This is a genomic window from Vibrio sp. bablab_jr001 (assembly GCF_016464285.1).
GTDB lineage: Bacteria > Pseudomonadota > Gammaproteobacteria > Enterobacterales > Vibrionaceae > Vibrio > Vibrio fluvialis.
The window spans coordinates 227,943-284,109 of record NZ_JACDWZ010000046.1; the positions used below are offsets into that span (position 1 = coordinate 227,943).

General features: G+C 51.2%; 58 protein-coding genes and 1 pseudogene (2 of these 59 only partly in view). 22 read left to right on the forward strand and 37 right to left on the reverse strand.

The window, feature by feature from the left end:
• From JIG40_RS08325 to JIG40_RS08350, 6 genes are all read right to left on the reverse strand, one after another.
• Positions 1-183, reverse strand: the start of a protein-coding gene (locus JIG40_RS08325; RefSeq protein WP_244662650.1) for an EmmdR/YeeO family multidrug/toxin efflux MATE transporter. It extends 1,278 nt beyond the left edge of the window; the window shows 183 of its 1,461 coding nt (coding positions 1-183); the start codon lies at positions 181-183; the stop codon falls past the left edge of the window.
• Between the two features lie 32 nt (positions 184-215).
• The gene (locus tag JIG40_RS08330) at positions 216-1,853 is read right to left on the reverse strand and encodes a pectate lyase (protein ID WP_199465135.1); all 1,638 of its coding nucleotides are present in this window, start codon (positions 1,851-1,853) and stop codon (positions 216-218) included.
• Positions 1,854-2,042: 189 nt separating this feature from the next.
• Complete coding sequence (locus JIG40_RS08335) at positions 2,043-3,329, reverse strand: ABC transporter substrate-binding protein (RefSeq protein ID WP_199465136.1); 1,287 nt, start codon at positions 3,327-3,329, stop codon at positions 2,043-2,045.
• Positions 3,326-4,492 (reverse strand): sn-glycerol-3-phosphate ABC transporter ATP-binding protein UgpC, encoded by a 1,167-nt coding sequence (ugpC, locus tag JIG40_RS08340; RefSeq protein ID WP_199465137.1) that lies wholly within the window; start codon positions 4,490-4,492, stop codon positions 3,326-3,328. The genes JIG40_RS08335 and ugpC overlap by 4 nt, the downstream gene beginning before the upstream one ends.
• A 33-nt stretch (positions 4,493-4,525) precedes the next feature.
• On the reverse strand, positions 4,526-5,437 hold the full coding sequence (locus tag JIG40_RS08345) for a carbohydrate ABC transporter permease (protein WP_020328922.1): 912 nt from the start codon (positions 5,435-5,437) through the stop codon (positions 4,526-4,528).
• Between the two features lie 2 nt (positions 5,438-5,439).
• Positions 5,440-6,324, reverse strand: coding sequence for a sugar ABC transporter permease (locus tag JIG40_RS08350; RefSeq protein ID WP_020328923.1), 885 nt, complete (start codon positions 6,322-6,324; stop codon positions 5,440-5,442).
• Between the two features lie 651 nt (positions 6,325-6,975).
• Between JIG40_RS08350 and JIG40_RS08355 the strand changes: the two genes are divergently transcribed.
• The 3 genes from JIG40_RS08355 to JIG40_RS08365 all read left to right on the forward strand — a co-directional run bounded on the left by JIG40_RS08355 (position 6,976) and on the right by JIG40_RS08365 (position 11,352).
• A complete protein-coding gene (locus JIG40_RS08355) occupies positions 6,976-7,695 on the forward strand; it encodes an oligogalacturonate-specific porin KdgM family protein (protein WP_199465138.1) in 720 nt (239 codons plus the stop codon).
• Positions 7,696-7,778: 83 nt separating this feature from the next.
• Positions 7,779-10,004 (forward strand): exopolygalacturonate lyase, encoded by a 2,226-nt coding sequence (locus tag JIG40_RS08360; RefSeq protein ID WP_199465139.1) that lies wholly within the window; start codon positions 7,779-7,781, stop codon positions 10,002-10,004.
• A gap of 316 nt (positions 10,005-10,320) precedes the next feature.
• On the forward strand, positions 10,321-11,352 hold the full coding sequence (locus JIG40_RS08365; RefSeq protein ID WP_199465140.1) for a pectinesterase family protein: 1,032 nt from the start codon (positions 10,321-10,323) through the stop codon (positions 11,350-11,352).
• Between the two features lie 151 nt (positions 11,353-11,503).
• Here the strand turns inward: JIG40_RS08365 and JIG40_RS08370 are convergent, their stop codons facing one another.
• The 7 genes from JIG40_RS08370 to kduD all read right to left on the reverse strand — a co-directional run bounded on the left by JIG40_RS08370 (position 11,504) and on the right by kduD (position 16,594).
• Positions 11,504-12,127 carry a bifunctional 4-hydroxy-2-oxoglutarate aldolase/2-dehydro-3-deoxy-phosphogluconate aldolase gene (locus JIG40_RS08370; protein ID WP_199465141.1) on the reverse strand — a complete coding sequence of 208 codons (624 nt, stop codon included), beginning with the start codon at positions 12,125-12,127 and terminating at the stop codon, positions 11,504-11,506.
• 10 nt (positions 12,128-12,137) lie between these two features.
• On the reverse strand, positions 12,138-13,064 hold the full coding sequence (locus JIG40_RS08375) for a sugar kinase (RefSeq protein WP_199465142.1): 927 nt from the start codon (positions 13,062-13,064) through the stop codon (positions 12,138-12,140).
• A 173-nt stretch (positions 13,065-13,237) separates the two neighbouring features.
• Positions 13,238-14,152, reverse strand: coding sequence for an alpha/beta hydrolase (locus JIG40_RS08380; protein WP_199465143.1), 915 nt, complete (start codon positions 14,150-14,152; stop codon positions 13,238-13,240).
• A gap of 111 nt (positions 14,153-14,263) precedes the next feature.
• The gene (locus JIG40_RS08385) at positions 14,264-14,899 is read right to left on the reverse strand and encodes an RpiB/LacA/LacB family sugar-phosphate isomerase (protein WP_020328931.1); all 636 of its coding nucleotides are present in this window, start codon (positions 14,897-14,899) and stop codon (positions 14,264-14,266) included.
• A gap of 51 nt (positions 14,900-14,950) precedes the next feature.
• Positions 14,951-15,274 carry a cupin domain-containing protein gene (locus JIG40_RS08390; protein ID WP_020328932.1) on the reverse strand — a complete coding sequence of 108 codons (324 nt, stop codon included), beginning with the start codon at positions 15,272-15,274 and terminating at the stop codon, positions 14,951-14,953.
• A gap of 14 nt (positions 15,275-15,288) precedes the next feature.
• A complete protein-coding gene (locus tag JIG40_RS08395) occupies positions 15,289-15,810 on the reverse strand; it encodes a YgjV family protein (RefSeq protein WP_172566476.1) in 522 nt (173 codons plus the stop codon).
• 22 nt (positions 15,811-15,832) lie between these two features.
• Positions 15,833-16,594, reverse strand: a complete 762-nt coding sequence (kduD, locus tag JIG40_RS08400) for a 2-dehydro-3-deoxy-D-gluconate 5-dehydrogenase KduD (RefSeq protein ID WP_020328934.1) — start codon at positions 16,592-16,594, stop codon at positions 15,833-15,835.
• Positions 16,595-16,854: 260 nt separating this feature from the next.
• On the opposite strand from kduD, the gene kdgR reads away from it, so the two are divergent.
• The 4 genes from kdgR to JIG40_RS08420 all read left to right on the forward strand — a co-directional run bounded on the left by kdgR (position 16,855) and on the right by JIG40_RS08420 (position 21,040).
• Positions 16,855-17,637 carry a DNA-binding transcriptional regulator KdgR gene (gene kdgR / locus JIG40_RS08405; protein WP_032080597.1) on the forward strand — a complete coding sequence of 261 codons (783 nt, stop codon included), beginning with the start codon at positions 16,855-16,857 and terminating at the stop codon, positions 17,635-17,637.
• A gap of 83 nt (positions 17,638-17,720) precedes the next feature.
• Positions 17,721-19,595, forward strand: a complete 1,875-nt coding sequence (locus JIG40_RS08410; protein ID WP_199465144.1) for a putative nucleotidyltransferase substrate binding domain-containing protein — start codon at positions 17,721-17,723, stop codon at positions 19,593-19,595.
• Positions 19,596-19,599: 4 nt separating this feature from the next.
• Positions 19,600-20,316, forward strand: coding sequence for an exonuclease domain-containing protein (locus tag JIG40_RS08415; protein ID WP_104965083.1), 717 nt, complete (start codon positions 19,600-19,602; stop codon positions 20,314-20,316).
• 115 nt (positions 20,317-20,431) lie between these two features.
• Positions 20,432-21,040 (forward strand): 2OG-Fe(II) oxygenase, encoded by a 609-nt coding sequence (locus JIG40_RS08420; protein WP_020328938.1) that lies wholly within the window; start codon positions 20,432-20,434, stop codon positions 21,038-21,040.
• Between the two features lie 61 nt (positions 21,041-21,101).
• On the opposite strand, the gene JIG40_RS08425 is transcribed toward JIG40_RS08420, so the two are convergent.
• The 4 genes and pseudogenes from JIG40_RS08425 to JIG40_RS08440 all read right to left on the reverse strand — a co-directional run bounded on the left by JIG40_RS08425 (position 21,102) and on the right by JIG40_RS08440 (position 23,855).
• Entirely contained in the window at positions 21,102-21,353 is a 252-nt protein-coding gene (locus JIG40_RS08425) for a Rho-binding antiterminator (RefSeq protein ID WP_199465145.1), read from the reverse strand.
• 3 nt (positions 21,354-21,356) lie between these two features.
• Positions 21,357-21,878, reverse strand: a complete 522-nt coding sequence (speG, locus tag JIG40_RS08430) for a spermidine N1-acetyltransferase (protein WP_020328940.1) — start codon at positions 21,876-21,878, stop codon at positions 21,357-21,359.
• A gap of 81 nt (positions 21,879-21,959) precedes the next feature.
• Positions 21,960-22,364 (reverse strand): annotated as a pseudogene (locus JIG40_RS08435) (DUF2391 family protein); the annotation flags it as partial.
• Between the two features lie 69 nt (positions 22,365-22,433).
• Positions 22,434-23,855: a PLP-dependent aminotransferase family protein gene (locus JIG40_RS08440; protein ID WP_158148607.1), complete on the reverse strand. Its 1,422-nt coding sequence runs from the start codon at positions 23,853-23,855 to the stop codon at positions 22,434-22,436.
• A gap of 97 nt (positions 23,856-23,952) precedes the next feature.
• Between JIG40_RS08440 and JIG40_RS08445 the strand changes: the two genes are divergently transcribed.
• Entirely contained in the window at positions 23,953-24,858 is a 906-nt protein-coding gene (locus JIG40_RS08445) for a DMT family transporter (RefSeq protein ID WP_199465146.1), read from the forward strand.
• 48 nt (positions 24,859-24,906) lie between these two features.
• Here the strand turns inward: JIG40_RS08445 and JIG40_RS08450 are convergent, their stop codons facing one another.
• The 3 genes from JIG40_RS08450 to JIG40_RS08460 are packed head-to-tail and all read right to left on the reverse strand — an operon-like array spanning position 24,907 to position 26,655.
• Positions 24,907-25,743, reverse strand: a complete 837-nt coding sequence (locus tag JIG40_RS08450; RefSeq protein WP_154183165.1) for a CsgG/HfaB family protein — start codon at positions 25,741-25,743, stop codon at positions 24,907-24,909.
• A gap of 23 nt (positions 25,744-25,766) precedes the next feature.
• Positions 25,767-26,177 carry a curli assembly protein CsgF gene (locus tag JIG40_RS08455; protein ID WP_225869396.1) on the reverse strand — a complete coding sequence of 137 codons (411 nt, stop codon included), beginning with the start codon at positions 26,175-26,177 and terminating at the stop codon, positions 25,767-25,769.
• Positions 26,178-26,202: 25 nt separating this feature from the next.
• Complete coding sequence (locus tag JIG40_RS08460) at positions 26,203-26,655, reverse strand: CsgE family curli-type amyloid fiber assembly protein (protein WP_075990041.1); 453 nt, start codon at positions 26,653-26,655, stop codon at positions 26,203-26,205.
• A gap of 263 nt (positions 26,656-26,918) precedes the next feature.
• On the opposite strand from JIG40_RS08460, the gene JIG40_RS08465 reads away from it, so the two are divergent.
• The 3 genes from JIG40_RS08465 to JIG40_RS08475 all read left to right on the forward strand — a co-directional run bounded on the left by JIG40_RS08465 (position 26,919) and on the right by JIG40_RS08475 (position 28,915).
• On the forward strand, positions 26,919-27,560 hold the full coding sequence (locus tag JIG40_RS08465; protein WP_020328948.1) for a Minor curlin subunit CsgB: 642 nt from the start codon (positions 26,919-26,921) through the stop codon (positions 27,558-27,560).
• A 69-nt stretch (positions 27,561-27,629) separates the two neighbouring features.
• Positions 27,630-28,541 (forward strand): curlin, encoded by a 912-nt coding sequence (locus JIG40_RS08470; protein WP_199465147.1) that lies wholly within the window; start codon positions 27,630-27,632, stop codon positions 28,539-28,541.
• 98 nt (positions 28,542-28,639) lie between these two features.
• Positions 28,640-28,915: a hypothetical protein gene (locus JIG40_RS08475; protein WP_199465148.1), complete on the forward strand. Its 276-nt coding sequence runs from the start codon at positions 28,640-28,642 to the stop codon at positions 28,913-28,915.
• 43 nt (positions 28,916-28,958) lie between these two features.
• On the opposite strand, the gene malK is transcribed toward JIG40_RS08475, so the two are convergent.
• A complete protein-coding gene (malK, locus tag JIG40_RS08480; protein ID WP_020328952.1) occupies positions 28,959-30,083 on the reverse strand; it encodes a maltose/maltodextrin ABC transporter ATP-binding protein MalK in 1,125 nt (374 codons plus the stop codon).
• Positions 30,084-30,828: 745 nt separating this feature from the next.
• Between malK and malE the strand changes: the two genes are divergently transcribed.
• The 3 genes from malE to malG all read left to right on the forward strand — a co-directional run bounded on the left by malE (position 30,829) and on the right by malG (position 34,566).
• Positions 30,829-32,010 (forward strand): maltose/maltodextrin ABC transporter substrate-binding protein MalE, encoded by a 1,182-nt coding sequence (gene malE / locus JIG40_RS08485; protein WP_024375422.1) that lies wholly within the window; start codon positions 30,829-30,831, stop codon positions 32,008-32,010.
• A gap of 79 nt (positions 32,011-32,089) precedes the next feature.
• A complete protein-coding gene (malF, locus tag JIG40_RS08490; RefSeq protein ID WP_024375421.1) occupies positions 32,090-33,661 on the forward strand; it encodes a maltose ABC transporter permease MalF in 1,572 nt (523 codons plus the stop codon).
• Positions 33,662-33,675: 14 nt separating this feature from the next.
• Positions 33,676-34,566 (forward strand): maltose ABC transporter permease MalG, encoded by an 891-nt coding sequence (malG, locus tag JIG40_RS08495; protein ID WP_020328957.1) that lies wholly within the window; start codon positions 33,676-33,678, stop codon positions 34,564-34,566.
• A gap of 338 nt (positions 34,567-34,904) precedes the next feature.
• Here malG and JIG40_RS08500 read toward each other — a convergent pair whose 3' ends face one another.
• Both JIG40_RS08500 and JIG40_RS08505 read right to left on the reverse strand, forming a co-directional pair.
• On the reverse strand, positions 34,905-35,156 hold the full coding sequence (locus JIG40_RS08500) for a hypothetical protein (RefSeq protein ID WP_020328958.1): 252 nt from the start codon (positions 35,154-35,156) through the stop codon (positions 34,905-34,907).
• Positions 35,157-35,291: 135 nt separating this feature from the next.
• Positions 35,292-35,783 (reverse strand): acyl-CoA thioesterase, encoded by a 492-nt coding sequence (locus tag JIG40_RS08505; protein ID WP_020328959.1) that lies wholly within the window; start codon positions 35,781-35,783, stop codon positions 35,292-35,294.
• A gap of 337 nt (positions 35,784-36,120) precedes the next feature.
• Between JIG40_RS08505 and JIG40_RS08510 the strand changes: the two genes are divergently transcribed.
• Positions 36,121-36,702, forward strand: coding sequence for an acyl-homoserine-lactone synthase (locus JIG40_RS08510; RefSeq protein WP_020328960.1), 582 nt, complete (start codon positions 36,121-36,123; stop codon positions 36,700-36,702).
• A gap of 1 nt (position 36,703) precedes the next feature.
• Here JIG40_RS08510 and JIG40_RS08515 read toward each other — a convergent pair whose 3' ends face one another.
• From JIG40_RS08515 to JIG40_RS08525, 3 genes are all read right to left on the reverse strand, one after another.
• Positions 36,704-37,426: a LuxR family transcriptional regulator gene (locus JIG40_RS08515; protein ID WP_199465149.1), complete on the reverse strand. Its 723-nt coding sequence runs from the start codon at positions 37,424-37,426 to the stop codon at positions 36,704-36,706.
• A gap of 145 nt (positions 37,427-37,571) precedes the next feature.
• Entirely contained in the window at positions 37,572-38,333 is a 762-nt protein-coding gene (locus JIG40_RS08520; RefSeq protein ID WP_020328962.1) for a DeoR/GlpR family transcriptional regulator, read from the reverse strand.
• A 163-nt stretch (positions 38,334-38,496) separates the two neighbouring features.
• Positions 38,497-39,399, reverse strand: a complete 903-nt coding sequence (locus JIG40_RS08525; protein ID WP_020328963.1) for a DMT family transporter — start codon at positions 39,397-39,399, stop codon at positions 38,497-38,499.
• A 99-nt stretch (positions 39,400-39,498) separates the two neighbouring features.
• Between JIG40_RS08525 and JIG40_RS08530 the strand changes: the two genes are divergently transcribed.
• The gene (locus tag JIG40_RS08530; RefSeq protein WP_020328964.1) at positions 39,499-40,287 is read left to right on the forward strand and encodes a helix-turn-helix transcriptional regulator; all 789 of its coding nucleotides are present in this window, start codon (positions 39,499-39,501) and stop codon (positions 40,285-40,287) included.
• A 25-nt stretch (positions 40,288-40,312) separates the two neighbouring features.
• Here JIG40_RS08530 and JIG40_RS08535 read toward each other — a convergent pair whose 3' ends face one another.
• Positions 40,313-41,230, reverse strand: a complete 918-nt coding sequence (locus JIG40_RS08535; protein ID WP_158152319.1) for a M14 family metallocarboxypeptidase — start codon at positions 41,228-41,230, stop codon at positions 40,313-40,315.
• 183 nt (positions 41,231-41,413) lie between these two features.
• On the opposite strand from JIG40_RS08535, the gene JIG40_RS08540 reads away from it, so the two are divergent.
• Together JIG40_RS08540 and rlmC are read left to right on the forward strand one after the other, a co-directional pair.
• The gene (locus tag JIG40_RS08540) at positions 41,414-42,322 is read left to right on the forward strand and encodes a DUF808 domain-containing protein (protein WP_199465150.1); all 909 of its coding nucleotides are present in this window, start codon (positions 41,414-41,416) and stop codon (positions 42,320-42,322) included.
• 92 nt (positions 42,323-42,414) lie between these two features.
• On the forward strand, positions 42,415-43,548 hold the full coding sequence (gene rlmC / locus JIG40_RS08545; protein ID WP_199465151.1) for a 23S rRNA (uracil(747)-C(5))-methyltransferase RlmC: 1,134 nt from the start codon (positions 42,415-42,417) through the stop codon (positions 43,546-43,548).
• A gap of 96 nt (positions 43,549-43,644) precedes the next feature.
• Here rlmC and pyrC read toward each other — a convergent pair whose 3' ends face one another.
• Positions 43,645-44,673 (reverse strand): dihydroorotase, encoded by a 1,029-nt coding sequence (gene pyrC / locus JIG40_RS08550; protein WP_158152316.1) that lies wholly within the window; start codon positions 44,671-44,673, stop codon positions 43,645-43,647.
• A gap of 258 nt (positions 44,674-44,931) precedes the next feature.
• Between pyrC and JIG40_RS08555 the strand changes: the two genes are divergently transcribed.
• Positions 44,932-46,752: a hybrid-cluster NAD(P)-dependent oxidoreductase gene (locus tag JIG40_RS08555; protein WP_199465152.1), complete on the forward strand. Its 1,821-nt coding sequence runs from the start codon at positions 44,932-44,934 to the stop codon at positions 46,750-46,752.
• A 51-nt stretch (positions 46,753-46,803) separates the two neighbouring features.
• On the opposite strand, the gene JIG40_RS08560 is transcribed toward JIG40_RS08555, so the two are convergent.
• Positions 46,804-47,412: an AraC family transcriptional regulator gene (locus JIG40_RS08560; protein ID WP_158129399.1), complete on the reverse strand. Its 609-nt coding sequence runs from the start codon at positions 47,410-47,412 to the stop codon at positions 46,804-46,806.
• 249 nt (positions 47,413-47,661) lie between these two features.
• On the opposite strand from JIG40_RS08560, the gene JIG40_RS08565 reads away from it, so the two are divergent.
• Positions 47,662-48,768 carry a 1-acyl-sn-glycerol-3-phosphate acyltransferase gene (locus JIG40_RS08565; protein WP_199465153.1) on the forward strand — a complete coding sequence of 369 codons (1,107 nt, stop codon included), beginning with the start codon at positions 47,662-47,664 and terminating at the stop codon, positions 48,766-48,768.
• A 66-nt stretch (positions 48,769-48,834) separates the two neighbouring features.
• Here the strand turns inward: JIG40_RS08565 and JIG40_RS08570 are convergent, their stop codons facing one another.
• Together JIG40_RS08570 and JIG40_RS08575 are read right to left on the reverse strand one after the other, a co-directional pair.
• The gene (locus JIG40_RS08570; protein ID WP_199465154.1) at positions 48,835-49,434 is read right to left on the reverse strand and encodes a hypothetical protein; all 600 of its coding nucleotides are present in this window, start codon (positions 49,432-49,434) and stop codon (positions 48,835-48,837) included.
• Between the two features lie 156 nt (positions 49,435-49,590).
• The gene (locus JIG40_RS08575; protein WP_199465155.1) at positions 49,591-49,893 is read right to left on the reverse strand and encodes a YfcZ/YiiS family protein; all 303 of its coding nucleotides are present in this window, start codon (positions 49,891-49,893) and stop codon (positions 49,591-49,593) included.
• 557 nt (positions 49,894-50,450) lie between these two features.
• Between JIG40_RS08575 and JIG40_RS08580 the strand changes: the two genes are divergently transcribed.
• Positions 50,451-50,912, forward strand: coding sequence for a TetR family transcriptional regulator (locus JIG40_RS08580; protein ID WP_020328974.1), 462 nt, complete (start codon positions 50,451-50,453; stop codon positions 50,910-50,912).
• A 64-nt stretch (positions 50,913-50,976) separates the two neighbouring features.
• Here the strand turns inward: JIG40_RS08580 and JIG40_RS08585 are convergent, their stop codons facing one another.
• The 6 genes from JIG40_RS08585 to JIG40_RS08610 are packed head-to-tail and all read right to left on the reverse strand — an operon-like array spanning position 50,977 to position 55,505.
• Positions 50,977-51,759 (reverse strand): heme ABC transporter ATP-binding protein, encoded by a 783-nt coding sequence (locus JIG40_RS08585; protein WP_199465156.1) that lies wholly within the window; start codon positions 51,757-51,759, stop codon positions 50,977-50,979.
• Entirely contained in the window at positions 51,759-52,790 is a 1,032-nt protein-coding gene (locus tag JIG40_RS08590; protein ID WP_171934579.1) for an iron ABC transporter permease, read from the reverse strand. The genes JIG40_RS08585 and JIG40_RS08590 overlap by 1 nt, the downstream gene beginning before the upstream one ends.
• Positions 52,791-52,796: 6 nt before the next feature.
• Complete coding sequence (locus JIG40_RS08595; protein WP_199465157.1) at positions 52,797-53,651, reverse strand: ABC transporter substrate-binding protein; 855 nt, start codon at positions 53,649-53,651, stop codon at positions 52,797-52,799.
• Between the two features lie 11 nt (positions 53,652-53,662).
• Positions 53,663-54,079, reverse strand: coding sequence for a biopolymer transporter ExbD (locus JIG40_RS08600; RefSeq protein WP_199465158.1), 417 nt, complete (start codon positions 54,077-54,079; stop codon positions 53,663-53,665).
• Positions 54,076-54,768 (reverse strand): MotA/TolQ/ExbB proton channel family protein, encoded by a 693-nt coding sequence (locus JIG40_RS08605; RefSeq protein ID WP_199465159.1) that lies wholly within the window; start codon positions 54,766-54,768, stop codon positions 54,076-54,078. The genes JIG40_RS08600 and JIG40_RS08605 overlap by 4 nt, the downstream gene beginning before the upstream one ends.
• Positions 54,768-55,505, reverse strand: a complete 738-nt coding sequence (locus JIG40_RS08610; protein WP_199465160.1) for an energy transducer TonB — start codon at positions 55,503-55,505, stop codon at positions 54,768-54,770. The genes JIG40_RS08605 and JIG40_RS08610 overlap by 1 nt, the downstream gene beginning before the upstream one ends.
• A 319-nt stretch (positions 55,506-55,824) precedes the next feature.
• Here JIG40_RS08610 and hutX point away from each other — a divergent pair, with 319 nt between their 5' ends.
• On the forward strand, positions 55,825-56,167 hold the 5' portion of the coding sequence (gene hutX / locus JIG40_RS08615; RefSeq protein ID WP_172566469.1) for a heme utilization cystosolic carrier protein HutX. Its footprint extends 161 nt past the window's final position; 343 of the gene's 504 nt are visible here — the first part of the coding sequence; the start codon lies at positions 55,825-55,827; its stop codon lies off the right edge, out of view.

Consider the following 56,167-nt stretch of genomic DNA (forward strand, 5'->3'; position numbering starts at 1 on the left):
CCCCATCAACACTACGCAGACCAATTCAACCAGAATCGGCCAGGTAAAAGGCAGAATACTACGCTGAATTAATACGCGGTGACGATAGCGTATACGCCAGCGTCGCACTGGCGTTTGGGAGCAAGGCGGTTCGGAGTCAGGCCTGGCAACCAGCTCGGTTTCTGAAGAAAAACGGTCAGACAAAATTCACTTCCATCAATAAAAGAGAACAGCATTCAGGCCGCTGAGGTCTGATTGTAAATGACGTCGTAGTCGTACACCGTTTTGATGGCATCACCAACCAGGCGCTCACCGTGCAGGTAACCACCTTTGGAAATCATCACAGGAATGTCGGCGTACCTTCCCTGATGCGCCGCTTCAAGAGCCAACAACGCGTAAGGCAGCGGATCATCAAGTCGAACATAACGGTGCAGCGGTCCGGGTAAGAAGAAGCCGGCATGATAGTGCTGGCGCAGCAGATTTTCTGCGACATCGTCGGCTAAACGCAGCAATCTTTCATCGTGACTGGCGGCGTGCAGCTCAAGGATTGCCATGAGCAGATAAGCCGACGCTAGCGTGGTCTGCTCAGCCACATGCGTTGCATGCAAAGTGGCGGCATCGAGCTCTCCCAAACCAAAGCGTTGCCACATGCGCACGGTGAGATCACGCAGCGTGGCGTCTTCACTTTGCAGGCTGGCGCGGATCAGCGTCAGCAGATAGGCGGGATCGGTCGGTTGTCTGGCCAACGTCGTGCCTTTATCACCATAGTAACCGTCGCGCACAAACGTATAACCAGTCATGTCTTCACCGCTGTTCCACATCGGAATCATTCGGTTGTGGGTTTCATCCCAGGCATGGGCAAAGTATGCCGTGATGCCGTCAATCGCCCACTGACGCATCTGCGGCTCATCCAGCAGCTTGGCGCATTCGAGGATGGCCAGCGGATTATCGACCACCACGGGCCAGCTGTCGCGAAACAGCACATTGGCTTCACGGGCAATCTCGCCAAATTCCGGGCCGAACTGACGTTTCGCCCGATCGCCAAACCAGGAGTAGGTCAGGGTGTCGTTGTCCGGGATCGGTTGGCGTTGCAATGGTGAAGAGAACTGATACACCGGCATGCCCGTTTGCGGGTGACGCGCCAAAACAAACTGCTGATAAAGATGCTTTGCCCAACGCTTGGCATGTTCATCCTGCGTGTAGTGGAAATAATGACTGGCGGCGTAAATCAGATCGGTGGCGGCGTTAACAAATGTCAGGCCAACCGTTTCGGGCAGTGCAGGCCAGAGCGCTGGGTCAACCACCGACTGGGGCTGGTGGCGGGCAAACAGATCGGGTGCAAAAGGCTGGCCGTACTCGCCGTGACGGCTGAGGTCGAGCTTTTCCCAATCGGAGACGTGCGCAGCCCAGAACCCTTTGAGAAAAGTTTCGGTTTTCGCCGGATTGACCTGATGTAAAAAGGCATAGAACGGAAAATGGTGTTTGAGTTCGTGTACGCACTCTTTGCTGGCCGGGCCTTCAATATTGCCGTTCTGCCAATGAATAAACCGATGGCCGCCCCAGTGAAACAGGCCGCTGGCATCATCGACATAATGATCGAGAAAATACGCGGTGATATGGCGTGCCTGCTGATCAAAGCCTGGGTCTTGAGTGAGGATGCTGAGCGCGGTCAGGCCACGCAGAAAATTCTGCTGGCTGGCGAAATTGCTCATCGGCACGCGCTGGCCATCCGGGTATGTCCAGTGCACTGGCTGCAAGGTGTGGATATCCAGTCCATCGGCCAGCAGCGGCGAGGTCGGAGAGGTCGCCAGTTGCAACAGGCGCTGATAGTAATCCATCAGTAAAGGGAGATGCGAATGTCGGGTGAAAGCCATAGTGCCACTCCATTTTAGTGTTCGGAAATAAGAGAATCCGCGTTGTCACCACGGATGATGAATTCGAGCGAATCGAACAGGGGTAAGCGGCTTGTGCAATGCGAGCGACTTACCCATGGCGACTCAAAACGTCTGCGCCACAAACTGCAAAAGCACCCCTGAAAAGAGGTGCTGATATCACGTGAACGCTTAGTTCATGCGCTTCAATACACGGTTACCGCGACGCAGGAAGTTTTTCGCGGCTTCTTCGACGCTGGACTGGCCGTAGTCAAGATGCTGCATCTCCTCGCTGAACAGTTCCATCAACTGCGCGTTGTCGGTGTAGGTGGTTGGCATGATTTTCTGAGGCAGCGCTTTCGCCTGCTGATAGCCAAGGAACGACAGGCTACTTGGGTCGATGTGGCCACTTTGTTGCAGCGTCGATAGGCCCGACTGACTCATTGGAATGCCGCGTGTCAGCCCTAGTGCTTCGATACCGTCAGGATCGTTGAGCAGGAAGTTCACCAGTTTCGCCGCTTCTTGCGGGTGTTTAGTGTTACGGCCGATAGAGAACATCATCGATGGGCGAGCCAGCAGACCAGCTTCTACCGCATTGTTTTCCATTGGGTAGGGACCTAACTCCAGCGACATCGGTGGCTGTAGGTTGTCGGCGTATTTCTCAACCGCGGTATCCCACATGTAGAGGCCGCCAAAACGACCGTCAATCCAAGGACGCATTTCGTACAGGTTACCCTTGCCGTAAGAAGCGAACTCTTTGGTTGATGGGAACACGTGGTTTTTAACCTGATCCACATACAACTGGAAGAATTCGGTCATCTCTTTGTCGCTGAACGCCAGCAGGTTGGTGTCGTGGCTGATGATGTCTTTGCCATGTTTCTGAATGAACAGCGAACGGTTCATCGCGAACACATCGCGCGCTTCAATCACCAGTGGGTAATAGCCGTCGCCGAGGTTTTGTTGGAACGCCTGACCCGCCTTCATCAGGTCATCCCAGGTTTTCGGATAGCCCACACCCGCTTTCGCCCAGATGTCTTTGTTGTAGTAGAACACGCGAGAAGTCATGCTCACCGGCAGACCGTTGATCTTGCCGTCGACGGTGGTCATGTTGATGGCTTGCTGCGGGAACTGAGCCACCTGCAACGCATCTTTGTTCTGGTTCATATCGTAAAAGCCACCGCCATCGCGGGAGAAGATGGGCAGCCAGTTCCAGTTGGTTTGCATCACATCCGGCTCAGTATTACCTGCAATTTGCGTGGTCAGACGCGACAAGTGACCATCCCAACCGGTGTATTCCCCTTTGACGACGATGTCCGGGTATTTCTCGTGGAATTTTTCCAGCGCTTTCAAGGTAGCTTGGTGGCGGGCATTGCCACCCCACCAGGACATACGCAGTTCAGTTTGCGCGTAGGCATTGGCAGCCATGCCACCGAGCGCGAGCGCAGTCAGCGTTGATAGCAGTGTTCTCTTCATGTTCATAGGGTTAGCCTCCAAGCTATTTTATTTTTTAGCGAGATGTTCTTTTCGGTTTCTTTATCGAAAATGTGTGCTTTGTTCATGTCTACCATGAAGGTCACACCGCGTTTCAATTCCATGTTGAGCTTGGCCTTCACATCGTCGATCGGCACACGAGCGGTGAACTCTTCTTTGCCGACACGGAAGTAGACAAACACTTCGTGGCCCATGTTTTCCATGCGAATCACATCACCGGTCAGCGCCTGCACGCCTTCGGGAATATCGTCGGTTAGCGCCAGTGTGATGTTGTCCGGGCGAATGCCGAGTACGGTTTTGTGATAACCAGTGGCTTTGATGCTGGCGGCTTTGTCCGCAGGCAGAGTGAGGTGTTGGCCTTCCAGCGACACCACTAATTCGCCGTCGATGTCATCCAGCGTGACGTCGCGCAGGTTCATTTCTGGTGCGCCGATGAAGCCAGCGACGAACATATTGACCGGGTTGTTGTACAGCGCTTCCGGCGTGTCGACTTGCATGATCTCACCGAGTTTCATCACGCAGATGCGATCGCCCATGGTCATGGCTTCGGTTTGGTCATGCGTGACGTACACCGCGGTCGCCGGACGGTTTTCTGCTTTCAGGTGTTTGTGCAGATCCGAAATACGCACACGCATGGAAGCACGAAGTTTGGCATCGAGGTTAGAAAGCGGTTCGTCGAACAGGAAGACGTCCGGCTTTTTCACGATAGCGCGGCCCACCGCCACACGTTGTGCCTGACCACCAGACAACTGGCGCGGCAAACGTTCAAGCAGCTCTTCGATCTCCAGGATCTTGGCGGCCTCATTCACACGTTGGTCGATTTCTGTCTTCGGCAGCTTTTGCAGCTTGAGGCCAAAGCCGAGGTTTTCGCGCACCGTCATGTGGGGGTACAGCGCGTAGTTCTGAAACACCATCGCGATGCCACGATCTTTCGGTGGCAGGTTGTTGACGATCTTGTTGCCGATGGTGACTTCGCCACCGGTGATGTTCTCTAAACCGGCCAGCATGCGCAGCGTGGTCGACTTGGCACAGCCCGACGGGCCGACGATCACCAGAAACTCTCCGTCACGAATGGTCAGATCGATGCCGTGCACGGCTTTGAATCCGTTGGAATAGACTTTTTCCAGTTTGTTGAATTTGACTTCAGCCATTGTTTTAACTCCAAAACTTGTTTAATTCCAAAATCAGCCTTTAATGCCGCTGCTGGTCACGCCTTCCACGAAATATTTCTGAGACATGAAGAACACGATGATCGATGGGATGATGGCGATCGATGCCATGGCCAGAATCTCGTTCCATCGCGCGCCTTCAGTGACGTCGATAGACATTTTCAGAGCCAGGGCAATCGGATACTTCTCGACGCTCGATACGTAGATCAATGGGCCAAGGAAGTCGTTCACCGACCACATGAACTGGAACAGCGCCACCGAGATGATGGCCGGGCGGATCACCGGAACCACGACGTACCACAACACCTGGAAAGAGTTACAGCCGTCAATCATCGCCGCTTCTTCCATGTCCGTTGGAACGCCGCGCAGGAACTGCACCAACATAAAGACGAAGAAACCTTGAGTGGCGAAGGCCAGTGGCAGATAGAGCGGCAGATAGCTGTCAAGCAGACCCATTTCACGGAACATCAGATATTGAGGAATCAGCAGTACCGACTGAGGCAGCAAAATGGTGGCGATCAAGGTCGCGAACCAGAACTTCTTCCACGGAATATCAAAGCGGGCAAAGGCGTAGGCGACGATCGTGGAGGAGACCACGGTAAAGAACACTTTGGGCAGCACATACAAGAAGGTGTTCATGATGTAGTGGCCGAAGGTAAACTCGGTACCGGTTTTCCAACCGTTGATGAATCCTTCCAGACTCCATTCGCTGGGAATCAGACTCATGGAAGAGAAGATTTCATGGTTGGGTTTCATCGCGGCAGAGAACATCCACAGCAAGGGATAGAGCATCATAATGCCGACGATGATCAACACGGTGTAGCGAATGGTGGCGTTGATCTTTTCACGGCGCAGTGTGCGTTCGTTCTCGACGTTACTGGCGCGGACTTCGCTGGCCTCGTTTTGAGCAGTGATGGTTGTAGACATGGTTATTTGCCTCCCTTGTCACCGGAATAAAACACCCAGTATTTTGATGAACGGAATGTGATGGCAGTGAAAATCGCCACGACAATAAACAGCGACCATGCCAGCGCGCTGCCGTAGCCCATGTCGAAGAACTTAAACGCGGTTTCGTAGATATAGAGTGAGATCAGATACGTCGACTTCATCGGGCCGCCGCCAGTAACGACGTAAGGCGCCGTGAACTCCTGGAAGGCCTGCGTGGTTTGCATGATGAAGTTGAAGAAAATGACCGGCGTGATCAATGGCACGGTCACTTTCATGAACATTTGCCACTTGCTGGCGCCGTCAATCAGTGCCGCTTCATACTGAGATTGCGGCACGTTCTGCAGCGCCGCGAGGAAGATCACCATCGCTGATCCGAACTGCCATGCTCGCAGCAGCGTGATCGAGAACAGAGCAAAAGAGGGTTCGCCAAGCCAGTTGACCGGGTCGATGCCAATAAAGCCCAGCATGCCGTTTAACACACCATCAATGGCAAACAGAGCGCGCCACAGAACGGCGATCGCAATGCTGCTGCCGAGTATCGACGGAATATAGTAAGCGGTGCGGAAAAAGCCGATGCCCTTGAGCTTAAAGTTCAGGATAAAGGCAATAAACAGCGCAAACGCCAGTTTGACTGGAATGGTCAAGAAAACGTACGCGAAGGTGACGCTCATTGATTTCCAGAATAAATCGTCCTCTGTGAGCATGTAACGATAGTTCTCGATGCCGACAAATTTGGGTGCGGTCATCAAGTCATAATCGGTAAAGCTCATCAAAAATGACGAAACAAAAGGAAAGGCGGTAAACACAATCAACCCTATGATGTAGGGAGACAGGTACGCCAATCCTAGCTTACGACTTTCATACATTTTCTCGTCCTCGTTAGTTTTTATTCACCGAAAAGTAGAAAGCATCGCTCCGAAGTCACTTCTCGGTTTCTGAGTTTATTAAACGCAGATAACTAGTTAACTTCCACTCGATGAATCTATAAGTGTGATCAAAAGATAATATTTTTAAATAAATTAAAATAAAAATGTGAAACAACGTTTCGTTTTGTTGTTGATGCATGGGTGTTCAGATGCGCATTTCAGAGTTATCGTTCAATCCTTGTGTAGAATGGTTTGTTTGCTCTGTATTTAACTGTTTGATTTAAAAGAATAAATGTAATAACTCGTTGTTGATGTTCAATAAATATCAAGTACTTAGTGTGTTTTCTTGGGGTGGTTTTTCTGCCTGAAGTGAGTTTAAATGCGTTGATTGAAATCAATGTAATCTTCATTTTTTGAGATTTTATTATTTTATCTTCTTCAGGTTTTTTACTTTTTCATGAGTTATTAATTGAGATGAATTTTATTTACTTATAAAAATAAACCACTATTTCAACTTTGATCACATATATTCTTGATTTTAGGTGGAACGTGGTTTCATTGATCACATTTTGTCTCTTTCTGGCTTTTCTATCGGAACTTGATTCATAAAATGAAACTGTAAATCCAATAAAACAAAACGGTGTTTCAATTATGAAAGTGAAAATTATAACTTCTGCCATCCTCATCGGACTGACTGCCACTGCGGCTCAGGCGACCAGCCTTAACCTCCGTCATGAATTTCAAGATGGCAAGGGCAAAGCCGAATCTCAGCACAAAGATCGTTTGCTGCTCGACCATCGCTTTGAGAACGGTATTGGCCTGAGCGCTGAAGTGAAGTGGGCAAACCCGAAAGGCGAAGGTTTTGATCTGGGTGAACTGCATGATGCCGGACATGAAGTCGTGGTGAGCTACAACTACAAAGTGACCGACACCTTTACGCTACAACCTGCTTATGGCGCTGATTCCAATACCAACGGCATTACTCACAAATTCAACCTGAAAGGGACGCAAAAACTCTCTGACGACTGGGATGTGGCGTTGCGTTACCGATATGGCGATGCCAACAAAACGGAAGATTCAGGCAAAGCAGACGGCCATTACCATCAGCTGAACCTGACCAGTGGCTACAAAGCGGGCGACTTCAAATTCGGTCTGGATGTGGAATACAAGTTCGAGCAATCCTCAAGCTCTGGCTACAAAGGCGATGAAAACTACCTCAACCTGGTGAGTGTATCGACCGAATACAACGGTCTGGAAAGCGGTTGGCGTCCATTTGCCGAGTTCGCAATGGTATCGGTTGATGCGGGCAGCGCGGAAGGTAAAGACGATTACGCGCCTCGTTACCGTGTCGGTCTGAAATACAGCTTCTAAATTCAACGTCCTCACTGTCCACTGTATTCCAAGGCTGACCCGGAAGGATCCGAGTCAGCCTTTTGCTTTTCGAAGGTATTGTCATGAAAAAAACACCCATTGCTTTGTGTCTGGCGTCCGCGTTTGCGCTGACCGCCTGCTCTTCTCAGGTTACTCATCTCGACGGCAGTCAGGCGGTATGGCAGGCGATCACATTTGGCCAGTCTACCGATCTTAACTTCGGCTCCACCATCCTGCCGGAAAAAGTCGGCCTCAATCACGTGGTGGCCAACGGGCAAGCCGTACAACCGGGATTGGTCGCCTCGCAGTTCACCATTGAAAGCCGTGGCGGCAAGATCGCCAACTCCCATGAAGGCGGTACTTTCTATTACACCCAATTACCGACGAACGTGAACTTCACTTTATCGGCCAATGTGACGATTGATCAGCTTGGCCCGGAAACCGGATCTTCGCCTAACCGTCAGGAAGGGGCGGGTCTGATGGTGCGTGATATTGTTGGCGAAGCGCGCCTCGACCCTCAGCCACAAGGGCTGGAAGAGTTTCCGGCTGCCTCGAACATGGTGATGAACCTGATCCGTGCCAATAAGAAAGAACACAATGGGCTGGTCAATGTCGATGCGACGTACCGCGAAGGCATTTATCAGCCGTGGGGAACGGCGGGCAACCGCATGAGCCACGACGAATTTGTCAAAGGCGTCGAGTTTGGCCCGGGCAAAACGTATCACATGACGCTGACCCGCACCGACAGCGGATATTGGGTCAGCTACGACGATGGTGTGGTGAAACAAACTCAGGAAGTCAGCGGCGCCAATGCCAACCTGGTGCAAATGCAGGATGGCAAACATCAGTACGTCGGCTTTTTTGCCTCACGTAATGCCAAAATGACCGTGAGCGATGTCGAGCTGACACTGTCTAAAGCCAACACGGTTGAGGCTCCGCGTTATCACGCAAAACTCGACAACCCAGTTCTACAGCAAGCTTCGGCGGATCGCTCACCAATCGAGAATTACACTGTTCAGGCGCGTGCTAACTACAGCGGCACATTCAGTGTGGCACAAAATGGTCTGTGGTTAGCGGATAAACAGGCAGTATCAGCCGGCGAGATGTTTGGTTTTCCAACCACACTGACTCAAGCCAACACGCAATTTGACGTCACCTTCACGCCGATTGAAGGGCCGAGCCTACAACCGCTGAGCTACCAATATCAGGTAGAGAAAGTGGCGCTCGCCAATCCGATGGAAATTCGTGTTAACCCGAACGGCAGCAACGGGCGTATGACACTGGACGCGGCAGTCGAACTGCTTCCTCCGGGTGGTACCATTGTGTTGGAAGATGGCGATTACCCAGGTCTGACTCTGCCCGTTTCTGCCAGCGGTACGCCAGAGGCGATGAAAACGCTGAAAACGGCAGGCGATAAGGTGCGTTTTACGGGCGATTACCTGCATGAAGCCAGCTACTGGAATGTGTCGAACATTGAAGTCGCCGGTGCCCGCGTCATCGTGCACGGCAGCCACAACCAGTTCTCACACATGGTGACGCATAGCGCGCCGGATACGGGCTTCCAAATCTCGTCACCGGAGAAAATTGGCCGTGCACTGTGGGCGAGTTACAACACCGTGACGGACAGTGAAAGCTTCAACAACATGGATAAGTCGCAGATCAACGCTGACGGTTTCGCCGCCAAAATGAGGATTGGTGATGGCAACACCTTCATTCGCTGTATCTCGCATCACAACATTGATGATGGCTGGGATTTGTTCAACAAAGTGGAAGATGGCGCCAACGGCGTGGTCACCATTCTGGATTCGATTTCTTACATGAACGGCCAGACAATGGACGTGGCGGCCAAAGGCGGAACGCGCGGTAACGGTTTCAAACTGGGAGGAGAAGGCTTGCCAGTTGCGCACATCGTGAAAAATAACCTGGCGTTTCGCAACAATATGGATGGGTTTACCGACAACTTTAACCCGGGCTCGCTGACGCTGGAAAACAACGTGGCGATTGATAACGTGCGCTTTAACTACCTGTTCCGTAAGAGCCCTTACGAAGCGGCAGGAAAACAAGGTTCATTCATCAATAACCAGTCATACCGTTTTTCTGTTGCCAGTCAGTACAGCGACGTGGTCAACGGTGAAACGCTGCGCGGAAACCGCTTCATCGTCAATGGTGTCACTACGGACGAGCAGGGACAAGCGGTGGATCTGCAAACACTTGAGGCTTTGAAATCAGCGGTACAACTCGCAGAGAAAGACGCACCGCCGAGTCAAGCTCAGGTCGTACATATTCGGGAAACCTTAAACATGGACTAACTGTCCTTTTGGGGCTTACTTCTGTCGGGGTAAGCCCCCTTTTTCTTTTCCCATTTACTCTTCATTTCAGCTCTCATGCTCAGGTTCATCTGAGCGGTGAGACATTCCCACCAAAGAAATGATGCCATTGACTCAAGGTGCCGGCAGACGGCCCGGGCTCTCAATCCGCTGGTGGGGCAGATTTGTGAAACCAGTCGGCGAATCAGTGCGCATTTTGTCAGTGTCGCAGGCGAGGCAGCGACTTAACAGATGGCAATATCAGCGCGCGCGCTGGATCAACAGGTAGCCTATTTCCACTGATGCCAAGGAGAGAATCATGTTGAGCCGACACTATGATGCGGTGGTCGCCTTGGATGGCAGTGGCGACTTTGGGGCCATTCAACAAGCGATAGACGCGGTGCCTTACGGCAAAACGCCGCACGCAATCTTTGTACGCCGAGGGGTCTATCACGAACGGCTGACGATCCGTCGGCCACATCTCACTCTGATCGGAGAAGGGCGCGACAGTACCGTAATTCGCGCCGCCACCGCCAATGGCATGTTGGACGCGAATGGCGTTCGCATCAGTACCGCGGGCAGCCGCACCGTGTATGTGGATGCGCCGGACTTCTGCGCGCACGCTTTGACGATCGAAAACAGTTTTGATTTTCGTGCCAATCAGGCCAAACACGAGGGCGATCCCAGCCGCATCATCAATACTCAGGCGGTCGCCTTAATGGTTGGCCGAGCAGCCGATCGCGCCTATTTTCGGGATGTGGCGCTGAGCAGTTTTCAGGACACCCTGTATCTGCGCGGTGGCCGCAGCGTATTTGAACACTGCCATATCAGCGGAACGGTGGATTTCATCTTCGGTCAGGGCATCGGCCTGTTCAAACAGTGTCAGATATTGGCTCGTCGCCGGGACGATGTCGCCGAAGGCGAATGGGGATATATCACCGCGCCATCAACGCCGATAACCCAGCGCTTCGGACTGGTGTTTAAAGCGTGCCGTCTGGAGAAAGAGCCCGGTGTTCCCGCGGGCAGTTACGCGCTGGGCCGCCCCTGGCATCCGACGACCACGTTTGGCGATGGGCGATATGCCGATCCTAATGCCATTGGCCACGCGGCGTTTCTGCATTGCCAAATGGGCGATCATATCTATGGCTGGGACAAGATGAGCGGGCGGGATATTCGTCAGCAACTGATTTGGTTTCACCCCCGAGACTCACGCTTTTGGGAATACGCCAATCAGGGCTGCGGCGCTGGCATCACTCCGGCGCGGCCGCAACTGAGCGAGGTAGCGTCGGTTTGTTACGATGACATCAGCATACTGGATGGTTGGGACTTTACTCGCGTAGCGCGCGGATAAAAAAAGGCCCATACCGAAGTATGGGCAAACACCTATGCGTTCTGACAATGGGCCGGCAGGCATGGACGGACTGCCGGCTCAAAACCAGTCTTTGTTGCAGGATAACAAATCAAGGTCGAGAGGTTTGATCTCGAAAAAGGATCGGTAATCGTTAAGCGATGATGCCAGCGACTTCTTTGACCAACACAGCCAGTTCGTCCCATTTTTCATTGTCGATAAGATCGTTGGGCACCATCCAGGTTCCGCCACACGCCAGCACCGCTGGAATAGCGAGGTAGTTCTTCACGTTGCTCGGGCTCACGCCGCCGGTTGGCATAAAGCTGACCGGGTAAACAGCCGTCAGGGCTTTAAGCATAGCGATACCGCCAGACGGCTCAGCCGGGAAGAATTTCAGCGTATCCAGACCCATTTCCATCGCTTGTTCCACCAGGCTTGGATTGTTGACGCCAGGGACGATGGTCACGCCGCGCTGCTGACAGTATTTCACTGTGGTCGGGTTAAAGCCCGGGCTGACCACAAAGTCGACACCCGCTTCAATCGCCTGATCAACCTGAGCTGTAGTCAGTACGGTGCCTGCGCCAATCAGCATGTCCGGAAATGCTTCGCGCATGTTTTTCATGGCCAGCGCTGCTTGCTCAGTACGGAAAGTCACTTCCGCACAAGGCAGGCCGTTTTCAATCAGCACTTCGGCCAGTTTGACAGCTTTGTTTGCGTCTTTGATTGCAATCACCGGAACGACTTTAATGTCGCGCAGTTGCTCGTTAAGAGTTTTCATTTTTCCATCCTTAAATTAGAGGCATGACATCGCGTGGAATAATTGCCCCACGATGTTGAATAACGGTGCCCGCCAGAGCGTGACCAGAAACCGCGGAGTCGACGGTACTGCCACCAGTGAGGCGTTTGGCCAGATAACCGGCGCTGAATGAGTCACCGGCGGCGGTGGTGTCTACCACTTTGCTCACTTTGATGGCCGGTACGGCGATAAAATCATCAGACGTCACGACAAAGCATTCGTCCGCGCCACGCTTCATCACGATCTCTTTGACGCCAAAACCTTGCGTGCGCTCGATTGCCTGCTGTTCCGCGCTGTCGCCATAAAGCATCACTTCATCGTCAAAGGTCAGAAATGCGATATCCGTTAAGCGCAGAATACTGGCGTACATGTCGCGCGCAGCCTGGGCAGATTCCCACAGGGCAGGACGGTAGTTGTTGTCGAAGGCGATGGTCACGCCATCTTTGCGACACAGTGTGAGCAGCTCAACCAATTTTTCACGGCAATCAGCGGGTAAAATCGCCAGGCTGATGCCACTGAGGTAAACCACCTGATGTTGGCTGAACTTTTCTGCCAGGCTCAAAAGCGGGCTTTCGCGCAGCCAGTACTTCGCCGCCGAGTCGTTACGCCAGTAGTAGAAACTGCGTTCACCATCCGGCGCGGTTTCAATCGCGTAGATACCCGGCAGTTTGCTGTCGGAGATCTGCACCAGATCGGTGTTGATCCCTTCCTGCTGCCAGCTGGTCAACATCTGTTTGCTGAACGGATCTTTCCCCAATCCGGTCACATAAGAGGTGGTGATGCCGTGTTGCTGTGTCAGGCGAGACAGATAGAGCGCAGTATTCAGTGTATCGCCACCAAAACTCTGCTTGAGCTGATCGTCGGCTTTTTGCAATTCCACCATGCATTCGCCGATGACCGCGACTCGATTCACCTTCATAGGAGTACTCCTCAAAATAATCTGACGCCATTATGGCAATAAAAAAACCATGAAACAATAAATTTAAAACGATGGTTCATTTAAATTGTGAATTGGGTCTTTATTTGAGTTTTTGCGTGTGAAGTGAAAGAGCCAAAATCGGCACGCACTCTGCGTGCCACTTGATGCCGGAGTTATCGAATGGAAGCGGGGGCGTACAAACTCTGCACCCAACTGTCGAGTAGCTGTAGCCAGTGTTTGGCGGGCAGGTGCTGGACACCGCGCAGGCCAAAGCCGTGGCCGCCGCGGGCAAAAATGTGCAGCTCGGTCGGGACATGGTGTGCTTTGAGCGCCTGCCAGAAGACCAGGCTGTTGTCGGCTTTGACGGCGTTATCATCGCTGGCGTGCATCAGAAAGCAGGGTGGTGTATCCGGGCTCACCTGAGTGTGCAGCGAATAGTGCTGACGAGTCGTTGTATCCGGATCGTCGCCCATCAGTTCATAACGGGAACCGTCGTGGCCGATCTCTTCATCCATGCTGATCACCGGATACATCAGCGCTGCAAAATCCGGGCGTGGTGAAAGCAAATCGGCAGAATCCTGTAAAGGGTAAACCGCTTGATGGTGATGCACCACCAGTGTGCCCGCGGCGTGTCCGCCGGCTGAAAAACCAATGATGCCGATATGACGAAGTGCCCAGCGCTGAGCATGAGCCCGAATCAGTCTGATGGCGCGCTGAGCATCCGCCAGCGGCGCGTGCACGCCCTCCGCATGGCCATCGCCCGGCATACGATAGGTCATGACAAACACGGTATAACCTTTCTCGCTCATCGCGATGGCGGTGTCCATGCCTTCTTTGTCAAAGGCTACGCGCTGATAGCTGCCACCGGGTAGGACCAAAAGACCGATGCCGTTGGGGTGCTCAGGTTCAACCACCACCATTTCTGGCCGGGTAATCTGAGAAATTTCGCGGTCGCGCACCACTTCATCACTGCTGCGGTCGCTGAAACGAGGCGCAAGGTCGGGGACGGGCTGGGTCGATGGCCAGAGCGGAATGACTGTGTGGCCGGGGAACCACTGTGTGAGAGAAGTAAACGAAACGTCAGTCATATCAAATCCTTGAAGCAAAGAGGTGGAACCATTGTGCTATTGATTGAATAAAAAAAGCCAGCGCGAAGGCTGGCTTTTTGCTTAGTTCCCGATAAATAAGTAAAGCAGTGCTTAGTCGAGCAGAGACTGTACGTATTCTGCGATTTCCGGCACCTGACAGTGGCTGAAGAAACACTCTTGGAAGCGTGCGCCGCCCACAGCCGTTTTCACCAATTCCTGATCGATAGAGCGCAGTGCCTCAACGACGTCTTTCGCGACCGCGAATTTCACCTGAGTCAGAATGCCAGCGTTGCGCTGCTGAGGTTCCGCACGCTCGATTGGGTAACCCTGACCACGTTCGCCAGTGAACGCTTTTTCAAAAATGTAACGAACGTTCAGTTCACCTGCCCAGCCAAAGCCTTTCGCAAAAGCCAGAGACAACGCGTTGCCGTTGTTGATTTGGTTAAACAGGAACGCATCTGAAGGCTCCAGACAGTAACCACAGATAACACCCGGATGCAGGTTCAGAGACATCATTGCGCCCTGGCCGGTACCACAACCTGCCACAACGAAATCTGCTGCTTTTGAGTTCAGCAGAATGCTGGCCATAATCCCTAAGTGGATGTAAGTCAGGTGATGGTCGTTTTCATCAGACATACCAACGTTGAAAACATCGTGACCCAGCGGCGCCGCTACGGTGTTCAGTTCGTTCAGAACCATCGCGTTTTTGCCAGCCTGGCTGTTTTCCATCATCAGTGCAATTTTCATAGAGTTTCTCCTGCGGTTTGTCCGCAACAAATCAGTTAAAAAGCGAATTCGTTATTGAATGAAATCTTTGCGCATTGGGGTGAAGTTATCGAGCAGCACCCCCGCTTTAAGGCAAACGCAGCCGTGCATCACGTTCGGCTCTTTGTATAGCGCGTCGCCGGCTTTGACGATTTTGGTTTCATCGCCAATGGTAAATTCGAATTCACCCGACAGCACATACGTCAGCTGTTCATGCGGGTGGCTGTGCATCGGGCCAATTGCGCCTTGTTCAAAATGCACTTCAACGCTCATGATGTTGTCACTGTAGGCGAGGATTTTGCGAGAAACGCCAGCGCCGAGATCTTCCAGTTTTACATCTTGGTTATAGACAAACATGATGCCCTCTTTGTTTACAGTGCCTGACTGGCCAGCGCGCGTTTTTGTTCACGCAGCATACGGAAAATGGTCAGGCTGTTAACGGTAATGACAGTCAGCTCCAGCAATGTGCCGCCAATGGAGCCAACCAGAATATTGTTGGTCAGCCAACAGCAGGCGCCAATCAGAAAGGCAATGCGCATTTGAATGCCGCGCAACATGAAGATAGCAAATGTACCAATCATGGTGCCAATCACTGGCCACAGATCCCACCAATGGTCGGCGATGTAAAGGCCTAATCCCGCTCCGGCGAGCAGGAATATCGCCGCAACATATTTCGACGAGGTGTAGATGGAACTGGCTGTGCGCATGGCCGACAGGGCAGCACTGAGCGCTGAGACTACCGAACCAAGCAAAATAAAGTGGAGAAGATGATTGAGATTGAAGACGAACATTACGATCTTCAGCCGCCTGTCGTTTTTCTGGTAGAAAGTGGAGATTCCTAAACCAAAGCTGACAAACCCTAATGCCTGAGCCAGTGATAAATCTGCAATCATCTTCTCGTATGCTTCTTAGTAATTAACGGGCTAACCAGCCGCCATCAACCGCTACGGTATAACCGTTGATGTAGTCTGATGCTTTCGACGCCAGGAAGATCACTGGGCCTGCCAGATCTTCCGGTGTACCCCAACGACCCGCCGGGATGCGATCCAGAATCTCTTTGCTGCGATCTTCATCAGCACGCAGCGCGGCAGTGTTGTTGGTTGCCATGTAGCCCGGTGCAATTGCGTTCACGTTGACGTTGTGTTGCGCCCACTCGTTGGCCATCAGGCGAGTGATGCCCATGACGCCGCTCTTTGATGCGGTGTAAGACGGTACGCGGATACCACCCTGATAAGACAGCATGGACGCTACGTTGATGATCTTGCCGCCTTCACCTTGTGCAATGAACTGTTTCGCCACCGCTTGAGACATGAAGAACACTGACTTGATGTTGATGTTCATCACGTCATCCCAGTCTTTTTCGCTGAATTCAATCGCGTCATTACGACGAATGATGCCAGCGTTGTTGACCAGAATATCGATGCGGCCCAGTTCAGTCACTGCGCGGTCGATGATGGATGGGATGTCGTCCAGAACCATCAGGTTAGCTCGGATATCAACGAACTTACGTCCGGTTTCTGCCATTTTTGCGATAGTTTCAGTCGGTTCAACAATGTTTACACCCACGATGTCACAACCTGCTTTAGCCAGGCCAAGTGCCATACCCTGACCAAGACCAGTGTCACAACCCGTGACGATAGCGACTTTGCCTTCCAGGTTAAATGAATCAAGAATCATAACGTTTTCCTCAGTGGTAGCTGGTTTTTGAGTGGCGGCGAGTTGGCCATCTCAGTTCGTATGTCTGTATCGTGGATCAAAAAGAAACCTAAGGCAATTATTTTTGAAAAGGTGTTTTAAAAATATTGATGTCGATCTTCTTTTTTGATGATGGAATACTTGCGCGGTTTCAAATTTTTGAAAAGGCTTTTTAAAAATTGTGGTACACAGAAAGTGAGCGGTTATAATAGGCGCTAACAAGAAAACACAAAGGTTCTACAATGGAAAAGTCAACTCAACCGGAAGCGGTATCTTCGGTTCTGAAAGTCTTCAGCATTCTTCAGGCCCTGGGCGAGCAGAAAGAAATTGGTGTTTCGGAACTGTCTCAACGTCTCATGATGTCTAAAGCCACGACCTATCGTTTCCTGCAAACCATGAAATCCATGGGCTTTGTGGCTCAGGAAGGGGAAGCGGATAAATACAAACTGACCCTGAAACTGTTTGAGCTGGGCGCAAAATCCCTTGAGTACGTCGATCTGATTGAGTTAGCGGACAAAGAGATGCGTTATATCTCTGAGCAGACCAACGAAGCGTTGCACTTAGGTTCGCTGGATGAAAACGCCATCATCTACATCCACAAAATCGATTCTGGTTACAACCTGCGCATGCAGTCGCGCATTGGTCGCCGCAACCCGCTGTACAGTACCGCGATTGGTAAAGTGCTGCTGGCTGAACGCGACGAGCAGTTTGTACGCGATACTCTGGAAGGGGTGGAATTCATCAAACACACGGATCGTACGCTGGAGAATGTTGAGCAACTGCTGGAAGAGCTGGCGCTGGTTCGCACTCAACACTATGCAGAAGACAATGAAGAACAAGAACCGGGTCTGCGCTGTATCGCTGCACCTGTCTATGACCGCTTTGGTCATGTGATTGCGGGCTTGTCGATGTCGCTGCCAACCATCCGTTTTGATGAACAACGCATGGGTTACTACGTGGACTTGCTGCAAACGGCAGGTCGCAATATCTCGCTTCAGCTTGGTTATAACAATTACCCGGCTTAGGCAAAAAAATTAGCAGCCGTCTGGCTGCTTTTTTTAGTATCATTTTTTGTATTGAAACGGCGTTTTGAAATGAGGAGGGCGGTGTGGGCTCATCATTAACCCCTAATATTTATGACTTTCTTATCAAGCTCGATCCGTTTGATAAGTTGCCCTCCGAGATTGTTGAATCGCTCGCGAATCACGTCAAAGTGCGCTATCTGGCAAAAGGCGAAAAAATAGAGTTCAGTGCATTGTGCCAAGAACGTTATCTCTACATCATTCGCACCGGGGCGATTGAGCAGAGAAGGCGCGACGGTCAGTTGCGTGCTCGCTTGGGAGAAGAGGACCAGTTTGGTTTTACTTTTCTCGCGCCGCTGAAAGATGCCGAAGATGGCTATCAGGCTGAAGCGATTCAGGACTCACTGCTTTATCTGGTGCCGCACACCGATGTGCAGACCGTTTGCCAGGAGCATCCGGAATTTGCCAACTACTTCGCATCCCATGCGCAGCTGCGCTTAACGTCGGCAGTCAACGATGCCGCTGGCCGTGAAGAGGACAAAGGGCTGTTTTTCCGCCGCGTCGGGGAAATTGCCAGTGAAAATATCGCGATTGTCGATGTCAACACGCCGATTCAGGACGTGGCGCAAACTATGTGTGGTGAAGAGCGCAGCCGCAGCTCATGCGCGGTGGTGATGCGCGAAGGTGAAATTGTCGGTGTGGTGACCGACCGGGACATGACCCGCAGTGTCGTGGCGACCGGTATCGGTATTCATGAGCCCATCAGTACGGTGATGACACAAAATCCGCAACTGATTCAGGCCGATGACAAAGTGATTCAGGCCATCTCCATCATGCTGCAATACAACATTCGTTGCCTGCCGGTGGTGAAGGGCAACGAGGTGGTCGGTTTACTGACCACGTCACATCTGGTCCATAACCATCGCACACAAGCCCTGTTTCTGATTGAGAAAATCAAATACGCCAGTTCCGTGAATGCGCTGGCGGCGCTCAATGTGGAGAAGCAGTCTATTTTTGAATCGCTGGTTGAAAGCGGCGTGAGCGCAGAAATTCAGGGACGGGTGATGTCGATGATCATGGACGCGTTTACCCGCCGCCTGTTGCAGATCAACGAGGAACTGCTTGGGCCGCCGCCGTGTGATTATGCCTGGGTCGTCGCGGGCTCGCATGCACGTAATGAAGTACATATGTTGTCCGACCAAGACTGCGCTCTGGTGCTGGGTGGCGATGCCAAGCCTGAAGATATGCTCTATTTCACCCATCTGGCGATGCGCGTATGCAACGGGCTGGCGGCGTGTGGCTATCCGCTGTGTGACGGCAAATACATGGCCGCGTCACCGAAATGGTGTCAGCCGATTCAGGTATGGAAAGAGTATTACCGCAAGTGGGTGGCCAGCCCGGAATACAATAAACTGCTCAGTATCAGTGTGTTTCTTGAGGTGCGTTCGATTTACGGCAATAGCGAACTGGTGGAAGAGCTGCAACAGCACCTGCATCAGTGCATTCAGAACAGCCAGAATTTCTTGCCGGCTCTGGTTCGCGACGCGATTGATACGCAGCCGCCGCTGGGGATTTTCAATAATCTGGTGCTGGAGAAAGGCGGCGACAACAGCAACACGCTCAATATCAAAAAATATGCCCTGAACCTGATTATCGACCTGGCGCGGATATTCAGTCTGGCGGCTGGCGGTTCAATGACCGGCACCGAAGAGCGTTTTCGCTTCGCGGCTCAGCAGGGCACGATGTCCGAAGACAGCTGTCAGAACATTATCGGCGCCTACAAGTTTATTACTCAGGTTCGTTTTCAGCATCAGCTGCAGGCTCTGCGTGAAGGCAAAGAGCCGAACAACCATATTTCACCGGACTCTTTCAGCAGCTTTGAACGCAAACACCTGAAAGACGCCTTTAAAATCATCAGCGAGCTACAGGACGTAGCCAAACTCAGGTTTGTAAAAGGATAAAACGATGCTTAATGCATTGAAGCGCCGCTTTGGCGGCGGCTACCACAAGATGGTGAAACAGCATCAGCGACTGGCTGCCCGCCGCGATTGGCCAACAGGACTCGAACACTATTTCAATCAGGCGTTGCCAAGCCCGGAAGCCTTGGTGTATCAGATGGATATGGTGGCGTTTGATTTTGAAACGTCAGGAGTCAACGCCAGTCAGGATCAGATCCTGAGCATTGGCTGGGTGGGAATGACGATGGATCATATCGATGTCGCCGCCAGTGAAGAGCTGTTTGTTCGTCATCCCGAGTTTGTGACGGCGGACTCTGCGGTCATCAATCACATCACACCCGATGTGTTGTCACAGGGCGTCACGCTGGATGACGCGATGGATCAGTTGTTCAATCAGCTGGCCGGAAAAATCGCACTGGTGCACGGCGCCTGCATTGAACGGGCGTTTGTGGCGCAGTACATGCGCGAACGCTTCGGTGTCGAACATTTTCCTTGCGTGTGGATAGACACGCTGCACATCGAAAAGCAGATGACCTACGCCGGTAAAAAAGCGCCGGGCACCAGCTTTCAGCTCAATGATGTACGCCAGCGCTACGCCCTGCCACAATACACTGCGCACTCTGCCGCGATTGATGCCCTTGCCACGGCCGAACTCTTTACCGCGCAAATGAAATCGCTGTTTAAGAACCATCCGCCGAAGCTGTCTAAGCTGATCGCGCCCTGATTCATCGCGCTCATCCATCAACAATTTTTATTGACCTTGTGGACAAATAATCAGATTTGTTGCTTTGCCGTCCTGCCGTTATAACGCCTTTTTTCGTCAACATGCATTGAAAATTATGGCTTTAGACGCGTTATTAGACGCCATCGCCGAACAGGGATGGTTTATTTGGGATGACTTCCTGACCGCAGAGCAGGTGCAGTCTCTCAGAGATTGTGCTCCGGAAAACTGGAAGCGCGCTCGCATTGGCCGCAATGACGATTTGCAGCGGGAAACGACGATTCGCAGCGACAAGATTCAGTGGCTCAGCCAGAATATGGCACAGCCGGTTCAGGATTATCTTGAGCGCATGGAGCAGATTCGTCAGGCCGTTAACCGGGACTTTTTCCTTGGACTGTTCGAGTACGAGGCGCATTTTGCCAAGTATGAGCAGGGCGACTTTTATAAGAAGCATCTTGATGCGTTTCGCGGGCAGGAAAACCGCAAGCTGACGACGGTGTTCTACATGAACGAAGCGTGGCAACCCGCTGATGGCGGTGAGCTGAAAATCTACGATCTTGACGACCAGTTGATTGATACTGTCGCTCCGGTTGCCGGGCGCTTAGTGGTGTTTTTGTCAGAGAAATTTCCCCACGAAGTGCTGCCGACGCACGCGGATCGCGTCAGTATCGCAGGTTGGTTTCGTACCAACGGCGTGACGGCGAATAAGCTCGATATCGCCAACTGAGTGCGAGCAAATATTTTTGATTGAAAAAGCCGCGATTCTGAAGCCAGAAGCGCGGTTTTTTTTACTGTTGCTGAAAGTGAATGTCGCTGAAGTGCGGATTGTCGCTCAGTGCCTGCATGCGAACGAGCGTGGCGGTTTCAATCCAATGCTCGCGGCTGTTTTCCTCAACAATAATGCACTCCTGACGCGCCGCATTGCGCCCGGTGTCTTTGGCTGTGCCCTGAATGACCGAACCGTCTTGCAGTGTCAAGGCTACGGGCAAATGGTAGAGGCAGGCAATCTCGATGTAGTCATACTGGCTGCAGGAAATCATGCTTTACTCACTTTTGCTCAGGTAGTCATTTTGCAGAATGTACATGCGTTTCACGTCGCGATAGCGGCCGTTAATGAAGAACTCCTGCACCAGATGACCTTCCTCGACAAAGCCGCACGATTCATACAAATGGACCGCTTTTTCGTTGTCAATCGCGACATGGAGGTAAATTTTGTGCAGGTTGAGAATGGTGAACGAGTAGTCGAGCGCTTTGTTGATCAGAGTGCGGGCAAAGCCCTTACCCTGATGATCCGGCGTGATGATGATTTGAAATTCTGCACTGCGGTGGATGTAGTTAATTTCAATCAGCTCGACCAGACCCACCAGTTCTTTGTCGTCGTTCTCGACCACAAAACGGCGCTCGGCGTTGTCGTGAATGTGCTTGTTGTACAGCTCTTCCAGCTCATCAAACGATTCATAAGGCTCTTCAAACCAGTACGACATGATGTTGCGGTTGTTGTTCAGATTATGAATAAAACGCAGGTCTCCGCGTTCTAGGGCTCTGAGGCTTAACTGATTTTTCATAACGATTCCTGACTAAGCTTGGTGTGGCTTCTGCTGATGAATATATCGCGGATTTATTGCAAAACAAGCCGTTACCGACAATTATTCTTTATCGAAACTGTCCACCACAATCGCCCCCATCGACGCTGGCATCGCAATCACAATGATGCGTTTGAGCGACACGATCGGTTCGGCGAGCAGCGGCAGTTTATCCAGTGCCAGCAGCACGAACCCGACCACCAGTGCAGTGATGACGTAAGCAATCAGAATCCGGAACACAAACACCGGAACACGGGCACGAATATTACTCTGAAACACACTGCCGTAAGCGAACACGCCGAGAAAACCGAGAGAGAGAGTCAGCAGCAGCAGTAAGTTGGGCAGCGGCAGAGATGTGCCGAGCTGCCACGCCTCTTCTGAAAAGGAAATGGGGACCGCCAGTGCAAATGCTCCGACGCAAACTTGTCCCGCATCTTCCAAGTTAAAACTGAATTTCATCGATTTCTTCCCAGTTCTCTGATTCTTTTGCTCTTTTCACTGTACGCTCCACAAAGGGATTTGGCGAGTTTCGCTGCGTCAGGAGCGCAGTTGCTTGACGATGATCGCAGCCAATGTTTGCAGGCTGCGCAGCCATTGCTGCTCATCGTCGAGAGTCGCAACGCTGAAGCGAATGCAGTGATTGAACTGGCCTTGGGTCGCGAACAAGTGGCCGGGCAGAAGACTGATTTTTTGCTCCAGACACTCCTGATACACCCGGTAGGTGTCGACTTCGAGTGGCAAAGTAAGCCAGCACAGAAATGAGCCCTCTGGTCGCGATAAGTGATAACGCCCGGCGAGTTGAGGCTCGTGGCTGAATGCCTGATTAAGCAGACGGGCAAAGCGTTGCTGATGCTGCTGATAGACCCGGCGCATTCGGGCCAGATGCGTGCGATATTTGCCTGAGGTCAGAAACTCCGCCACGGCGGATTGCATCAGATTAAGACTACCCATGTTTTCACTCAGCAGCACTTTTTCGATTTGATCCATATAGCGCCCGGCGACCATCCAGCCAATGCGCAATCGTGAATCGAGCGTCTTTGACAATGAGTTGATGTAAATGACCCGTTCCTCGGTATCGAGCGCTTTCAGATTGGGCAGAGCCTCATTAAAACCGAGGCTGCCGAATACATCGTCTTCAATAATGGGAATGTTGTGGGTGACGTCCAGCAACGCCTGCCGATGGTTGAACGGCATCTGCGCGCCAGTAGGGTTATTGAAATTGGGCGTCACCAGCAAAGCTTTGATCGGCCAGCGTTCAACGGCTTCTTTCACCGCATCAATATCAATGCCGGTGGCGGTGTGGCTGGGAATCTCCACCACCTTCAGCCCCAGTGATTCCAGCAACAGTAAAGTACCGAAATAGCAGGGGGATTCGACTGCCACGATGTCACCCCGCTCGGTCAGCGCGCGAAAAGCCAGGCTGATCGCCTGTTGGCCGCCATGGGTTATGGCGATATCGCTGAGCTTGGCCTCGATGCCCAAATCGCGGCTGATCTTGCGCAGCTGGCGCACCAATTGATCATTACCCGGTGGCAGTTGGTAGTGGCTGGGAATGTGGGTTTGCATGCGGCTGTGGCGACCGATTTCGGCATACAAACTGCGAATGGCCGGAGAATCTGTGCTCGGATGCGCCGAACCTGCGGGCATATGATGCTTCACAGCGGGCTGGATAAGAATTGATTTGGACATCGACAGCAGGTCGACCCGTGAAGGAGAGTGGGCCTGCGCTTCGGCTTTGTGTTGACGCTCGGCCACACGATAACCGGAGCGCGGGACAGAATAGATCCAGCCCTGCGCTTCCAGTTCCTGATAGGCGCGGATCACGGTGTTTTTCCCCACCGCCTGACTTTCACACAACTGGCGAATCGACGGCAGTTTGTCGTGCGCCTGAAACAAGCCATTTTCCATCGACTGACGCAACTGCGCCTCGACTTCACTGTATTTGCAATCGTCCTTCATTCTGTACCCATTTAAATGGCAGGAACTGTGCCTTTTTAGTTTTTCTGTACCCAATTAAAGTAACGTCATCGTGACTCAGAAAGCCAGAGATTTTTCCATGCTCGTCAAAATGATTCCTTTCCTGTTTGTTGTACTTTGGGCGTCCGGCTTCGTCGGTGCCCGCTTTGGGCTGGCGTATGCCGAGCCCATGGCTTTCTTAACTTTGCGTATGGTGTTCAACGTGCTGCTGTTTGCGGTGCTGATCGCTGTGCTCAAGCGCCGCCTGCCTACGGGTAAACAGTTCTGGCATTCGTGTGTGTCTGGCTTATTGATTCATGGTCTCTATCTGGGCGGCACCTATCAGGCAATTTATTGGGGCATGCCAGCCGGCCTGACTTCTCTTCTGGTGGGTATTCAGCCGATATTCACTGCGTTGCTGCTGGTGTGTATGGCGACCGAACGTTTTAACTTAGCTCAGTGGCTGGGGCTCGCAATGGGCTTTGCCGGTATCAGTTGTGTACTGCTGGGTAATATCGAATGGCAATCTGATGCGCACAAATGGGCCGCGATCGGCATGTGTGTGATTTCTCTCGCCGGTATTACGCTGGGAACGCTATATCAGAAGAAATTCTGTCAGGGTGTCGATCTGATTGGTGGTGCGCTCGTGCAATATGTGGCGGCAGCGGCGTTGCTACTGCCCGCGGCGGTGAGCTTTGAAACCATGCAGGTGGATTGGACGCCGACCTTTATTATGACGCTCGCTTGGCTCGTGGTTGTGTTGTCGTGCATCGCCATTCTGCTGCTACTGTATATGGTGGAGCACGGTGCTTCGTCGAGCGTCGCCTCTGTGTTTTATCTGGTGCCGCCGACCACGGCGATTCAGGCGTGGATCTGCTTTGGTGAATCGTTTGACATGCTTGGTGTGCTGGGTTTTGTGATGGCAGCCATGGCGGTCTATTTGGTGGTGAAAAAGCCAGTACTCTTTCGCCCTAAGCTATCAGCGGCGCTAAGCCGCGAAGTGTGAACAAAGCCTGATATTAAAAGCAGCCCCGCCAATGTGCGGGGCTTTTGATTACAGAATTTCAATCGTCTGTCCCGCATAGCGCTTAAGCACGGGGTTGTTCAGCTGGGCTTTATCTGCGGGTTGCCATAAGCCACGCCTGATGCCATCAACCACCATATGGATGACGGCGGAATCGATGGCGGACATAATCGCCACGTTAACCGGTTCATTATTGGTGTAGCCCGATTCCAGTTCTAACAAGTCCTGATAGGCGATATAGCGAAACACACTCGCGGAAATTTCATGGGAAAAAATGGTTTTGCTGGTGGTGACGCTTAATACAATTTGGCCGGTACGCACATCGACAGCACGCAGGTTGACGGTGACCTGATCCATTCGGTATTCGCCATAAGTCGCGATGCCTAGATAGCCGATCCCGCTGCCGCCGGATTTCATGTCTGATTCATAACCAATAATGCCGCCTTCAATCACCAGATTGGCCGCCTTCAGCGCGGGCAAATCGTCGCCGATGTTGCTGGGCGATTCATCTTTTTTCTGCGCTGCGCGAATGATTTTGCGTTCAGTCAGCAGGTTTTGTAGTCCTTCCCGTTCCAGTGGCAAAAACCAGCCCGAGTCCATCAGCGCGGTGGTCAGCATCGAGGTACCGCCCTGAGTGACTGCCGTTGAAAAGCTACTGTTGGGTGAGGATTTGTATTGCCCGGTCTGATCACGAAAATCGTACACCGACACCTGAATCTTGCCTTTCGGCAGAGGCAGTTTGGTCAGATCGTTGTAGGTAGGGCCACGTGGCGTCAGGGTCGGCGCCTCGTCCGCATCAGGAATAGACATAGAGTTTGAGCAACCACCGATGGCGAGCACCAGTATCAGCAGCATCCATTTTTTCATTTTTTGTTGTCCCTGTTGGTTGCTTATAGCCCGGATACTTCAATGGATGTCGATTCGCCGGTGGATTTGTCGATGATGGAAATCGTCATCGAACCGTCGTTATCGGTCACGATGATGGAGTAATCATCGGTTTCAATACTGCCCGCCTCACCGGATGACAGCAGTTGGCTGATCAGTCTGGATTGCAGGGTTGAAGTTAATGAGGAAAGCAGCGAAGAGGAGCTGCTGCTGTCATCATCGGCTTCATAATCGTTGATCGCTTCGGCGCGGTTGAACAGGTGCGTGGTATTGAGCGGATTACCGCCAAAGGTCGGGTTGACGGGTTCATACACCAGCGCCGAGCCCAAGGCGGGGGAGGCGAGCAATCCCCCACCGCTGAGGGCGAAGACCAAGCTCAATGCGGAGCAGATTTTTCGGTTCGTGTGCTTATTCATCTCAGTGTCCTTTCTGTCGCTACTTTCACAGCTCGTCATGAGCAAGGTCAAAAGTATCCGAATACAAACGTTGGATTTTCCAACGTGTTAAGTAAGTTCTTACTATGTCCGCCGCGGCCTTGGCTTTCTCCTGCGCCTGACGGGCACCCGGCGATAAGGTGGTGCGATACACCAGCTTCTGCGCATGCCAAACGCTGATAATGCTGCCCTGAGAGGCCGTTGCCCGCTCTTTTACGGTGAGGTTCTCTTTTAGGTCCTCGTGTTGATCGTTGATGTAGCGGGAAAACTCGGTGTAAAAATTATTGCCAAAGCGGGTCATCGTGCGGTCGATGATCAGCCCATCGATATCGTTCAGATTCAGTGGCTCGTTATTCTCCAGCTGTTGGTTATTTTCCAGCTTTCCTGAGTCTTCCTGACTGGCGGACACACTTGCTGAAGTAAGCAGGAAACTTAAAGAGAATGCATATACGACACTCATATTTTTCATTGAAATTACCATAGGTAAATAAGCGTCTGACAATGGCTTAATGTTAGTTTTAATTAAAAGTTTTTGAAATAAACCAAAGTGTTAGTTTGAATAAAACTCCTCTAATACTAAATGCGGATATATGCTTGTTTACAAGACAACTAAATAATAAAAATTTACTTATCAATATTAATTTAAAGTTGATGGTGAAAAGCAATTATCCCTATTAATCTATTTCTTCGAGAACACACAGTTCTTTACGTCAGGGAGGAAATATGTCCAACCGTATTACTGCCTACGTCATGAAGTTGTTTATGTTGATCGCTCTGGCAATCGTCTCTGCTGGTGTCGCTTGGTCGGCCCAGCGCCCAGGACATTCGGGTCATGATTTGATTGCTATCGGTTATGGTGATTCATCCATGGGTGGTTTTGGCAACGGTATTGGTGATTTGAGTACTTTCAATGAATTGGAAGACATTGTGACCGCCGATAATTATGCCGAAGTGGAAATGGAAAATGCCATTGGAGGCCGAGTGTCAATTCAGCAGTTGAGTGGATTGACAGGCAACAAAGCCAAAGTTGTCCAGCAAAACAGCCGAGGAAGTGAGGCGAGAATCTGGCAAGGCGGTTCTGAGAATATTGCGTTGGTTACTCAAACCGGAACAGGAAATGAAGCATTTATTGGCCAACATGGTTATTCCAATAATGCGTGGATAAATCAAAACGGTAATTACAATATTGCCGCGATTATTCAAAACGGTTCCGGAAGTTCCATGAGTATTAATCAACGTGGTAACAATAATCAGGCTTATCTTGTCGATAATGGAGGTTCTAATTATGGCATCAGTCAAAATGGTAATGACTACGTTGCGATAATTGGGGGCTCAGGTATCAATGTATTTGTTACGCAATATTAATCATCATAGCGAACGATATATCGATGCATGTCTATTCAAATGTAACAATATGATATAAAGGAAATTGTCATGAAAACAAAACTAGCTCTATTTATCGCAGCTGCGTTGGCGTCTGGTAGCGCCCTGGCAAACAATAATGCAACCGCTAACCTTTTCCTGACTGACGATTCAGATGTGTCGATCACTCAGGTCTCTCCTTTCCAGGGTAACGATGCGGTGATCAATTCTGGTTTCTCTTCAGACAACACGCTGACGATTTATCAGTTTGGCGGTCAGAACGATGCGCAAATTGATGCGGCTGTGGTAGAAGATTCAACGCTAGCGGTGACTCAGCGTGGTTTTGGTAACGAAGGCACCATTACGGCACTGGGTGCTGATAACGCAGACTTCTCTATCGACCAGTCTGGTGTGTCGAATGAAGCCAACATCAGCACTGAGAATTTCAACCATCACGCTTATTCTTACGACAATGACACCGTCAGTGTGGTGCAGAATGGCGCACACAACACCGCGGATGTCACGTTGAAACACGGCACCGACGACAGCACCGTCACGCTGGCTTCGTACGGCAATTCGAACGATGTTGATGTTGTGCTGGATTGGGCTGACGGCAGCACAGTGACAGGGACTGTGGTTGGCGACAACAACGTGGCGGATGTTCTGATCGACAGCGGTTTTGGCAATGATGTGACCTTTACTCAAAACGGTTCGGCTAACAATCTGGATGTCGATGTGATGTACGCGGACGACAACACCATTGGTGTGGCGCAAACTGGCGTTTCCAACGATGCTGACATTGACGTGATGCACAGCTCTGACAACGATATCTACGTAACTCAAACTGGCTTCAACTCAGAAGCGAACGTTTATGTTAACTGGAGTAACGCGAACAGTATCTCTGTTCTGCAAACTTCTGGTGACGTTGCGAACGTGAGCCTGGTTGGCAGCAACTCAAATACTGTGAATATTGCACAGTACTAACAACATCAGGTTTGGCTATGAAAACCTTGTATACAGCGGCGCTCTGCGCCGCTTTTTTTCTTGCGTCGCCGTTGAGTGCCGCAAAGAAGGAGGTGGTAATGGAAACCTCATTGTTGAATGGCAAAATTCACATTGCCTGCACCTACGGGGATGACCAGAAACTGCGGTTAACGTTGGTCAGCCAGCCGGATTTCTCCGGTTCGGTGCGGGTTGAATCGGTCTCTGGCAGCCGCATTTTGCATCGCCTGCAAGGACAGACCACGCTTAATCTCGGACTGAGCGCAGAGCAGTTGCCAGTCGAGCTGACGGCGGGTGATGAGAAAGGCGAAAGCGAAACGATAGCGCTTGGCGAACAATGTAAAACGGCCCCTTAACTGAGTTAAGAGGCCGTTGTGTTATTTTGCGGTTGGTGACGGATTACGCGTCGCTAAACTCAACGCCTTTTTCTTTGAACATGCGCTGACATGCGCGGCCATCACTGTGGAACAGGTGGCAGCGGTGCGCCGGAATACCGATGGTCAGGGTATCACTGACTTCAATATCCAGAGTATCTGGCTGGCGGTAGATGATGTCTGAGTCCGAACCTTTCACGTTCATGTATACCTGAGTTTCGTTACCCAGTTTCTCTACGATCATCACTTTGCCTTCGATGCGTGCATCACCTTCGTCTGCTTCCACCAAATGCTCAGGACGAACACCCAGCGACATGCGAGATCCCGGAGTGACCGTTGTGCCATCCACCGGAATCCAGAACGAGAAGCCGTTGGACAGGCGCACTTTCACGCGCTCTTTCTCTGCTTCATCAACAGTCACGCTCATGAAGTTCATCTTCGGTGAACCGATAAAGCCCGCCACAAAGCGGTTTTGCGGGTAGTGGTACAGTTCAAGTGGTTTACCCACTTGCGAAACAAAACCGGCATCCAGCACCACAATCTTGTCTGCCATGGTCATCGCTTCCACCTGGTCGTGGGTAACGTAGATCATGGTGCAACCCAGTTTGCGTTGCAGCTTGGTGATTTCAGAACGCATCTGCACACGCAGCGCCGCATCAAGGTTAGACAGCGGTTCGTCCAGCAGGAATACATTCGGTTGAGAAACCAGAGTACGGCCGATAGCCACACGCTGACGCTGACCGCCGGATAGCGCTTTAGGTTGACGATCCAGCAGGTGGCTGAGCTGAAGAATATCGGCAGCGTGTTCTACACGTTTGCTGATTTCACTCTTGTCGGCTTTGGCCAGTTTCAGGCCAAACGACATGTTATCGTACAGATTGAGGTGAGGGTAAAGCGCGTAAGACTGGAACACCATGCCGACGCCACGTTTGGACGGTTCGATGTCGTTCATGCGTTCTTCGCCGATGAACAGATCGCCGGAGGTGATGTCTTCCAGGCCGGCAATGCAGCGCAGAAGGGTTGATTTACCACAGCCTGACGGGCCAACGAAGACCACAAATTCGCCTTCTTTGATGTCCAGATCGACATTCTTGGAAATCAGCACATCGCCGTAAGCTTTACATACATTTTTTAACGTGACACTCGCCATCTAGCTCGTCCTCGGATCAAGATTTTTTAATGATTACTGCCCTTCATTATATGAAATTTCTTATAAAAAAATGACTTACAGGCAATAACAGTAGGAATACGTTTTTAGGTGAATCCACACTCAGATGAGCGTGTCTGATTTCTGCGGCCGTGCCGCACACCGTTTTATGTTTGTCTATCGAAGAGCTGGCAGGCAAGAAAAGAAAGGGTGATGTCTTCAGACAAAGGGTCTGAAGAAAGCATCACCCATCAAAGCCAAGAATCGGTTTGCTTCCCCCGGCACAGATGCGCGTCTCCCCCGTACAATAATTACCACGAACGCACGATCTGTGACAGCAAACCAATTCGGCGATGCAAGCCAGTACAATCTGACATACTGGAAAGGGTTCTTACCATCCACTCTTGGATGTGCTTAGTTTCCGTAAAGTGAACTATCAATACATCCTCCTAATCACTTTTTTTGCAGGGGGAGTAGAAAAGGAGGAGGTGGAGGAGGGGTAAAAACGCCGAGTTAGATCCAGTTCAAATTATTGATTGCCATGAACTTGAGGTTGATCACAAACCATGTTTTTTTTGTGACTGTTCTCTCGAACTCTGGACGATAGAGATCACGAAAATACGCCATAATGCAAAGGGCGTAGGGAGTAGGAGGATGAGGAAGTGCCCGTTTTTTCTGATGATATATGGCGAAATACGGCGAAACCTCATCTGGTGAGCCCTACAACACTAATAAAAAGGATATGAACATGAAAAACGCCCTAAGCACTGTAGCGCTAAGTACTTTGGTTGCTCTTGGTTCGTTTGGTGCACACGCTGCTATTCAAGAAGGACAACTTACTATCTGGATCAACGGTGACAAAGGTTACAACGGTCTGGCTGAGGTGGGTAAAAAGTTTGAAGCTGACACAGGTATTAAAGTGACAGTTGCTCACCCTGATGCACTTCAGGACAAGTTCCCTCAAACAGCTGCCACTGGTGATGGTCCTGATATCGTGTTCTGGGCTCATGACCGTTTTGGTGGTTACGCAGAAGCGGGTCTGCTGACTGAAATCAAACCGTCACAAAAAGTAAAAGACGGCATCGTAGATTTCGCTTGGGATGCAGTGAAATACAACGGCAAACTGATCGGTTACCCAATCGCGGTTGAATCTCTGTCTCTGATTTACAACAAAGATCTGGTTCCAAACCCACCGAAAAGCTGGGAAGAAGTGGCTGCTCTGAATGAAAAACTGAAAAAAGACGGCAAATCAGCGATCATGTGGAACCTGAAAGAACCGTACTTCACTTGGCCACTGATGGCGGCTGATGGCGGTTACGCATTCAAATACACGTCTGACGGTTACGACGTGAAAGACGCGGGTATCGACAAGAAAGGCGTGAAAGAAGCGATGAACTTCGTGAAAGGCCTGGTTGATAAAGGCGTGATTTCTGCGGATATGGACTACTCAGTGTCTGAAGCTGAATTCAACAAAGGCAACACAGCCATGACCATCAACGGTCCTTGGTCTTGGAGCAACATTGATAAATCAGGTATCAACTACGGTGTCACCACTCTGCCTAAATTCAACGGTCAGTCTTCTAAACCATTCGTAGGCGTACTGACTGCTGGTATCAGCACCGCTTCTCCAAACAAAGATCTGGCTGTAGAGTTCATCGAAAACTACTTGCTGACCAACGATGGTCTGCGTGCGATGAACAACGACAAACCACTGGGCGCGGTTGCTCTGAACTCTTTCCAACGTGAACTGGATTCAGATGCTCGTATCGCAGCGACCATGGACAACGCAATGAACGGCGAAATCATGCCGAACATTCCACAAATGAACGCGTTCTGGGGCGCAGCGAAAAACGCAATCATCAACATCGTTGATGGCCGCCAGACTGTAGATGCCGCTCTGGCAGATGCAGAAAAACAAATGACAAAGTAAGCACACTTTCGTCTATCTTTTGAGGAGGGGGCAACCTCTCCTTACTTTCTAAGTTTTTATTTCGCTAGCAGGTTGTTCTATGCAGTCAATTCAAGGTACAGAGGCGATGTCAGCACCAGCAACGACACTTCCGGCCAACAAGCGCGCATTCATCAAATGGGCCGTATTAGGCGCAGTGGGTATCGTGAATGGCTATGCAACGATTCTAATGTATTCCCGCGGTGAGCTGGCGTTTGCCTTGCTGACCCTTATCCTTACTGCTCTTGCTCTCTACATTTTCGGCAGTAAGAAAACTTACGCGCATCGTTATATCTATCCAGGTATCGCCGGGATGATCCTATTCATCCTGTTTCCTTTAGCCTATACGGTGAACCTGGCGTTTACCAACTACAGCGCGAAGAACCAGCTTTCCTTTGAACGTGCTCAATCTGTCCTGATGGACCGAACGTTCCAAAGTGGGGAAAGCTACCCATTCAATCTCTACAGCACCGATGAAGGTTACCGTATCTCCATTGAAGACGGTGAGACGTTGTACGCGACTCAGCCTTTCTCTATCACCAGTGTGCCGTCGGATCTCGACTTGGCTCCGGTAGACGCAATGAGCGGTGACAAAGAGCCAATCAAAACCATCATCAGTAACCGCAATGCGTTGGGCAGCTTGGATCTGCACTTCCCGTCGGGTGACGACATTCGCATGAGCGGACTGCGCAAATTTGCGGCGGTGGTTCCGCTGTATACGCTGCAGGAAGATGGTGAAACACTGGTCAACAACCAGTCGGGTGAGACGCTGCGTCCGAACATGGAAGTGGGTTTCTACCAACCGATTGATGAGAATGGTCAGTTTGTCGGTAACACTGTCTCTCCGGGCTTCATCGTTTCCATCGGTACGCACAACTTTGAACGTGTGTGGAAAGATGATGGTATCAAAGAACCGTTCATCAGCATCTTCATCTGGACGGTGGTGTTCTCGGTACTGACGGTGATCTTCACTCTGATCATCGGTCTGGTGTTGGCGAGTGTGGTGCAGTGGGAAGAGCTGAAAGGCCGTTCTGTGTACCGTGTGCTACTGATTCTGCCTTACGCGGTACCGGCATTTATCTCGATTCTGATCTTTAAAGGTCTGTTTAACCAGAGCTTTGGTGAAATCAACATGGTGCTGCAAGCGTTGTTTGGTATCAGCCCTGCATGGTTCTCGGATCCGTTCCTGGCGAAAAGCATGGTGATGATCGTCAACACTTGGCTGGGTTTCCCTTACATGATGATTCTGTGTATGGGTCTGCTGAAAGCCATTCCGGATGACTTATACGAAGCCTCCGCGATTGACGGCGCCAACTTCGTGCAGAACTTCACTAAGATCACTCTGCCACTGATGATCAAACCATTGACACCGCTGTTGATTGCAAGCTTTGCCTTTAACTTCAATAACTTCGTTATGATTCAGTTGTTGACAGCGGGTGGTCCGAACATGATTGGTACGTCTGAGCCAGCGGGTTACACCGACCTATTGGTGAGCTACACCTACCGTATCGCGTTTGAAGGTGCTGGTGGTCAGGACTTTGGTCTGGCAAGTGCTATCGCAACCCTGATCTTCTTGTTGGTGGGCGCTCTGGCGCTGCTCAACCTACGTTTCACTAAAGTCAGTCAGAATTAAGAGGAGCGACGACGATGGCAATGGTTCAAGGCAAATCGCTCAAATACCGTGTGTGGGCATCACACATCGCACTGTGCACATTTTTGGCGCTCATCATCTTCCCGTTACTGATGATTGTCGCTATCTCATTCCGTGAAGGTAACTTCGCAACGGGTAGCATCATTCCGGATAATCCGTCTCTGGAACACTGGAAACTGGCGCTGGGCTTCTCGGTCACGAACGCCGATGGCAGTGTAACACCACCGCCGTTCCCGGTACTGACCTGGCTGTGGAACTCAGTGAAGATCGCGGCGATTTCATCGGTGCTGATCGTGTCGCTGTCGACCACATCGGCTTATGCTTTCGCCCGTATGCGTTTCAAAGGCAAAGAGACCATCCTGAAAGCGATGATGATTTTCCAGATGTTCCCTGCGGTTCTGGCACTGGTGGCTATCTACGCGCTGTTTGACAAACTGGGGCAGTACATTCCGTTCCTGGGGCTGAACACGCATGGCGGTTTGATCTTCTCTTACCTGGGCGGTATCGCACTGCATGTATGGACGATCAAAGGTTACTTCGAAACCATCGATAATTCGTTGGAAGAAGCGGCAGCGCTGGATGGCGCAACCCCATGGCAAGCGTTCAAACTGGTATTGTTACCGCTGTCTGTGCCAATTCTGGCGGTGGTATTCATCCTGTCGTTTATCATGGTGGTGGGTGAAGTTCCTGTAGCATCTTTGCTACTTTCTGATGTAAACTCGTACACACTTGCGGTTGGTATGCAGCAGTATTTATACCCTCAAAACTACTTGTGGGGCGACTTCGCGGCAGCGGCAGTCTTGTCTGCATTACCTATCACTATCGTATTCCTGCTTGCGCAGCGCTGGTTGGTCGGAGGACTGACGGCTGGCGGTGTCAAAGGATAACAACGATAAGGGCGACCGAGAGGTCGCCCATTTTGTATCCCCTTAACACTTTTGGTTTGGCCGCCGATCAGTTAAGAAGGGTGCAAATTCTGGCGTTACGCATAGCTGGCTGTTAGCTCTATTCCTTACTATCAACGACTAACAGTTTTTGTAACCAAAACCTGAGCATAGCTCAGGTTTTTTTATGTCTGTCGTTTATGGCAATTAAGGTGTACTCGCAGACCATTCGGTAACGCGAGCCAGTATATAGCGGGCAAACAGGGACAAAAGGGGTGTCGGATGGGAGTGCGAGCGAGATCTGAATTGTTGTTGCAATGCGTTCTATCAATACAGAAAAATCAGAACTCACGACTGGATGGCGCACACCCTATGTATTGCAACAGTACATACAGGCTCTCTTGTTGCAGCGCGACTTTACGAAACAGATCAGCAAACGTCTCATCGCCGCCAAAGCATGCCTTGATGTAATGGTTAATCTCCGTTGGCTGGTAGCCTTCGACATACATGGTTCGTACCCACTGATACTCGACAGCTTTTGGGTTGGTTAAAGTAGTTTCACTGAGCGTGATATCGCTGAGGGTTAATGCCATTGGTGTGTTTTCTCTGTCCTTTCAGGCACACGTTTGCCTGTTAATCGGGCATTAAAGCAGAGAAAAATGAAGGTTCGATGACAAAGATGACAGAAGAGAGAAAACGCCGCAGTGAATGACTGCGGCGCAAAGGGGTTATTTCGCTTTGAGGTATTTGACGTGCGCTTCCATCTCTTCACCGATTTCGGTGCGCATGTTCATCAACCGCACGGCAGAATTGCGCAGGGCAATGTCTTCATCGCTGGTCGGAATCCATTCAGGAACGGCCGTCGGTTTGCCGTTTTCATCCACCGCCACCATGATGACGATGCAGTGAGTGGTCAGGCGATTTTTCAGCTCTTTCGGGTCGCATGCTTGCACGTCGATCGCAATGTGCATTGAGGTTTTACCGGTATAAATGACCTTCGCGCTGACTTCGACCAGGTTGCCAACGTGGATCGGTGCCACAAAGCGAATACCGCCAGCATAAGCCGTAATGCAGTATTTACCACTCCATGCGGCAGAACAGGCGTAGGCTGCCAGGTCGATCCATTTCATCACGGCGCCGCCATGAACTTTACCACCAAAATTTACATCACCAGGCTCTGCTAAAAAGCGCAGAGTAATATCACGTTTGCCACTGCTCATTGGCTGTTCCTTCATTGTTTGACACGGACAGGGGAATTAGCAGTACTAATAACGAATCTATAACTTAATCGCAATATTTTGTTCATTTTGTTTTTGATTCGGTATTTCAGGCAAGAAAAAACCCCTTTTGCGTGATGCAAAAGGGGCCATGTCGGAAGGGTACGAATTATTTTATAAATCTGCCGTACCTGATTTTTTAAGCCAACTGATTGCTAGTAATTCAGTTGGCTTGATAATAATGTAATCAAAGTCACTGCGTAACTGTTCGATCGGACAGGTTTCGTCACCTAAGAGATTGTTTAGCGTGATTTCTCCCTCAACAAAAAGGAGAAGTCCGATGAGTATCTCAATCCATAGTTATCAATTCACCACTGTACCTGCTCAGGATTACCGAGCGTTGCTGAAACTGCGCTACAAAGTGTTTTCGGAACGTTTGCACTGGGAGCTTGAAACCCATCAGGGGTTGGAGAGCGATGAGTACGATATCCCGAGAGCCCACTACCTCTATGCCAAAGGCGATGAAGGGCACCTGATTGGCTGCTGGCGCATTCTGCCGACCACACAGAGCTACATGCTCAAAGATACCTTTCCCGAGCTTCTGGGCGACGTTCAGGCACCGCAAGGTGAGCGTATCTATGAACTCAGTCGCTTTGCGGTCGATAAGGAGTTTTCTGCTCAGTCGGGTGGGGTCAGCAATGTCACGATGAAGATGTTCCAGTCGCTGTACCACCATGCGCAGAGTCAGGGGATTGAACGCTACGTAACGGTGACATCGACCGGAGTGGAAAAACTGATCAAACGTTTGGGTATTCCGTGTGAGCGGGTCGGCGATCAGCAGGTCCATATGTTGGGTGATACCCGCTCAGTCGCACTGCTTATTCCAATGAATGAACGTTACCGAGACAGCGTGGGGGCCTGATTCAGACGTAAGGATTAATGTAGCCACCTAAAATGGCTTTAGTGATAGCTTGGTAGCGATTCGTCGCGCCAAGCTTTTTACATGCGTTGGAAATATGGAATTTCACTGTACGCTCTGAGGTATCGATGATCTTGGCGATCTCCCAGGCACTTTTCCCTTCTGCGGCCCAGGTCAGGCATTGGGTTTCACGAGCCGTCAGCTCCGCGCGCGGCGCGGCGTCTTTATGGCAACGGGCAATGTTGTGAATGTTGTGCGACAGGAGCGGAATGATCAACTGCGAGGTCTGAATCGCTTCGCTGTTCAGCTCATAGTGACGGATGTCTGAGGTGGCAAAGCTCAGCATTCCGAATTCACCGCGTAATCCGTGTACCGGAATCGAAAACCCTTCTTTGAGGCCATTGATCCGCGCCTCTTCAAACATTTCATTCGCTTTGCCGCTCAAGCGTGGAATGTGGGACCACTGAATCGGCAGAAAGTTGGTCATGCTGTACTGCACAATAGGGTCGACGTGCATGAAGCCAGCTTCATCGTATTGCTGACGCCAACTGGCCGGATAGTTATCGGTGATGAGCGTTTCGTTGGTGGTCAGCGTCGGCTGCAGCGACAGTCCAAACAGGAAGTATTCGTGGTCGATGATGTTATTGAGCGCCGACAGCATGTTCTCCAAACCTTCATAGCTGGTAATTTGTTGGTTTTCTTGAATAAGACGGAGAATTTTCTGCATAAAGGGCAATAATCTAATAACAATAATCAGATAGTGATATTTATATCAGATAAGCGTGAAAGGCAAGATGACATTTGTTTTCAGTCCGGATTACTTGCTGTAAACGCTGATAAACGAAAGAAAGCGCGAGTTTCGCGCTTTCTTATCAGGCCACCTGAATGGTCACTTCGTGTTCTTTCGCAAAGCTGGCGATCTCTTTTGGTGGCGGTTGATCGGTGATGATGAGATCCACATCGGCAAGCGTACCCAGTTTAACCATGGCATTACGGCCGAATTTGCTGTGGTCAACAGCGAGGAACACACAGCGGCTGTTTTCGATGATCGCGCGTTTTACGCGTACTTCGTGGTAGTCAAAATCAAGCAGCGAGCCATCGTAATCGATGCCACTGATACCAAGAATGCCAAAATCGAGGCGAAACTGAGAGATGAAATCCAGCGTGGCTTCACCGGTTACGCCGCCATCTTTATTGCGCACTTCGCCACCCGCAAGAATGATACTGAAATCGGGTTTCGCCATCAGAATGGTTGCAACGTTAATGTTGTTGGTGACGATACGCAGATTGTGGTGCTCGTCCATCAGCGCACGGGCGATGGCTTCTGGTGTGGTGCCGATGTCGATAAACAGCGTCGCCCCATCAGGAATGTGTTTCACCAATGCGGCAGCGACTTTCTCTTTTTCGCTTTGCGAGGTGACCTGACGGGTATGGTAAGAAGAGTTTTCTGAACTGGTGGTGATGGTCGCACCGCCGTGGTTGCGGCGCAATTTGTTCGCATCGGCAAGTTCATTCAGATCACGTCGAATTGTTTGTGGACTGACATTGAATCGTTCGACCAACTCATCGGTGCTGACAAAGCCCTGAGCCTGAACTAATTCGATGATTTCTTGATGGCGTTTTACCGCTTTCACTGGCATGTCCTTATACATTGAAGTAGTGCAAGTGTACGGTTTAGCGCACTAAATTCAATCGACTAGCGTGACTTTTGCAGCATTACTGCTCGTTTTAAGCTTCGTTTCACATAAAACGAACATATAAGGATGCCAATGTTTACATTTATGCGCATTTCGATGCTTACGCCTGGGGTGCCTTTTCGATTGGTTCCATGATTCGAACACGACGGCTTTTCATCTGAGACAATATGACACCGCTGATCACCATCAAGCCACCAATCAGATGATAAACATGAATACGTTCATCGAGCAGCCAGGCCGCCAGAGTGACAGACACTACAGGCAATAGGTTCATGAACATGGCGGTCGAGTCCGCCCCAATCGCGTCGATCGCTTTAACCCACATCCAAGGCGCCAACAGCGATGCGCCAATACCCGCATACGCGATCAGCGGTAGCGAACCATCGGTTGGCAAAATATGTTCACTGGTCAGCCACAGCGGAACCAGCATCACCACCGCGCACATCCCTTGCAGATAAATCAGCGTCCAGTTGCTCAATGGCATTTTCCAGCGTTTGAGCAGCACACAGTACAGGGCGTAAACCAATGCCGCCAATACCATAAGTCCATCGCCTTGTGTGACATCCTGATTCAGGAAGAACAGCACGTCGCCCTGACCGAGCATAAATGTCAGACCTGAAAGTGAAATCACGCCACCGACGATACTCAAACCGGAAATACGTTTGTTGAGCAGCGGCACGCTGATGAAGACGCTCATCAGTGGTACCAGAGAAGAAATCAGCGACATATTGGACGCGGTGGTCGTCAGCCCGGCGTAGTAACCCAATGACTGGTTCAGCACCATGCCCAGCAGTGCCAGAAAGGCCAGTTTGGCAAGATAGGGTTTGATAATGTGACGCTGACGAATGACCGCAGGCAAGCAGAAAGGAGTCAGCAGCAACATGGCAAGAAACCAGCGATAGAAGCTCATCGCGCTGGGTTCGATGGTGGTCGATGCAATTTTATTGACGATGGCGTTACCGCCCCAAATCAGCACAGTAAACAGTGGAAGGAGATAAATCATGTGCGCCTCGTCTCAATTTGCGTGTTGGAAAGTAGTTTGACAGGTCTATATAATTACATATATCTCTAAAACGACATTGCGAGCGATAGGAAGACAAGTTTGAAAAAACGCGCCAGAAACCTTCACCCATCCTTATCAATTGAGCAGGCACCATCCGATGTGTTTATGAATTTCGAAGCGTTTCTTTCCAATACTGAAACGCGCGAACATAGCCATCCTTGGGGACAGGTACAGCTGATTTCCGGCGGGATCCTGGAAATGGAAGCCGAAGACACCCGTTTTCTCGCTCCGCCGCATCTGGCGATCTGGGTGCCTGCGGGGATTCGTCACCGCAGCTATAACCGCAAACCGATCGAATATTGTTCACTCAATATCGCGGCGGCGATGACCACGGCGTTTCCGAGTAAAACCAGCCTGATCAAGGTGACCCCGATCGTCTCCGCGATCATTGATGATTTTCGTCAACGGGAAATCAGTGTGGCAGAAACGCCGCAGGATCTGCGTTTGGTGCAGGTGTTGCTCGATCAACTGGCAACGCGCGAAACGCAGCACCATTTTCTGCCATCCAGCAATAATAAATATCTGGCACCGATTCTTGCGGCAGTGGAAGAGAACCCGACCGATGACACCAGTTTGCAGCAGTGGGCGGAGCGGGTGCATACCACCGAAAGAACATTGGCCAGACATTGTCAGGCGGAGCTGGGGATGAGTTTTACCGAGTGGCGGCTGCGCGTACGTTATCTTTATTCGATGGATCTGCTGCGCAATGGTCATTCGGTGAAAGAGGTGGCGCTGACGCTGGGTTATAACCAAGCCAGTCCGTACATTGCGATGTTCAAAAAATACTCCGGGCAGACCCCGGAGCAGTATAAGAACCGATTGCTGTAGTTCAAGCCTTCAGCTTTGCCGGCAATCAGATCTGTTCGAGTACGTAGTCGAGCGCGCCGATGATGGCGGCAACTTGCGCGTCATTGCACTCTTCAGCCGTGACTTTCGGGCTGTCTGGGTAGACTTCGGTGGTTGAACCGTAAACGCAATCCGTTACGCCGCCACAAAGGCCGAGCTCTTTCATCGGATAAAGAATCACGCCATCCTGAACCACTTCAGAACCGATGATTTCACCGTTGTCATCGGCAGGCGCAATGTGGGTCACTTTGCGCACGGAAGCGATGATGGCCGCCTGAAACTCTGGTTGTGGGTTTGCGGTGTCACCAACGGTATAAAAGCCGTCCGGAATCGAGCCTTCTTCAAAGATAATCCCGTCACGTGCTGCCAGCGCCGGACGAAATTCACTTTCGTCAGTGTCAGTGGTTTCGTGCAGGTCAATGTGCATCAATACGTTTGGCAGTGTCGCCACTAACGCCATCAGATTGGCGGATTCTTCAGCCGGAGTATCGGCATAAAACGAACGATTCGGATCAATTGCATTTGGGTTCCAGCGGTTGATCGTCTCGTAACCCCACGGGCTGATGCATGGCGCCGCCACGATATTGAAATGCGTTTCGTAGCGTTTGGCTTCCGTCGTAAGAAACTTCAGTGCGCCGTGGACACCGCTGGTTTCGTAGCCGTGTACGCCGCCAGTGATCAAAATCGTCGGTTTATCGTCTTGCCAGTCGCGTGTTTTAAGACAAAACAGCGGATAACGGGCTGCATCGTAAGAGAGCGCGCCATACTGTTCGACATTGAATGATTGGCTAAGAGCCTGGATTTTCGGGACCACTTCTTGTTGATATTCACGTTTGATGGTGGTTTGCGCGCGCCAGGCCTGGCGCTCAGCGTTACCCCATTTTTGGCCTGGAGTACCGATTGGGTAGGTGTAAGCAGAGTTCATGACTTTCCCTGTTAAGCATAAGAGAGTAAGCAGGGTAATCTCACTCTGCTGCCGGCGCAACTGGCGGCAGGAGCATAAATCATCCCTCCGGCCGTTTTTCTTTTCGTGATGACTAACGGAATCACCGGGTTAGTGTTACATTTTGTCTCAATGAACTGATGATAAGATATAAAGAGAATATTCATGGCGGGTGCGAGTTTACTGACTCTGTTAGATGATATAGCGACGGTGCTTGATGATGTCGCAGTGATGTCGAAAGTGGCGGCGAAGAAAACCGCAGGCGTGCTGGGGGATGACTTGGCTCTGAATGCGCAGCAGGTTTCCGGTGTGGCCGCGGAGCGAGAGATCCCGGTTGTCTGGGCGGTCGCGAAAGGCTCGTTCCGCAATAAATTAATTCTGGTTCCGGCGGCGCTGATCATCAGTTCGATTGCTCCGTGGCTGATTATGCCGCTGTTGCTGCTTGGCGGCTTGTTTCTCTGCTTTGAAGGTGCGGAGAAGGTACTGGAAAAATTGTTTCACTCTCAGCCCGAGAAAAAGCCGGAAGAGGCCATGGAAGAGCTGAGCCAGGTGAATGTGGAAGAGTATGAGCAGAAGAAAATTAAAGGTGCGATACGCACCGACTTTATTCTTTCTGCCGAAATCATTGTGATTGCGCTGGGAACGGTGCAGGGCAAAGAGATGCTGACGCAAATTGTGGTCGTGAGCCTGATTGCAGTCATTATGACCGCGGGTGTTTATGGGCTGGTGGCCGGCATCGTGAAACTGGACGATCTCGGGTTTTATCTTGAACGTAAGTCCAAAGGTGAAGGGCTGCGCGCACGCCTTGGCAGTGCGCTGGTCAGCTTTGCTCCCAAATTGATGAAAGGACTGACGGTGGTCGGTACGGCAGCGATGTTCCTGGTCGGCGGAGGCATTGTGGTTCACAACGTTCCGGTGATTCATCACTGGATTGAGCCTGTGCTGATGGACTTACCGAATCTGTCGCTGGTGAGCTCACTGGTGCCTACGTTGTTGAACGGCTTGATCGGTGTCGTCGCCGGACTGGTGATCGTCGCGGTCATGGAAGTTGTTCATAAAGTGCGCGGAAATTAAAATTTTAATTATCGTGACAATAAATTATCTCAATGGTGATTTGTCAGTGAAGGAATAGACTAGCGCTTTTCTTTCTCCGGCAGTCACCATTTATGCATTGTGAATTCTTTGAACAGCAGCGCTGCACCTCGTGTACGCACTGCGCGACACCCTACGTTTCTCAGGTTGAGATCAAAGATACCCACCTCAAAGATCTGCTGGTCGATCTCGCGCCGCAGCAATGGCTGCCGCCCATGCTGAGTGAAGAGACGGCGTTTCGCAATAAGGCCAAAATGGTCGTGCTTGGCGCGGCTCATGCGCCGATTCTGGGGATTGAAAGCCAACTTGACGGAGAAGCGCTGTCACTGACTCAGTGCCCACTCTATCCGGCACCAACTCAAGCGCTGTTGGAGTATCTGCAGCACTGGATTCGCATTGCTGGGATTCCGCCCTACAACAAAGCCAAGAAAAAGGGCGAACTCAAATTCATCTTACTCACACGTAGCGAGCACAGCGGTCAGTTTATGCTGCGTTTTGTCAGCCGCAGCAAGGATGTTCTGCCACGTATTGAACGCAATCTGCCTGCATTGCTGGAGGCGTTTCCGGCGATTGAAGTCGTGTCGGTCAATATTCAGCCCGTGCACATGGCAAGGCTTGAGGGCGATGAAGAGATCTTTCTCACCGACACGCAAGTGCTGATGGAGCAGTTCAACGATGTACCGATGGTGATTCGTCCGAAAAGCTTTTTCCAAACCAACCCGCAGGTGGCGGCATCGTTGTATGAGACCGCACGTCAGTGGGTGCGTGAGCTGGATCCTGCGCACATGTGGGACCTGTTTTGTGGCGTGGGTGGTTTTGCGCTGCATTGTGCATCACCCAGCACGGCGGTAACCGGCATTGAGATTGAACCTGAAGCCATTGCCAGTGCCAAGCGTTCAGCCAGTGCGATGGGGATCGATAACCTCAGCTTTGCCGCACTCGACTCTGCGCAGTTTTCATTAGGGCAGGATGCCGCGCCTGATCTGGTGTTGGTCAATCCGCCTCGCCGCGGCTTAGGTCAAGCGCTGACGAAGCAGCTTGCGATGCTGGCGCCAAAACACATCATCTACTCAAGCTGTAATCCGCTGACGATGAAAAGCGATATGGAACAACTCAGCGATTATCGCAGTGTGAAGCTGCAATGGTTCGATATGTTCCCGCATACTGATCATGCTGAAGTGTTGGTGTTGCTTGAACGTAATATCTGAAAAGTATTAAAAAGGAGAGGTTAACCTCTCCTTTTTTGTGCTTGTCATTCAGCTGAACGCGTTGTTAGTTAGCCAATAGCATTGTGGTTCAACGGATTATTTCACTGTCCACTGCACTTGTTCGCCAGCGCGAATCGGCACGATAGTCTCGCCGCCAAATGGCATCGACGCTGGTACATCCCATGCCTGTTTGGTCAGGGTAACGGTATCGCTATTGCGTGGCAGACCATAGAAATCCGGACCGTTGTGGCTGGCAAACGCTTCCAGTTGATCCAACTTACCTTCCTGCTCAAACACTTCAGCGTACAGTTCCAGTGCGGCGTGCGCGGTGTAAGAACCCGCACAGCCACAAGCAGCTTCTTTTTTGCCTTTCGCGTGTGGCGCAGAGTCAGTGCCAAGGAAGAACTTCTTGCTACCTGACGTCGCGGCTGCAACCAGCGCGTGCTGGTGCGTGGCACGTTTCAGAATGGGTAAGCAGTAGAAGTGTGGACGAATGCCGCCAACCAGCATGTGGTTGCGGTTAAACAGCAAGTGATGAGCGGTAATGGTCGCGGCAACGTTGTCGCCTGCATTTTTTACAAATTCGACGGCTTCTGCGGTGGTGATATGTTCCAGCACGATTTTCAGATTTGGGAAATCGTTGACGATTGGCGCCAGCACGGTCTCTAAGAACGTCTTTTCACGGTCGAAAATATCGATGTCGTGCGCGGTCACTTCACCGTGAACCAGCAGCAACATGCCTTCTTCCTGCATTGCCTGCAGTACCGGATAGATGTTTTTCGCTGAAGTCACACCTGAATCAGAGTTGGTGGTGGCACCTGCAGGGTAAAGTTTCGCGGCAACAACGGCGCCAGAAGCTTTGGCTTTGCGAATCTCTTCTGGTGAGGTGTTGTCAGTCAGATAGAGCGACATTTGTGGATCAAACTGGCCTTGAGGCTGCGCCGCCATGATGCGTTCGCGGTAAGCCAGCGCCATTTCCGTCGTGGTAACCGGTGGGACAGTATTTGGCATGATTAGCGCGCGTCCGTTGTAACGGCTGATATCGCGCACGGTGTCAGTCAGAACTTCGCCATCGCGAAGGTGAACGTGCCAGTCGTCAGGACGTGTGATCGTTAGAGTTGTCATGAATTGCTCCCACCATGAATGCGTTGAGTGATTGGAGCCTGAACGGCCAGCGAATTGTCTTGCGCAAACGCTTCCGTTTAGGCGACAGGATGATAGAGGAAAAGGGGGGGCATTTCACCCTTTTCTTTGAAATTCTCCCCAAATCGCCATTTTGGCCAGTTTATTCTGCGCTGATTGCTAAGGATATGCACTCGCATTAGTCGTTGGGCCAATTTTGCTTTATCATCGCTGGATAATAATTGTGCGTAAGGAATTGCAATGTCGTCAGCTCATCTTTCTCAAATTAACGTTTATCCGGTCAAATCTGTCGGTGGTATCGCCCTGTCCAATGCATGGGTAGAAAAACAGGGTTTGATGTTTGACCGCCGTTTTATGGTGGCACTGGCTGATGGCAGCATGGTGACGGCGCGTAAGTATCCGGGAATGGTTAAGGTGCGCTCAACATTGGCCCCAGATGGCCTGATTTTCGCCGCTGAGGGACTGTCTCCGCTCAAACTGCGTTATCAAGACTTTAAAATGCAGGAAGCGCCGGCTCAGGTTTGGAGCGACAACTTCACCGCTTACACCACCACCGATGAAGCCGATGACTGGTTCAGTACGGTATTGGGGCAACGTGTTGAGCTGCTGTTCAGCGGCGAGCAATCCAACCGTGTGCGCGAGAAAGTCGGTGGCAATGTCAGCTTTGCCGACGGTTACCCGCTGCTGGTGATCAGTGAAGGCTCGCTGCAAGAACTCAATCGTCGTAGTCCGGAACAGCACAGCATGGATCAGTTTCGCACCAACTTAGTGGTGTCGGGGACTGAACCGTTTGGCGAAGACAGCTGGAAGCGCATTCGTATCGGTGACGTTGAGTTTGAAGCGGTGAAACCTTGCGAACGCTGCATACTGACTACGGTCGATGTGAAGAAAGGTGAATTCCGCCCGACGAAAGAACCGCTCAGAACGCTGTCCCAGTTCCGCGCCAATGAACGAGGCGGCGTATTCTTCGGCCAGAATTTGGTGGCGAAGAATGAAGGCATGATCCGCACTGGCGATGTGGTGGAAGTGCTGGAATACAAAGAAAAAGAGTTCTACGCCGACAATGGTCAGAGCCACTATCTGATGACGTGCGTGGAACGCGAAGAGATCGCCCGTGATTTTGTCACTTTCTGGCTCGAACCACAGCACGGTATGGCGCCGAGTTACCAGCCGGGTCAGCATCTGCCGATTGAAGTGGTGGTGAATGGCGAAAATGTTGCTCGCCGCTACACCTTATCTTCCAGCCCGTCACGTCCGGGACGTTTGGCGATTTCAGTGAAACGTATTGACGGCGGACGCGTTTCCAACTGGCTGGCGCAAAATCTGCAGGTGGGCGATACGCTCTCCACTCAGTTGCCTGACGGCAGTTTCCGTCTTGAAAAAGAGCAGCACCAACAGCCATTGTTGCTGCTCTCTGCGGGTAGTGGGGTGACGCCGATGCTGTCAATGCTGCGTTATCTGGCGGACCATCAGCAAATGAGCGATGTGGTGTTCTATCATCAGTGCCGCTCGGTGGAAGACATTCCGGTACGTGAAGAGCTGGAACAGCTCAACCGTGAATTTGATGGCCTGAAAGTGTTCATCTCACTCACGCAGCCACCGCTGGATTGGTTTGGCCTCAAAGGCCGTTTTTCACTCTCTCACCTTAAGCAGGTCAAAGATGTGGCTTCGCGTCAGGTATTTGTGTGTGGCCCGGATGGTTTTATGCAGAAGGCGAAAAGCCTGTTGCTGAAGCAGGGGCTGCCGGAAGCTGCCTATCATCAGGAGGCGTTTGGGGTTGCTCAAACCGCACCGAAAGAGTTCAAGGCGCTGCAACTGAGTGTCAACGGCAATGTGTTTGAAGGCAACAACCAGACGACGCTGCTGGAACAGGCGGAAGCAGCAGGTATCGCGATTGCGAGCAGTTGCCGAGCAGGCTTCTGTGGTTCGTGTAAAGTGACTGTCGAATCGGGTTTGGTGCACCAGCCAGATGTGCCCGCGCTGCAAGAGCATGAGCGCAATATGGGCGTTGTGCTGGCTTGCTGTTGTATTCCGGAAACCGATATCGAAGTGGTGGACTAATCGCAATAAAAAAACACCTCCCGCCGGGAGGTGTTTTTTTATGAGTTGTTCTTATTGGGCATCGCCCATCACCAGTTGGCACATTTGCTGATACTGCGCTTGATTTCCGGCAAATAGCTCCGTCACAATCGCGTCTTCTTTGCCACCGGACAAACGGCGTTTCATCGCTTCTCTTACCAACAAAACCAAATGCTGCTCTTTGCTGATCCCACTGTGTTGTGTCGCAGACCAACTGGCCAGCGCCTGAGTAAATGGTGTCACTCTCAGTTTGGGTTCAAAGTTTTGCACTTCTGTTTTTAGTACTTGCAGCAAATGCGGATACACTTCGTCCTCGCGCTTGCTGTGGCGTAAACGCTCCAGCACAGCCAGACTGAGTGCACTATGTTGTACCAGGCCTGCCTGATGCGGGAAAGTGTCACGCAGACGCACTGAAAAATCGATGCGGCTAATTTGGGTATTAGGAAAGAAAGTCAGCGAGCACAGGCAATCCAGTGGGATCCACACGGCCTGATTAGGCTCAACGGCGTATTCCTGTTTACCGAGTTTTACCAGCACCAGTCCTTGATCTACATGAATCAAACTATGCTTGGTCGCACGTTTGCGAGACGTGGCTTCTAAATAGGGAAATAAGCACGTTTCTGACTGAATAGCGTAGTTCATGGATGGCCTCTTGATAATTTGGGGCGCTAAGGTTACCGCTTTCACTGATAAAAGCCAAATATCTCGATGAAAACAGGCACGTTCAATGCATTATTCAATGGGTTGCATTGAGATAAGCGTAGATTATGCAAGTACGGAAACCTTTTTGTTCTAAGCTGGTCTGACCTTGTAAATTATGTGGTAACGATAGCTGCGACGCTCTGTGAGTATGCGTAGAATAGTCCAGCTTTTTATTTGACGTATAAATATATGACATCAACAACTGATCCTTTTGTAGAAATTCGTCCTTACGATGACGATGAGATTCCTGCGGCCATTGATCGTCTGATCAATGACGAAGAGTTTATCGCTGCCATTTTGCAGCACCGGTTTGAGCGCCAGCCGTCTTGGCTAAAATCTCTGATGGGACCTTTTGTTAAAGCCTATCTGAAATTCAAATGGGCCAAGCTGACCTCCGTCGAAGCCATTCAGCTGGAAGTGAAGAAATATCTCGACCAGACACTGGAGCACACCACACGCGGCGTGACCTACAGTGGCCTGAACCAACTCGACAAGAACACCGCGTATCTGTTTGTTTCCAACCACCGGGACATCGCGATGGATCCGGCGCTGGTTAACTATGGCCTGCACATTACGGGTCACCGCACCGTGCGTATTGCTATCGGTGACAACCTGCTGAAAAAGCCCTGTGCGACAGAACTGATGAAACTGAACAAAAGCTTTATCGTGAAACGTTCAGCCAAAGGCCCGCGTGAAATGATGAAGGCGCTGGGCACTTTATCTGGCTATATCAAGCATTCGCTCGACACGGGCAACTCAATCTGGATTGCGCAGAAAGAGGGCCGTGCGAAAGATGGTAACGATTTTACCGATCCTGCGATTCTGAAGATGTTCCACGTGGAAGGTCGTAAGCAAAAGATGGAGTTTGCGGACTACGTTAAGTCGCTGAGAATCGTGCCTGTCTCTATCGCGTATGAAAATGACCCGTGTGACATTGCAAAAGCACGTGAACTGTACGAGAAGGCAACACACGGTAAATACGAGAAAGCGGAATTTGAAGATATCGAGAGCATCATTCAAGGTATCGTAGGTGATAAAGGCCGTGTGCATGTCGCGTTTGGTAGTGTGATTGATCAAACGTTCGAAACGCCGGAAGCGCTGGCCGATGAGATTGATCGCCAAATTCATGAAAACTACCAGCTTTATCCAATTAACCTGCTGGCAGCGGGCGAAGAGAGTGAAGATATCACGCCAGCTGTGCGTGCCAAACTGAATGAGAAACTCGCGCAGCTACCAGAAGGGGCGCATGCCTATCTGCTCGATAGCTACGCAAACCCGGTGCGTAACCGCAAGTAACGGTATCCATTCGGACACAAAAAAGAGAAGCTTCGGCTTCTCTTTTTTTATGGCTGCGCGGTGATATTAACGAGCGACCGCTCCGCCCAGAGTCAGTGTGGTCGGCCACTTGGTAATTTGATTGCCGCCCAGATAGATGTTGCCGTTCACCGTCATCGTATCGGGAAACGTGGTAATTTTGGAACCGCCGATAAACAGACTACCCTGCACGACCAGTCCTTCAGGAAGTTCAGTCAGCGGGGTACGAATCACGCTCAGATCGCCTTTGACGGTCAGGCGTGGTGGCAGTTTAGTCAGCGGCGTGTCAGTAAGATTGATATAGCCGCCGACATTGACCCCGGCAGGCCAGTTTTTGATTTGTGAACCCAGCAGGTTGGCGTAACCACGGATATAGGTGCCGCGCTGAATGCGCTCCAATTTGCTGTTGGTGGCATCGAGGCTGCCCTGCACTTTCAATCCTCTGGGCAGACGGGTAATGCCGGTTTTCGCGATGTTCAGATTCCCTTTGACTTCCAGCCCATCAGGCAGGCTGGTAAAGGGCTTGTTACGCAAATCCAGATTTCCGTAGTTATCGAGATAATTCAGGATATGGTATTGGTCCAAAGGCTCTGCCGTGGCATGAACGCCAGGTAACAACAGCAGCAAACAAATCAGCAGGCGCGGCATAGCGGCTTCCGGTAGTCAAAACGTGAACGCTGTTAGTATCGCCAGCATCGGGTATTGCTTCAATGCCTAATGCTTGAAAGACGGGAGGAGTCGGGGGAAAGTCACAAAAAAACGGGCCAATCAAGCCCGTTAAATCTCGTTTGAATGACGGCGTAATTAACGCGCCAAAGAACGGGTCTTTAGTTCGAAAATCAGTTTTTCAGCACTCACTTCAAACTTAAAGCGCGCGTGCATTTCTTTTACATTGTCAGCCAGTGGCAGAACTTCGTACTGTACATTCTCATTCACCTGTTTAGCGACAGCCAGGTATTTATCGAGTTCAGCGTTCAGTTGCTCCAGGCTATCTGCGAAAATGGACACTTCTGCCACATCGTCGCCTTCACGAATGATGTAGCCCATTTCACCGGCCACGCCACACGCTTCGCACACTTCGGTTTCTACGTAGCTTTCGTTACTCATCTCATAATCCTCTTACAAAAGTTATGGTCATTTTAACCCTGTATGCAACCGTATTCCAGAGTCAGACCCCGCTGTTTTTCTGCCAATTAACAGTTTGATGTTTTGTATCAATAGACGCAGGGTATTGAGAGGAATGGCGAATATCTGACGGATAGATGTGACTTGAGTCAATTTTTTGTGAGTTAAGGTGCCATTATTTTGGCATAATGCTACCTATTTCATTGCTATAGCTTATGGATTGTAAGATTATCCCTACTTGAGGTAACAATATTTTGTCGTGATTTAATCGACGTTTAGTAGGGTGTTTTCATCCGTTCATTGTCGCCATTTCTGTCGCTCTCATGACGCATTCGGTTTGGCACACGGGTGTACTCAGGGCACTTGTGTGTTGTCATGAAGGCAGAGTGTAAGGCATTGATAAAAAGAAAAAATGAAATTTCTGTTCGCTAGGATGAACCGTTGAACCACGCGTATACAGTGTGGAACCCCATTAAGTTCAACGCGGGCATTTCATTGCAGAATAGACAATATGGATTTACATAAGAAGAGCCTTAACCATGCCAAAGCGTAGTAAAGAAGATACCGAAATCACGATTCAGAAGATCATGGACGCCGTCGTTGATCAACTGTTGCGATTAGGGTACGACAAAATGTCATACACGACGTTAAGTCAGCAAACGGGTGTATCACGAACCGGGATTAGTCACCATTTCCCGAAGAAAACGGATTTTGCTTCAGCGCTGGATAGCCGCATTTTTAAAATGTTTGTCGAGCATCTGGATTTCGACAATGGCACAGATTCGTTCTCATCCAGCTGGATGAAAGCGTTAGACAATTCAGAGTTTCTCGCCATTCTTCGCCTGCTGTTCCACCACATTGTGACCGCAGAGCGAGCAGAAAGCTTTGCGTCCAACGGCATTGATCGTTTGTACCGCTTGGCGGACGAAAAGCTGGGCAATGGCAGTGACAGACAAGTGGAATGGCTGATCGGTAAATCACTGGTTACCATGAGCCAATAACCGGCAGGATTGAATAAAAAGGCCAACGTGAGTTGGCCTTTTTTATGCGCAGAATCTGAGAGCTCTAAGCCGCTGGATAAACCATCGGAAAATCGAGCTGTGGATGAGGCGCGACGATTGCCCGATAACCGTAAACCCGTTCAATCAGTTCGCTGTTAAGCGCCTGCCATGGCGGCGCATCGCACACCAGTTTGCCTTGATGCAGCAAAACCAGACGATCGGAATATTGTGCCGCGAGGTTGAGATCGTGCAGCACGACAATCACCGCACACGCTTCGTTGCGGGCTAAATCGCGCGCAATTCGCAGCGTATTATGCTGGTGGGCAAGGTCGAGCGCCGAAGTAGGTTCATCCAACATCAGTATTTTTTGCTCTCCCCCTTGATGCAATTGCGTCAACACGCGAGCCAAATGCAGGCGCTGCTTTTCACCGCCGGAAAGAGCCGGATACAAACGATCCGCCAAGTGAATCACATCGGTCTGAGTCATGTAATGACGCGCGAGCCTGCGTGTTTCCTGCTGCGAAGCATTGAGCGGAATCGCGCCCAGTTCCACCACTTCTTGCGCGGTAAAGGGAAAGCTCAGACTGCTACTCTGTGGTAACAGACCAACATGACGGGCGAGATCAGAGGGCGACCACATCTCCCGCGCCTGGCCAAAAACGTGGATCGGCGTTCTGCTGTCGAGTTCACCACTCAGAAGTTTCAGCAGGGTACTTTTTCCGGCACCGTTAGGGCCGAGTAGCGCAGTGACTTCACCCGAGCGAATTTCGATATCAATTTCATTCAGCACGGTGCGGGCGCCAAAATGGGCAGACAACCCCTGTGCCTGAAGGGCGATAGACGACATCAGAATATTTTTCCCTTTTGCTGAAACAGAAGATAGAGGAAGAAGGGCGCACCGACTAAGGCGGTGACGATGCCTATCGGCAGCTCTGCCGGGGCTGCCGCGACGCGGGCAAACATGTCAGCGATGGTCAGCAAGAGCGCGCCAAGCAGCGCAGAAACAGGCAGCAGGTTGCGATGATCCGGCCCGACCAACATTCGACCGAGATGAGGCACCACCAGACCGACAAAGCCAATCATACCGGCGGCACTGACGGTAACGCCGACGCCGACTGCGCTGAGCACAATCAATGCTCGCTTGAGGCGCTGAATCGGAATTCCCAGATGGCGCGCTTCTGACTCGCCGAGCAGCAGGGCATTCAATGCCATCGCACGGCGGGAGAAGTAGAGGTACAACCCCAGTAACGTGATGCCACACAGCGTAATGCTCTGCCAGTTCGCACCGGCAAACGACCCCATGGACCACAAGGTGAGATCGCGCAGCATCTGATCGTCGGCGACGTAGTTCAGATAACCAATGCCCGCGCCGGATACGGCGCTGATCGCGACCCCGGCCAGCAGCATGATGGTGACGGAAGTCCCGAATTTATTGGTGCCGAGTCGATACACCACAATGGTGGTCAGAGCGCCGCCGAGAAAAGCGCACAGTGGCAGCGTGATCGCATTCATCCAACGCGCGTCAAAGTTGAGGTTGCCCAGCAGTACAATGGCCAGCGCGGCCCCCAAAGACGCTCCGGCAGAGACGCCGATGATGCCGGGTTCCGCCAATGGGTTGCGAAACAGCCCTTGCATCACGGTGCCACACAACGCGAGAATCGCGCCGACCAGCATACATAACAGGGTGCGTGGGAAACGAATCTCATGGATCACCAAATTAATGTGCTTGGCGATATCGTCACTTTGCAGCAGCAAGCTACTCAGGCTGTCACGGAAACTGATGTTCATGGGACCAACCGTGATGGAGTAAATGGCGGAAATCGCCACAATCAACCCCAACACCAGCGTGGTCAGATAAAGGGGAACCTGTCTTAACACGCGCATTTAACCCTGTGGATAGAGCAACGCCTGCAGGCGCTGCGCTTCTGCTAAGCTTTTGAGTCCCAAACCACCGACCAACGTGTGGCCATCGACAGTGATGATCTGTTTACTCTGACCTGCTGGTGTGGCGGCCAGCATTGGCATTGCCGCAAGAATAGCGTCGGCGCCGCCCATTTTGTCGTAGCTGCGGCCGCTAACCAGAATCACATCGGGTTGCATTTCAACCATGGCTTCCATCGACAACGGTTTGTATGACGTCAACTGTGTCGCCGCCGGGTTTACGCCGCCTGCGAGCGTGATCATCGCATCCGGTACCGTGTCACTGCCTGCAACGTTCGCTGCACGTCCTTCATGGATCAGCAGAAACAACACTTTCTTGCGTGCTGATGCGTCTGGCTGGTGGGCTTGCAGCGCTTTAAGCGCATCGTTGACCTGTTGTTTCAGAGGGCCAGCGGCCGCTTCGCTGTGGGTCAGGCTGGCAATCTGATCGATGCGTTGCAGTAAGCCTTGTGGCGTCGAATCACTGTTGATCACTTCAACGTCGACCCCGGCAGATTTGAGCTGGTTTAATGTGGTGTCAGGGCCCATCTCATTGGAGCCGAGTAGTTGCGTCGGCTCAAGCGCAAGCAGGCCTTCGGCAGACAGTTGACGATGATAACCGACCTTCGGCAATGCCAGAGAAGGCGGCGCCACACTGGTGACATCAATCCCGACCAGTTGCTGCTCCGCGCCAAGCGCCAGAATGAGTTCAGTCACGCTGCTGCCTGCACTGATGATGCGTTCAGCGGCCAGAGTGGAAGAGGAAAAGGCAGTAAATGCAGTGGCCGCCAGCCACGCTATTCGAACGGTGGTTTTCATGGTGTGTCTCATTATTTCGATGGTTTTTCGGTTAACAATTGAGTGGCTTGAATGCCGTTTTCCTGCAAAAAGGCCAGCAGTTTGACCAAATGTTGCACCTCGGCATTTTTATCGGCGCCGATGACGATTGGGCGCTGGTTATGTTGATGAGCCTCAAGTAGGGCGAGAGTGAAATTGTGCCAGTCGAGGTAGGCTTGGCCGTCAATTGCCCAGTAAGGCTCAGTCGCGGTGATGTTAATGGTCAGCGACTGAGACTCCACAGCGGTAACGACATCGGAATCGCTGGTGGGTAAGGTGACATCGAGCGAATCGAGCTTGACCGCTGCGGTCAGCATCAAAAACACCATCACGATAAAAATGATGTCGAGCAGCGGCGTCAGATCCAGCGTTAAGCCAAACTCGTTTTTGTGCGGTGCGCTTTTGATCATGATGAACTCACAGCAGGCGCAGCGGCGGTGTCTGACGAAGAACGGCGCGCGTCACTGGTATTAAGGCTGATACCTTCCAGCCACAGATTGACGTAGTTGAGCGTGTGCTCCAGTTTCGCCATCACTTTGTCGGCCCATAAGCTGAGTAACTGCGCGCCAGCGATGGCGGGCAGGGCAATCATGAGGCCTGCTGCGGTGGTACGCATCGCAATGCCAAGACCATCGGCCAGATCGTTGGACGTAATATTGCCGCTCGAAGCCGCTACACCTTTGAACATTTCAATCAGGCCCAGTACGGTGCCGAGCAAGCCAATTAACGGACTTATAACGCCAATCAGAGTGAGCAGACGCAGACCGGCATTGAGCTGATGGCGTTTTTCCTGCAGCCAGATTCCAGCTGCATCTTCGCGTAACGCTTTAGGAAAGGCATGGTGGGCCAGTAGCATAGCCACTGCGCGGTAGAGCAGCGGGCGCTTGTCAGCCAGTGACTCGGCTAATGCTTCCAATTCGGTAGCATTGGTTGGCGATACTTGGTTCAGGTGACGGCGGATGGCTCCTTTGCCGACGCCTAAACTGAGTATCACCTGAAAGGCGCGTTCAGCCAGGATCATGACGGTCAATGCTGAGCAGATTAGCAGGGGCCAGGTCATCAGACCGAGTTGTTGTTGCAATTGATGTAGTGGTTCCATTATCCATCCAACCTAAAACGAACGGGAATTTGCACTCGGTGAGCCAGCGCTTCACCGTTGATGATGTGCGGAGAAAACTTCCACTGTTTGATGGCATCCAGCGCGGATTGGTCCAACATCTCAGTACCGGAAGAAGAGATTAAAATCTGTTTGATTTGGTGACCTTGTGCATCGAGCCACACCTCGTAAGTGGCCACCCCCTCAATACCGCGCTTTTGTGCCAAACGTGGGTAATTGGGGCGAATCGGACGTGACACAAAAGAGGGGCGATCAACCAGGATTGGTGCAGCATTCGCGCCTTGGCTGCTTATCTCAGGCGCCGGCTTGGCTTTCGCTACGGTTTCAACGGGCGTAGCGGCTGGTGCAGTGTGATTCACTGCCTGCGTTGTCTCTGATTTGTGCTTGACTGGCGGAGCCACAGGTTTTGATGTTTGCACCGTTTTATTGGACGCTGAACGAATGGGTTTCGGTTTGTCAGCGCTTTGGGCGACCTTTTCTTTCGGCTTTTCAGGTGTTACTGCTGTGGTTTTAGGTTCGGGTTTGGCTGGCGATTTCGCAATGTTGTCCGCTTTAACCTGCGGCGTTGCTTGCGGCGCGGCGACAAAATTGATCGCGACCGAAGTGGATTGATTACCTGCAGGCATGGCAAGCGCGGTGGACTGTTTTGCCACCAACAGGAGTGAAGCGTGCAATGCAAGAGAAACGCCGCCTGCGACAAAATATCTTGGGAAATTCACTCTCAGCTCCGAAGCCCGTATCCATTTAATTTCAGAATTATCACTCAACATGCAAATAAGATCAATTATCAATTGCATTCTCATTTGAGTGTATCTATGATTTTGTCACTTTGTGTCAACGACTGCACTGGCAATGATTCAGCGGATTCGGATGAACTATTTGGTTTATCGACGGCTCCAATCATTCGACAGTCATCAAGGTTTCAGTCACATTAAAATGGTGACAAACCTGCAACAAGCACTCATCAGGCTGCACAATATTCAGATTGAACCAGTTCGTGGCCTGAGCGCTACGAGCCAGATAACAGTGGAAATAAGTATGGAATCTCTACAACAACAAGTTGCAACGCTGCTTGAACAGGAACCGACACTGCTGACAGCCGCGATGGCTGAGCGACTCAATGTTTCCGAATTTGATGTGGTAAACGCCCTGCCAACGGAAATGGTGGCTGTGGTGGATGGCAGCGAAGCGGAAACGTTACTCAGCGATATCGCAGACTGGGGCGCAGTGACTACTATTGTTCATTCGTTTGGTTCTATTTTCGAAGTCAAAGCGCCATTGCCGAAAGGGAAAATGGCACGTGGCTACTACAATTTAATGGGGCGTGATGGTCAACTGCATGGCCATTTAAAACTCGATACGATTACGCATGTTGCGCTAG

Bases quoted from the DNA above. Each gene is read 5' to 3' on its own strand.
- JIG40_RS08330 (WP_199465135.1), bottom strand. From the start codon at position 1,853: ATGGCTTTCACCCGACATTCGCATCTCCCTTTACTGATGGATTACTAT.
- JIG40_RS08335 (WP_199465136.1), bottom strand. From the start codon at position 3,329: ATGAACATGAAGAGAACACTGCTATCAACGCTGACTGCGCTCGCGCTC.
- ugpC (WP_199465137.1), bottom strand. From the start codon at position 4,492: ATGGCTGAAGTCAAATTCAACAAACTGGAAAAAGTCTATTCCAACGGA.
- JIG40_RS08345 (WP_020328922.1), bottom strand. From the start codon at position 5,437: ATGTCTACAACCATCACTGCTCAAAACGAGGCCAGCGAAGTCCGCGCC.
- JIG40_RS08350 (WP_020328923.1), bottom strand. From the start codon at position 6,324: ATGTATGAAAGTCGTAAGCTAGGATTGGCGTACCTGTCTCCCTACATC.
- JIG40_RS08355 (WP_199465138.1), top strand. From the start codon at position 6,976: ATGAAAGTGAAAATTATAACTTCTGCCATCCTCATCGGACTGACTGCC.
- JIG40_RS08360 (WP_199465139.1), top strand. From the start codon at position 7,779: ATGAAAAAAACACCCATTGCTTTGTGTCTGGCGTCCGCGTTTGCGCTG.
- JIG40_RS08365 (WP_199465140.1), top strand. From the start codon at position 10,321: ATGTTGAGCCGACACTATGATGCGGTGGTCGCCTTGGATGGCAGTGGC.
- JIG40_RS08370 (WP_199465141.1), bottom strand. From the start codon at position 12,127: ATGAAAACTCTTAACGAGCAACTGCGCGACATTAAAGTCGTTCCGGTG.
- JIG40_RS08375 (WP_199465142.1), bottom strand. From the start codon at position 13,064: ATGAAGGTGAATCGAGTCGCGGTCATCGGCGAATGCATGGTGGAATTG.
- JIG40_RS08380 (WP_199465143.1), bottom strand. From the start codon at position 14,152: ATGACTGACGTTTCGTTTACTTCTCTCACACAGTGGTTCCCCGGCCAC.
- JIG40_RS08385 (WP_020328931.1), bottom strand. From the start codon at position 14,899: ATGAAAATTGCACTGATGATGGAAAACAGCCAGGCTGGCAAAAACGCG.
- JIG40_RS08390 (WP_020328932.1), bottom strand. From the start codon at position 15,274: ATGTTTGTCTATAACCAAGATGTAAAACTGGAAGATCTCGGCGCTGGC.
- JIG40_RS08395 (WP_172566476.1), bottom strand. From the start codon at position 15,810: ATGATTGCAGATTTATCACTGGCTCAGGCATTAGGGTTTGTCAGCTTT.
- kduD (WP_020328934.1), bottom strand. From the start codon at position 16,594: ATGATTCTTGATTCATTTAACCTGGAAGGCAAAGTCGCTATCGTCACG.
- kdgR (WP_032080597.1), top strand. From the start codon at position 16,855: ATGGAAAAGTCAACTCAACCGGAAGCGGTATCTTCGGTTCTGAAAGTC.
- JIG40_RS08415 (WP_104965083.1), top strand. From the start codon at position 19,600: ATGCTTAATGCATTGAAGCGCCGCTTTGGCGGCGGCTACCACAAGATG.
- JIG40_RS08420 (WP_020328938.1), top strand. From the start codon at position 20,432: ATGGCTTTAGACGCGTTATTAGACGCCATCGCCGAACAGGGATGGTTT.
- JIG40_RS08425 (WP_199465145.1), bottom strand. From the start codon at position 21,353: ATGATTTCCTGCAGCCAGTATGACTACATCGAGATTGCCTGCCTCTAC.
- speG (WP_020328940.1), bottom strand. From the start codon at position 21,878: ATGAAAAATCAGTTAAGCCTCAGAGCCCTAGAACGCGGAGACCTGCGT.
- JIG40_RS08440 (WP_158148607.1), bottom strand. From the start codon at position 23,855: ATGAAGGACGATTGCAAATACAGTGAAGTCGAGGCGCAGTTGCGTCAG.
- JIG40_RS08445 (WP_199465146.1), top strand. From the start codon at position 23,953: ATGCTCGTCAAAATGATTCCTTTCCTGTTTGTTGTACTTTGGGCGTCC.
- JIG40_RS08450 (WP_154183165.1), bottom strand. From the start codon at position 25,743: ATGAAAAAATGGATGCTGCTGATACTGGTGCTCGCCATCGGTGGTTGC.
- JIG40_RS08455 (WP_225869396.1), bottom strand. From the start codon at position 26,177: ATGAATAAGCACACGAACCGAAAAATCTGCTCCGCATTGAGCTTGGTC.
- JIG40_RS08460 (WP_075990041.1), bottom strand. From the start codon at position 26,655: ATGAGTGTCGTATATGCATTCTCTTTAAGTTTCCTGCTTACTTCAGCA.
- JIG40_RS08465 (WP_020328948.1), top strand. From the start codon at position 26,919: ATGTCCAACCGTATTACTGCCTACGTCATGAAGTTGTTTATGTTGATC.
- JIG40_RS08470 (WP_199465147.1), top strand. From the start codon at position 27,630: ATGAAAACAAAACTAGCTCTATTTATCGCAGCTGCGTTGGCGTCTGGT.
- JIG40_RS08475 (WP_199465148.1), top strand. From the start codon at position 28,640: ATGGAAACCTCATTGTTGAATGGCAAAATTCACATTGCCTGCACCTAC.
- malK (WP_020328952.1), bottom strand. From the start codon at position 30,083: ATGGCGAGTGTCACGTTAAAAAATGTATGTAAAGCTTACGGCGATGTG.
- malE (WP_024375422.1), top strand. From the start codon at position 30,829: ATGAAAAACGCCCTAAGCACTGTAGCGCTAAGTACTTTGGTTGCTCTT.
- malF (WP_024375421.1), top strand. From the start codon at position 32,090: ATGCAGTCAATTCAAGGTACAGAGGCGATGTCAGCACCAGCAACGACA.
- malG (WP_020328957.1), top strand. From the start codon at position 33,676: ATGGCAATGGTTCAAGGCAAATCGCTCAAATACCGTGTGTGGGCATCA.
- JIG40_RS08500 (WP_020328958.1), bottom strand. From the start codon at position 35,156: ATGGCATTAACCCTCAGCGATATCACGCTCAGTGAAACTACTTTAACC.
- JIG40_RS08505 (WP_020328959.1), bottom strand. From the start codon at position 35,783: ATGAGCAGTGGCAAACGTGATATTACTCTGCGCTTTTTAGCAGAGCCT.
- JIG40_RS08510 (WP_020328960.1), top strand. From the start codon at position 36,121: ATGAGTATCTCAATCCATAGTTATCAATTCACCACTGTACCTGCTCAG.
- JIG40_RS08515 (WP_199465149.1), bottom strand. From the start codon at position 37,426: ATGCAGAAAATTCTCCGTCTTATTCAAGAAAACCAACAAATTACCAGC.
- JIG40_RS08525 (WP_020328963.1), bottom strand. From the start codon at position 39,399: ATGATTTATCTCCTTCCACTGTTTACTGTGCTGATTTGGGGCGGTAAC.
- JIG40_RS08535 (WP_158152319.1), bottom strand. From the start codon at position 41,230: ATGAACTCTGCTTACACCTACCCAATCGGTACTCCAGGCCAAAAATGG.
- JIG40_RS08540 (WP_199465150.1), top strand. From the start codon at position 41,414: ATGGCGGGTGCGAGTTTACTGACTCTGTTAGATGATATAGCGACGGTG.
- rlmC (WP_199465151.1), top strand. From the start codon at position 42,415: ATGCATTGTGAATTCTTTGAACAGCAGCGCTGCACCTCGTGTACGCAC.
- pyrC (WP_158152316.1), bottom strand. From the start codon at position 44,673: ATGACAACTCTAACGATCACACGTCCTGACGACTGGCACGTTCACCTT.
- JIG40_RS08555 (WP_199465152.1), top strand. From the start codon at position 44,932: ATGTCGTCAGCTCATCTTTCTCAAATTAACGTTTATCCGGTCAAATCT.
- JIG40_RS08560 (WP_158129399.1), bottom strand. From the start codon at position 47,412: ATGAACTACGCTATTCAGTCAGAAACGTGCTTATTTCCCTATTTAGAA.
- JIG40_RS08565 (WP_199465153.1), top strand. From the start codon at position 47,662: ATGACATCAACAACTGATCCTTTTGTAGAAATTCGTCCTTACGATGAC.
- JIG40_RS08570 (WP_199465154.1), bottom strand. From the start codon at position 49,434: ATGCCGCGCCTGCTGATTTGTTTGCTGCTGTTGTTACCTGGCGTTCAT.
- JIG40_RS08575 (WP_199465155.1), bottom strand. From the start codon at position 49,893: ATGAGTAACGAAAGCTACGTAGAAACCGAAGTGTGCGAAGCGTGTGGC.
- JIG40_RS08580 (WP_020328974.1), top strand. From the start codon at position 50,451: ATGCCAAAGCGTAGTAAAGAAGATACCGAAATCACGATTCAGAAGATC.
- JIG40_RS08585 (WP_199465156.1), bottom strand. From the start codon at position 51,759: ATGTCGTCTATCGCCCTTCAGGCACAGGGGTTGTCTGCCCATTTTGGC.
- JIG40_RS08595 (WP_199465157.1), bottom strand. From the start codon at position 53,651: ATGAAAACCACCGTTCGAATAGCGTGGCTGGCGGCCACTGCATTTACT.
- JIG40_RS08600 (WP_199465158.1), bottom strand. From the start codon at position 54,079: ATGATCAAAAGCGCACCGCACAAAAACGAGTTTGGCTTAACGCTGGAT.
- JIG40_RS08605 (WP_199465159.1), bottom strand. From the start codon at position 54,768: ATGGAACCACTACATCAATTGCAACAACAACTCGGTCTGATGACCTGG.